The 44,168-nt window shown below is 29.2% G+C and carries 39 protein-coding genes, 1 pseudogene and 1 other annotated feature; of the genes and pseudogenes, 3 read left to right on the top strand and 37 right to left on the bottom strand.

Going from position 1 to position 44,168, the window contains the following annotated elements:
- Positions 1-138: 138 nt before the first annotated feature.
- From N4A55_RS06840 to N4A55_RS06720, 25 genes are all read right to left on the bottom strand, one after another.
- On the bottom strand, positions 139-621 hold the full coding sequence (locus N4A55_RS06840) for a DUF1934 domain-containing protein (protein ID WP_293754819.1): 483 nt from the start codon (positions 619-621) through the stop codon (positions 139-141).
- Between the two features lie 27 nt (positions 622-648).
- Entirely contained in the window at positions 649-1,704 is a 1,056-nt protein-coding gene (locus N4A55_RS06835) for a D-alanine--D-alanine ligase family protein (protein WP_293754818.1), read from the bottom strand.
- A 333-nt stretch (positions 1,705-2,037) separates the two neighbouring features.
- Entirely contained in the window at positions 2,038-2,769 is a 732-nt protein-coding gene (gene spoIIR / locus N4A55_RS06830) for a stage II sporulation protein R (RefSeq protein WP_293754817.1), read from the bottom strand.
- A gap of 132 nt (positions 2,770-2,901) precedes the next feature.
- Positions 2,902-4,017, bottom strand: coding sequence for a Ger(x)C family spore germination protein (locus tag N4A55_RS06825; RefSeq protein ID WP_293754816.1), 1,116 nt, complete (start codon positions 4,015-4,017; stop codon positions 2,902-2,904).
- A 24-nt stretch (positions 4,018-4,041) separates the two neighbouring features.
- Positions 4,042-5,148, bottom strand: a complete 1,107-nt coding sequence (locus tag N4A55_RS06820) for a GerAB/ArcD/ProY family transporter (protein WP_293754815.1) — start codon at positions 5,146-5,148, stop codon at positions 4,042-4,044.
- The gene (locus N4A55_RS06815; protein WP_293754814.1) at positions 5,129-6,706 is read right to left on the bottom strand and encodes a spore germination protein; all 1,578 of its coding nucleotides are present in this window, start codon (positions 6,704-6,706) and stop codon (positions 5,129-5,131) included. Before N4A55_RS06815 ends, N4A55_RS06820 begins: the two co-directional genes overlap by 20 nt.
- A 21-nt stretch (positions 6,707-6,727) precedes the next feature.
- Positions 6,728-6,934, bottom strand: coding sequence for a CLC_0170 family protein (locus tag N4A55_RS06810; protein WP_293754812.1), 207 nt, complete (start codon positions 6,932-6,934; stop codon positions 6,728-6,730).
- A gap of 135 nt (positions 6,935-7,069) precedes the next feature.
- Complete coding sequence (locus N4A55_RS06805) at positions 7,070-7,747, bottom strand: GntR family transcriptional regulator (protein ID WP_293754811.1); 678 nt, start codon at positions 7,745-7,747, stop codon at positions 7,070-7,072.
- 31 nt (positions 7,748-7,778) lie between these two features.
- Positions 7,779-8,645 carry a 4-(cytidine 5'-diphospho)-2-C-methyl-D-erythritol kinase gene (ispE, locus tag N4A55_RS06800; RefSeq protein WP_293754810.1) on the bottom strand — a complete coding sequence of 289 codons (867 nt, stop codon included), beginning with the start codon at positions 8,643-8,645 and terminating at the stop codon, positions 7,779-7,781.
- A 116-nt stretch (positions 8,646-8,761) separates the two neighbouring features.
- The gene (locus N4A55_RS06795; protein ID WP_293754809.1) at positions 8,762-10,339 is read right to left on the bottom strand and encodes a DUF3794 and LysM peptidoglycan-binding domain-containing protein; all 1,578 of its coding nucleotides are present in this window, start codon (positions 10,337-10,339) and stop codon (positions 8,762-8,764) included.
- Positions 10,340-10,446: 107 nt separating this feature from the next.
- Entirely contained in the window at positions 10,447-10,695 is a 249-nt protein-coding gene (locus N4A55_RS06790) for a Veg family protein (RefSeq protein ID WP_113672647.1), read from the bottom strand.
- Between the two features lie 371 nt (positions 10,696-11,066).
- Complete coding sequence (locus N4A55_RS06785) at positions 11,067-11,480, bottom strand: protease complex subunit PrcB family protein (RefSeq protein ID WP_293754808.1); 414 nt, start codon at positions 11,478-11,480, stop codon at positions 11,067-11,069.
- Positions 11,481-11,561: 81 nt separating this feature from the next.
- Entirely contained in the window at positions 11,562-13,262 is a 1,701-nt protein-coding gene (locus N4A55_RS06780) for a phospho-sugar mutase (protein WP_293754807.1), read from the bottom strand.
- Between the two features lie 36 nt (positions 13,263-13,298).
- Entirely contained in the window at positions 13,299-14,714 is a 1,416-nt protein-coding gene (locus tag N4A55_RS06775) for a PEGA domain-containing protein (protein ID WP_293754806.1), read from the bottom strand.
- A gap of 66 nt (positions 14,715-14,780) precedes the next feature.
- Positions 14,781-16,484, bottom strand: a complete 1,704-nt coding sequence (locus tag N4A55_RS06770) for an O-antigen ligase family protein (protein WP_293754805.1) — start codon at positions 16,482-16,484, stop codon at positions 14,781-14,783.
- Between the two features lie 111 nt (positions 16,485-16,595).
- Positions 16,596-17,594, bottom strand: a complete 999-nt coding sequence (locus N4A55_RS06765; protein ID WP_293754804.1) for a CotS family spore coat protein — start codon at positions 17,592-17,594, stop codon at positions 16,596-16,598.
- Positions 17,595-17,809: 215 nt separating this feature from the next.
- Positions 17,810-19,165 carry a CCA tRNA nucleotidyltransferase gene (locus tag N4A55_RS06760; protein WP_293754803.1) on the bottom strand — a complete coding sequence of 452 codons (1,356 nt, stop codon included), beginning with the start codon at positions 19,163-19,165 and terminating at the stop codon, positions 17,810-17,812.
- A 26-nt stretch (positions 19,166-19,191) separates the two neighbouring features.
- Positions 19,192-20,241 carry a mannose-6-phosphate isomerase, class I gene (gene manA, locus N4A55_RS06755; RefSeq protein ID WP_293754802.1) on the bottom strand — a complete coding sequence of 350 codons (1,050 nt, stop codon included), beginning with the start codon at positions 20,239-20,241 and terminating at the stop codon, positions 19,192-19,194.
- A gap of 82 nt (positions 20,242-20,323) precedes the next feature.
- Positions 20,324-21,541: an ABC transporter permease gene (locus N4A55_RS06750; RefSeq protein WP_293754801.1), complete on the bottom strand. Its 1,218-nt coding sequence runs from the start codon at positions 21,539-21,541 to the stop codon at positions 20,324-20,326.
- A 48-nt stretch (positions 21,542-21,589) separates the two neighbouring features.
- Positions 21,590-22,363 (bottom strand): ABC transporter ATP-binding protein, encoded by a 774-nt coding sequence (locus tag N4A55_RS06745; RefSeq protein ID WP_293754800.1) that lies wholly within the window; start codon positions 22,361-22,363, stop codon positions 21,590-21,592.
- A 508-nt stretch (positions 22,364-22,871) separates the two neighbouring features.
- Positions 22,872-24,149, bottom strand: a complete 1,278-nt coding sequence (locus N4A55_RS06740; RefSeq protein WP_293754799.1) for an L-cysteine desulfidase family protein — start codon at positions 24,147-24,149, stop codon at positions 22,872-22,874.
- 151 nt (positions 24,150-24,300) lie between these two features.
- A complete protein-coding gene (locus N4A55_RS06735; protein WP_293754798.1) occupies positions 24,301-25,707 on the bottom strand; it encodes an ArnT family glycosyltransferase in 1,407 nt (468 codons plus the stop codon).
- 23 nt (positions 25,708-25,730) lie between these two features.
- A complete protein-coding gene (locus tag N4A55_RS06730) occupies positions 25,731-26,663 on the bottom strand; it encodes a glycosyltransferase family 2 protein (protein WP_293754797.1) in 933 nt (310 codons plus the stop codon).
- 194 nt (positions 26,664-26,857) lie between these two features.
- Positions 26,858-27,286 (bottom strand): GtrA family protein, encoded by a 429-nt coding sequence (locus N4A55_RS06725; RefSeq protein ID WP_293754796.1) that lies wholly within the window; start codon positions 27,284-27,286, stop codon positions 26,858-26,860.
- Positions 27,287-27,611: 325 nt separating this feature from the next.
- Positions 27,612-28,025, bottom strand: coding sequence for an acyl-CoA thioesterase (locus N4A55_RS06720; RefSeq protein WP_293754795.1), 414 nt, complete (start codon positions 28,023-28,025; stop codon positions 27,612-27,614).
- Positions 28,026-28,256: 231 nt separating this feature from the next.
- On the opposite strand from N4A55_RS06720, the gene N4A55_RS06715 reads away from it, so the two are divergent.
- Both N4A55_RS06715 and proS read left to right on the top strand, forming a co-directional pair.
- A complete protein-coding gene (locus tag N4A55_RS06715; RefSeq protein WP_293754794.1) occupies positions 28,257-29,345 on the top strand; it encodes a hypothetical protein in 1,089 nt (362 codons plus the stop codon).
- 80 nt (positions 29,346-29,425) lie between these two features.
- Positions 29,426-29,636, top strand: a binding site (T-box leader).
- Positions 29,637-29,682: 46 nt separating this feature from the next.
- Positions 29,683-31,119 carry a proline--tRNA ligase gene (gene proS, locus N4A55_RS06710; protein WP_293754793.1) on the top strand — a complete coding sequence of 479 codons (1,437 nt, stop codon included), beginning with the start codon at positions 29,683-29,685 and terminating at the stop codon, positions 31,117-31,119.
- 96 nt (positions 31,120-31,215) lie between these two features.
- Here the strand turns inward: proS and N4A55_RS06705 are convergent, their stop codons facing one another.
- From N4A55_RS06705 to N4A55_RS06650, 12 genes and pseudogenes are all read right to left on the bottom strand, one after another.
- Complete coding sequence (locus tag N4A55_RS06705) at positions 31,216-32,457, bottom strand: hypothetical protein (protein WP_293754792.1); 1,242 nt, start codon at positions 32,455-32,457, stop codon at positions 31,216-31,218.
- Positions 32,458-32,477: 20 nt separating this feature from the next.
- Complete coding sequence (locus N4A55_RS06700) at positions 32,478-34,478, bottom strand: peptidoglycan-binding domain-containing protein (RefSeq protein WP_293754791.1); 2,001 nt, start codon at positions 34,476-34,478, stop codon at positions 32,478-32,480.
- An 87-nt stretch (positions 34,479-34,565) separates the two neighbouring features.
- Complete coding sequence (locus N4A55_RS06695) at positions 34,566-34,958, bottom strand: hypothetical protein (RefSeq protein WP_293754790.1); 393 nt, start codon at positions 34,956-34,958, stop codon at positions 34,566-34,568.
- Between the two features lie 388 nt (positions 34,959-35,346).
- Positions 35,347-35,589 carry an Imm59 family immunity protein gene (locus N4A55_RS06690; RefSeq protein WP_293754789.1) on the bottom strand — a complete coding sequence of 81 codons (243 nt, stop codon included), beginning with the start codon at positions 35,587-35,589 and terminating at the stop codon, positions 35,347-35,349.
- 10 nt (positions 35,590-35,599) lie between these two features.
- Positions 35,600-37,885, bottom strand: coding sequence for a TNT domain-containing protein (locus tag N4A55_RS06685; protein ID WP_293754821.1), 2,286 nt, complete (start codon positions 37,883-37,885; stop codon positions 35,600-35,602).
- 33 nt (positions 37,886-37,918) lie between these two features.
- A complete protein-coding gene (locus tag N4A55_RS06680) occupies positions 37,919-38,407 on the bottom strand; it encodes a hypothetical protein (RefSeq protein ID WP_293754788.1) in 489 nt (162 codons plus the stop codon).
- Positions 38,408-38,631: 224 nt separating this feature from the next.
- Positions 38,632-38,931, bottom strand: a complete 300-nt coding sequence (locus tag N4A55_RS06675) for a WXG100 family type VII secretion target (RefSeq protein ID WP_293754787.1) — start codon at positions 38,929-38,931, stop codon at positions 38,632-38,634.
- 33 nt (positions 38,932-38,964) lie between these two features.
- Positions 38,965-39,267: a WXG100 family type VII secretion target gene (locus N4A55_RS06670; RefSeq protein ID WP_293754786.1), complete on the bottom strand. Its 303-nt coding sequence runs from the start codon at positions 39,265-39,267 to the stop codon at positions 38,965-38,967.
- A 54-nt stretch (positions 39,268-39,321) separates the two neighbouring features.
- Positions 39,322-39,648, bottom strand: a complete 327-nt coding sequence (locus tag N4A55_RS06665) for a WXG100 family type VII secretion target (protein ID WP_293754785.1) — start codon at positions 39,646-39,648, stop codon at positions 39,322-39,324.
- Positions 39,649-40,231: 583 nt separating this feature from the next.
- The gene (locus N4A55_RS06660; protein ID WP_293754784.1) at positions 40,232-40,450 is read right to left on the bottom strand and encodes a hypothetical protein; all 219 of its coding nucleotides are present in this window, start codon (positions 40,448-40,450) and stop codon (positions 40,232-40,234) included.
- A gap of 718 nt (positions 40,451-41,168) precedes the next feature.
- A pseudogene (locus tag N4A55_RS06655) lies at positions 41,169-41,635 on the bottom strand (transposase); the annotation flags it as partial.
- Positions 41,636-42,308: 673 nt separating this feature from the next.
- Positions 42,309-42,464, bottom strand: a complete 156-nt coding sequence (locus tag N4A55_RS06650) for a hypothetical protein (RefSeq protein ID WP_293754783.1) — start codon at positions 42,462-42,464, stop codon at positions 42,309-42,311.
- A 587-nt stretch (positions 42,465-43,051) separates the two neighbouring features.
- On the opposite strand from N4A55_RS06650, the gene N4A55_RS06645 reads away from it, so the two are divergent.
- A complete protein-coding gene (locus N4A55_RS06645) occupies positions 43,052-43,579 on the top strand; it encodes an AAA family ATPase (protein ID WP_293754782.1) in 528 nt (175 codons plus the stop codon).
- Positions 43,580-44,168 lie beyond the last annotated feature (589 nt).

Below are 44,168 nucleotides of genomic sequence, written 5' to 3'. Positions count from 1 at the left end.
TTTAAAGCATAACAGCAGTTATGTCTATTTCTTTTACCCATTTTTCTACTTTTATTTGTAATTCAGACAATATTTACTTGTCAAAGTGCTTTTGTCAGCTTTGCTGACATGATCTCTCAAGATTCCGAGAGATTATTATTAACTAAGTTCTTCGTTTTCTATTTCTACATTTTTATCATCCATCAATACTACCCTATCAGATTTAGCGTTTTTTACTGTTATAGTAAAAGTATTGACCCCCATTGACATATGATTGATGCTTAGATTATAGGATACATTAATCTCCATGAAATCTTCTTCTTGGTCTACATTTATTTTCTTTGTATGGGTATTTATTTCAAAAATACCATATGGAGTCTGATAGTGTGTTATATGTGTTTTGTCTTTTTCAAATACCATATGAGAATTGACTCCACCAAATCTCAATATGGAAATTTGGTCTTTCTCATGTTTTATGGTTGTTTTAGTTTCTTTATCGCCATCAATCGTTGAATCTATATAAGTTATATACACCTTATTATTTTTTTCAACATAGCTACCTGTTGTTACTAATTCTATTTTATCTGATTCAAACATATCTGTCTGAACTCCCTTTACTCTTACCAATACGTCTTTTGTCACTTTATTTCACCTCATTAAAAGTTGAGTTTACTTATTAAATGCAAACTTAATAAGTCTATCTACTAATTCTTCGTTAGACATTCCTTTATCTTCCCAAAGCATCGGATACATGCTTATACTTGTAAAACCTGGTAATGTATTTATTTCATTGAAAACAACCTCTCCTGATTCTGATTCTATAAAGAAATCTGCTCTTGCCAATCCTCTACCATCAACTGCTCTAAAAATCTGCTCTGCACAATCTCTGATTTTTTTAACTGTATCCTTTGGTACATCTGGATTAATTATTGTTTTAGAACCTATATTATTATATTTTGAATCATAGTCATAGAATTCGGCTGCTGAAATTATTTCACCAACATTAGATGTTCTTGGATGATAATTGCCAAGTACAGCACATTCAACTTCTCTACCTACTATGGTTTCTTCAATCAATAGTTTTGAATCATGCTTGATTGCAATCTCAAGACCATCAAATAATTCTCCTTTATTATGTGCCTTGGTAATACCTTTAGATGATCCGGCATTTGATGGTTTTACAAAGACTGGATATTCCAATTGTCTTTCTATCTTAGCCACTACTTCTTTAATATCATCCATTTCTTTTTTATATACTGGAATATATTTAGCCTGTCTAATTCCTAATCTATCAACTATGACTTTCGTAAAAAGCTTATCCATAGATACACTAGAAGCTAAAATACCACAACCTACATACGGGATACTAGCAAGCTCCAATAAACCTTGAACGCTTCCATCTTCTCCATACAGCCCGTGAAGTGCCGGGAACACTATATCAACATCTACTTTTACTATTCCATCTTCCTTGAAAATTATTAATGATTTATCAGTTGCATCCGGACTAATGATAGCATTATCCGAATTACCCACCCAACTATCTACTGTTAAATCATCTATCTTTCCATGATATATTCTCCAGTTACCTTCTTTCGTTATTCCTACAGGATATATATTATATTTATCTTTATTGATGTTTTTCATTATAGTTACTGCTGATATACATGATATCTCATGTTCCGATGATTGTCCACCAAATAAAACAACAATATTTTTTTTATTCATATTATATTCCTCCCCATTTTTTAATTATTCAGAATTAAAATTCAGCAAATTTTACCATTATAGATAAATGGTAGTTGTACAAACTCATGTATTATTAAATATATTAATTATCATCTCCAAATATGATAAATTACTTATCTGTTCTATTTTATATCTTATTGTATTTTTATTCAATAGCTAATTATATAAATATTTTACATATGTATAACGGTCAGGGAGTACATAATTTAAAATGTGCCTATACACAAAAAACCATATATAGTGATAATAACGAAAGTGATTATCACTATATATGGTTTTTCATATAACCGTTGTCTAAATTTCTATTTTTCTCTAATCCCTATTAACAAACACCTTACTATCATTATCCTTCCTATCTCTATCTTCACCCCTACTAAAGTTAAACCACTCCAAAAACTTGAATCTAATCTTTATAGGCATATCCTCTTCAGGTTCTGCCATCACAATAGAATCATACTCTTCATCTGTCAAAACCCTTTTAAGGGTCTCTTTTGTCTCTTCTGGAACTACTCCATGAGTTACATCAACAAAACATAGAGGCGGGAACATTACACACCACCAATTCTTACCTTTCGCTTCACCTATTTCTACCAACAAAGCTTCATATTCACCTGGGGGTAATATTATATCTCCATAAGTCTTCAATGGAAACTGTTCCATCTTCAACTTAACGTTTATATCATAATCATAATTATTTTCTTCTATAACTCTTCTAGCTATTTCCTTAATTTTATCTGTATTATTATAAATCAACTGTCTTGTTTCTTCAATATTATTAGATTCTCCCAAAATACCACTCATTTTGTCTAGAATCTCATCTCTTACCTTCAATTTCAACTTCTGATCCTCTTCACTGTCACTATTTGCAATAACATGAAAACGTATCAAACTATCTGATATTCCCTCAATCACAGCAGCATTTGTCCCATTTTTACCGTAATCATAAACTATAGCTGCCAACATAAGTACCACTATTAGTAGTGATATTATATAGGTTCTTAATATCCTTTTCTTTTCAAATACTTTCATTAGATTCACCTTCATCAATCTTCCCCCATCTTTTCATATTTACAACCTACTATTTCTATTATTACCAACATCATTATTATTTATACATAATCTATCTGTTAAACCGTAAATTAGAAAACATGACAAAAAGTAAATGAATAATGATTTTTATTTTGAAAGTCCCACTCTTCTTATATTTACCTTACATTCTACTTCAATAGCTGCTGCATTAAAGAAATTCTGCCAATCCGATTTAGTTGTTTTCCATATTTTTCTATTACTGGTTTTTAAGTTGTTATATGCATTAATGATATCTATACCATACTCTTCTTGAATAATATTCATTAATTCATATATATCTTCTTCCATGCTATTAGCTACTTCATTTTCAATTTCAGCAATATAACTAGTATTGAATAACTTGTCTTTATCTTCTAGTATATATTCTGATACATCTCCTTCACTACTAATTGAAATTTTAATTTTTAATAATCCATCTTTTAATTCAAAATTCATTTTAGAAGTTAAATCACTTATTTCATAAGGTACTAATACTCCTTCCATATCTACTAAAGCAACAGTTTCCTTGCCTTTACCAAGAATCCAACTGTATGTTGTCATATATTTATCTTCCATCCATCCTCTAAGCTGATAATCCTTAAGAATGGCTAATCCATCCACTATAACCTCATTATCCCTAAATATTACATTTGGCATTACACCATTTCCCTCTGTACTGTACATTTGGGAAATAAAATCTCCAAGTTCAATGGTCTTGGCGCTTATGGTTTCCAGACTATTATTTATAAAAACTTGTGAAAGATATATTCCTGTTGTCTCTTCTCCATTAGGAACCGATTCAAGTAATTTTTTCCCTGTTTCCTTGGTACCTAATAATAATAACGCTTTGGAATATTCTGGATTTCTATCAAAATGATCCAAAACTTTTCTTAGATTATTAGGATCCTCTAAAAAATCAGCTCCAAATATTATTACCTTAGTATGGTCAAAATTGATTCTAAGATTAGATTTTTTACCAAAAGCCCTATTAGCTTGTGTCAAAGTCTCTGCTTTGGTGATTTTAATGAACTTTGTAGCTTCACCACCACTCTGAGCAGTTATAACAGGCAAATTAGGAATGGTATATGTTACCTCTAATAAATCACCAATATCATCTAGTGCAAGACTTATTACATATGCTCTGTCATTCAATTCAACCTTATCCCAACAACCTACTAGAAGTATAGAACATATAACCAATATAGCCATAATTTTAATTTTCATGTTACCATCAACCTCTCATTAATTTCATATATTACCTGTAGGTTTACCTAATCCTCTCATCTTAGCAACTACCAATAAGATTAATGGAATAGGTAGAAGGAATAATAAGCTAACATAACGTGTCATAATCTCTATCCATTTATAAGTCTCCACTATATTATCTGGTATAAGTGATATGAGATAAATAATAGGTATTAGAGGTAATATCAAGAAATTCTGTTCTTTTAAGTTAGCAATTTTTTTAATTAATAATCCTGAAAAAAATAAATAAGCGTTTAAAAGTAAAAACACTGTCATTATCCAAAAACTTACCATTAGAGCATCTTGTCTTTGTATTAAAGCACCCGGCAGATGTATTGTCTGCATAATGGTCATAACAGGCCATATTTGTCTAGAAGTCTCTACAGGTCCAAAAGAACCAATTGTCAAAATGCATATCAAAGCATTTAGAATGCCAACAAATGCTACACTCCGTAATGTCACCTTTGGTAATTTATCAGGATTTATTACAAATGGACTTGATAGTAATAATAGCTCTATCCCCGAATAAGCAAAAGACATTATTAAGCTTCCATAGATAAATTTTTCCCCTGAAATTGAAAAAACAGGTGAAATATTGTATAATTTGATATCAGGAACTGCGAAGAAAAATATTACTACCAAAGGGATTAATATTATAAATATTAACAGCTCTGCCATTCTAGCCCTTGCTTCATAGCCTTTCCTTGTGAGATAGACTACAACCAAAAGCATAGCTATGACAATAATTTCTATTGGTGTATTTCTTAGTAATGCCTGTTTCACCAACTCTCCAAAAACCCTTATTTCTAACCCTGCCAAAATAATAAGTTTCAGACAGAATATGACTCCTATAATAATAGCTATTGTTTTATTGAATATCAGTTCTGTGTATTCTACAATATTCTTATCAGGAAACATCTTAACAAGAGAAGTTATAATGAAGACATATACTAGTGAAATGATAGCGCCGCCTAGAACAATAAAATGACCATCGCCATCTGCTATTTCAGAAGCGACTCTAGGCAAAATTAAACTTGTATTACTGAACATATTGAGAATAATCAGAATCTCAATTTGTCTCATTGATATTTTATTGTTTTGTGAAAACATTATTTTCTCCTTTTTCATCTATATCTAATCTTACTTTATTACTTCTTCTAGCAAATACCGGTCTTAATTTATTAAGAAATATGGGCATTCTTATTAGGGAATCCTGAAGGTCTTCATTATTGACTTCTCTTGCTACATAAGGTGAAAGATAAGGTATATTAATACTCTTAAGAGATACAAGGTGAGTCAACACTATTAAAATACCTAACCAAAAACCAAGAAAACCTAAGAAAGCAGATAATAGTATAATCAGATATTTTATTATTCTAAAAGCTGATGTAAGTGAATAGCTAGGAATGGCAAATGAAGATATAGCTGTCAATGCCACAATAATTACTATAATGGGGCTTACCAGATTAGCTTCTACTACTGCCTGACCGACTATTAAACCTCCAACTATTCCAATAGTATTACCTATAGGTGCTGGAAGTCTCACTCCTGCTTCTCTCAAAAGTTCAAAAGCCAGTTCCATTACCAGTACTTCAATCAATGCAGGAAACGGTACACCTTCTCTAGCTGCCGCAATGGAAAAAGTCAACGGCGTTGGTATCATTGAAGGATGAAAAGTAGTCAATGCTAGATAGAATCCTGGTATAGCAAAAGATAAAAATGCGGCACAATATCTTAGAAACCTCACTAAGCTCATTACATACCATCTTTGATAATAATCTTCTGATGATTGAAAAAAACAATTAAAGGTTGTAGGTAATAAAAGAACAAATGGTGTATTATCTACGACTATAGCTACTCTTCCCTCTAATATTGCAGATGCCACTTTATCTGGTCTCTGAGTTACTTGGGATTGGGGAAATGGAGAATACCAATTAGTTTCTATCAACTGTTCTAATGTACCACTTTCTAATACACTATCTATTTTAAAATAACTAAGTCTTTCTTCTATTTCTTGTAATACCTGTGGTCTTACAAGATCATCTAAATACATAAGAGCAACATCGGTTCTTGTTCTTGTTCCTAATTGTATTTGTTTAACTTTTAATTTGCTATCTCTGATACGCCTTCTAATAAGTACTGTATTAATTCGAAATGCTTCTGTAAAGCCTTCTTTTGACCCTCTTATTACATTTTCTGTATCTGGCTGTTGTACTCCCCTATTTGGAAATCCTTTTGTGGCTACTACTATAGCTTTTTCATAACCGTCAATAAAAATTACAGTATCTCCCGAAAGTACGGCTAATACTGCATCATCCATTATATTAATTTCTTTCAAATCTGCTGTTGCAAACCCACCATCTTTTATAAATGAGAATTTGTCTTCATCAGTTTCTAACAGAGTTTTTCCAACGCCCCTAACTTGAACTAATAGTTGTTCAAGTACAGATTCTTCTATGACCCTCCTGTCAGTCATAACATCAATGTATGCAATATATGCCCATACATCTTTATTTTTGCCTATAGGGAACTTTCTTTTTACTAAATCACCACAGTCAGTAAATAGTTCTTCAAAATTTCTTATATTCGTATCTATTGAATCTGAAAATGGAATTATGACTTTGTTACTTCTTTCATCATGTTTTGACTTTGCTTTTTTTAATCTCACTTTATTCACCTTACTCTTTTTTTAAATAAATCTTCCTATTACAAAAAATACTAATGCTGCTGATACATAAATAATTCCTAGAACAATACTAATAGTGTGCTCTTTTTTCATTTTTTTTCTGTATAGTACTTTCCTATCCCATATAAGTAGCACTAAACCTGCAATTAATAAAAGCACTATAAATTTCACAGAAAAAACATTACCTAATTTTTCCAAAATATTTGTCATTATATTCCCTTCCTTTTTTTACATTTTTTGTATTTATAGATATTTTTATTCAATATACGTAACGATTTTTTGATAAAAAAAAATAAGCTATTGATATTATCACCAATAGCTCATCTTTTTTTATATTGAGATTAATTATTTATTTTTTTTATCGAATATCTCTATCACTGCTATTTCTTGATTAACTATATGCTGCATGGCTATCTTTCTTGCTTCATCAACATCTCTGTTTTCAATTGATTTTACAATTAGGTCATGTTCTTTTACTAATATACCAAAATCAGCAACCTTTCTTATATATTCAACTCTATAACGATAGATTTGTTCTCTTAGGTTATTTATTATTTGAATCAATTTCTCGTTTTCAGTTGAATTAAATATTATATCGTGGAATTCAACATCTTTTTTAATTATCTGCTCTATGTCATGTTCGTCACATGCTGTTTGAAATTTGTGAGTAGTCCTTTTTAGGTCAACCAAAGACTCCTCTGACATCTTTTCACATGCTATCTTAACTGCTAATTCTTCAAGTGCTGCTCTTACTTCTAATACGTCTTTTATATCTTTATGAGTAATTTTAGCTACCTCTGCACCTTTTCTAGGTATCATTACTACTAATCCTTCAAGTTCTAATTTTCTAATAGCCTCTCTAATTGGTGTTCTACTGACTCCCATTCTCTCAGCAAGTTGTTTTTCCATCAGCCTCTCACCAGCTACAAGTTCTCCTTTTAGAATGGCCTCTCTTAACGTATTGAAAACAACATCTCTTAAGGGCAGATATTCATTAAGATTAACTTTCAATTTATCATCCATTACCTTAATACATCCTTTCTTTAGAAAATGTTTAGCTATTGAATATTGTTGTGGTATAAACGAATTTAGCTAGATTGTTTACCTTTAACTTATGGGCTAGATTATAAGCCTTATGTTTGTCCTCTAATATACCAAAAACAGATGGTCCACTTCCAGTCATCAATGAACCTATAGCTCCATTTTCCATCATATAATCTTTTATTTCATTTATTACAGGATATTTTTTTATTGTGACTGTCTCTAAGATATTTCCCATATTCATACAAATCTGATGTAAGTCACCCTTATCAATGCCTTCTATAATTCTATCTGTGTCAGGTCTAACATCTATATTATTCAAATCAAGATTACTATATACAAAACCCGTGGAAACACTAATGCCCGGTTTTGCAATAACAATGTATGCATCTGGGAACCCACCTAGAGATGTCAATTTTTCACCGATTCCTTCACTAAGAGCTGTTCCCCTAAGCAAGCAATAAGGAATGTCTGCACCAAACATAGTACCAATCTCCATCATTTCATTCATGGACATGCGAAGATTAAAAAGTTTGTTCATCCCTACTAAAGCAGCTGCCGCATCACTACTTCCACCAGCAAGACCTGCTGCTACTGGAATGACTTTATATAAATCAACAAAAACTCCAGTTTTTATTTTATATTTTTCCTTGAGATATTTTATAACTTTGTATACTAAATTCCTTTCATCAACTGGTAAAAAGGACAAGTTGGTTTGAATCTTTATTTCATCTTTTCTTATTTTTTTTATATTTATTTTATCGTATAAGTTGATAGTCTGCATAATCATCTTTACATCATGGTAACCATCTTCTCTTTTACCTATTACATCAAGTGATATATTAATCTTGGCTCTAGCCTTAATATTAATTTTATACATAATGACCCTTTCACTTTTTAATCTTTTCCCAACTAGCTTGTACCTTGTATACTTAATATTATATACAATGTATATTTATAAATCAAGAAAAAGAAAAAAAAGAACGCTAGGCGTTCTTAAATTTCAAGGCTATCGATGTTTTTGACTATTATTAATTTATCCCCTCTTTTTACATCAGCCGAATCTAAATTATTAACAGCTTTTATGTCATCTACCTTAGTTGAATATGTTTTTGCTATATCCCATAAGGACTCATTTTCTTTGACAATATACCCTACTACACTTGGAGTGTTTTGAAGTTTTTTCATATCTATTTCAGTCTCTGTTAACCCATTGATTATATTAAATTCTTGATTATCAAACACAATTGTATCTAGATTAACGGAGCATTTAACTTCAACTTCTTTTTCTCCTAACATACTACAATTAATATAGCTTATAGATGGCCTTATAGACATTCTACTGTCATTTTTAATACCTTCTGTATCTATCACCTGATTAAAGGGCAGATCAGCTTTATATACGTTAATAGGATTATTATCATCCGCTGCTACATACATTATTTTGACAAATACAACACCCTCAACTTCTACTTTATCTTCAAATACATCTATATTATCAATATTTACTTCCCCTGTTCCATAATATATCTGCATAATATCTGGAGAAGTAGAATCTATTTCAATAGTTTCTTTTATTTTACACTGGCTTTGATTCTTGCAAAGTAATGTTTCATATGTGATTACTTCTTTATCTAGCTCAATTTCTTTTGATAAAGAATATACATCTGTAAGAATATTATTTTTTTCTTCAGAGTATATATTTATATCCAGCTGGGTTACTATATCTACTGAGAATACTCTCTCTTCTCCATCTAGATCTGGTCTAATCTGAATCTTATCATCTACAATGTTTATATCAATATCAGAATACATATCCTCGTTAATACCATTACACTCAATTACACCATTAAAAGGCATCTCATGTTCAACGAATTCAAGATTATTTTCCCCTGATTCTCCTAGATATAAAGTATCAAGAACCACAATTCCTTTGATATTGATTTTATCATCCAACAGTCTAAATTCCTTGTTCTTAATAGTCCTATCATACCACAATATCTCCATGATATTTGGTTTGCTACTTGGAATAGCTAATTCATCTTTTATTTTATATGTCTCTTTTTTGGATGTATGCATTTTACAGATTGTAATGTCATCCCATCTGCTTTGGATATCCTGAGCACCGCAAATATCTGTAGGAACATACATCTCTTTTTTTTCGTCAACCATAACTTTAACTTGTACAATTGACTTTACATTAATCTTTCTAGTGTTAATTGGTGTTATCTTCATCTCTTCTATGATATATTCTGTCTTAATACTATCGCTTTTGGATACATCATCAATATTAATAGTCTCCTCTAAAGGAATAAGACTTATCATATTATGTACAGGCTTTGAATCATTAAGAGGTACATACAGCACCTTACAACCAAATTCACCTTTAACTAAAACTTTAGAATCATAAACATCAGTACCTGTAATGTTTACCACCGAATTGCTCTGCAATATCTTATCAATGTCAGGCTTTATATCTGGCACATTAATATCTTCATCTATTGTCATCTGAAGAACTCGGCTACCTTTCGGTTTAATTAACGCAATGTTTCTTTGCTCCAGTTCTAAACTCAAAAAAATCCCTCCTAAAACCTTTGTCTATATTATTATATTAAGGTTAGGAAGGATTTTATGACTATTTTTTAATTGTTAGATACAATACCTAAAAATTACATGCAAATTTATTCCTGACATAACGATAATTCAACGTTATTAGTCAATATATCTGTATAACTATATGAAACAGTTCTATAAGTATTTTGTAGTTCGTTTTGGACTTTGACTACAAAAATGCTTGGATATGTGCTCTGTAATACACCCTGTTTAATGACAATTCTTTTTCGTCCCTTATTAGCTTTAACTAAAACTTTACTACCGACATAACCGTCTACACGTTTTCTTACCTCGGTAATATCTTCTTTTGCAATCATTTTTAACCACCTCATCTTTAACAACTACTACTAGTATATCATAATACTAATAGCAGGTCAATAAATTTTTAAATTATATCAAATTACACCATAAATGTCAATAGAATTAAGAGACTTTTTTACTATTTTATGGTTTTTTTATTTAGGACACTACAACTTTATTACTACTTTTCCATTCTCTAGCTATTAGTTTATCCAATTTTTTCATTTTTATACGACCCCTAGAATTTTTATTCACTGTATTATATTATTAATCACATTTAATGGTTCTTTAGTATTTAAAAATATTTACTGAAAACGAAAATCGTTATTACTATTTATTAGTAGCTTTACAATATTTTAGGGGAAAAGTTATCTTTTCCCCTTGATTTCTACTTATAGTAAACTGGTAATGACAAGTCTTCTGTTTTTACTACTACATATGGATACGATAGACTCATGGTAACTGTATCATCTTTTGATGGACCTAACAGCTCAGTTAAGATTACAACATAATCCTTGGATTCATATACTTCTTTTACTTGTATACTATATCCACCTGTTGGCTGTTCTCCGTATCCAACAACTATGTATAAATACTTTCCATCACTGAAACTAAACTTGAATGGCTCCATCTTAGACTCTTCTATCTTTTGTTTTATAACATCTGGTACATCTTTATCTTCGACAACTGTGAATTCAAGATCTCTTATTTTATCTTCATCATTCTCATCTTCAACCTTATTACCACATGCTGTAAATGTAAACACTATAAGTAAACACAAAATAAAAATAATTTTTTTCATGCTTTCACCATAAAATTTCTATTTGTATTATTTTATTGTTTTTGTGTTGAAATTATACCTTGAATTGAAATTATACCCTAATTATTGAATAATATCGTTAATAATTTTCATAACTCCTTTAGAAAATTCTTCTAAATGTTTGTCTGCCTCATCATTGCTAGAATCTTTTATCCCAAAATAGAATTTGATTTTTGGTTCTGTTCCTGATGGTCTTACGCAGAACCATGATCCATTTTCTAAAGTATAGTATAGCACATTAGATTTTGGTAGTTCTGTATCTTCCAAGTAATCTACTGCTTCTATTACCTTGATACCATTAATGTCCTTAGGAGGCACATTTCTTAATGTACTTAATATATGTTTTATTTTGTTAACCCCTTCAATACCTTTCAATGTAATAGATTCAAGTGTTTCTTTGTAGTAACCATATTTTTCATATACATTTATTAGTGCATCATAAAGAGTTAGTCCTTTTAATTTGTAATATGCTCCCAGCTCGCAAACCATCATTGTTGCAACAACAGCGTCTTTATCTCTAGCATGTGTACCGATTAAGCAACCATAGCTTTCTTCAAAACCAAATAGATACTCATAGGAACCTTCTTCCTTGAATACTTTAATTTTTTCACCAATATATTTGAATCCTGTTAATACCTTGAATAGTTTTACATTATAGCTATCTGCAATTACACTTGCCATATCAGTTGATACAATTGTTTCAATGACAGCACCATTCTCAGGTAGCTTATTGTTTGCTTTTTTCTGAGATAGTATATAGTCCAGTAATAAAACACCTATCATATTTCCAGTTAGAGCTACATAATCATCATCTTTTTTAACCAGTACACCTAATCTATCTGCATCCGGGTCTGTCGCTAATATAACATCTGCATTTTTTTCTTTTCCAAGCTTAATTGCAAGTTTGAAGGCTTTTATGTCTTCTGGATTAGGATAGCTCACTGTTGAGAAATTACTGTCAGGTAATTCCTGCTCTCCTACAACATTTACATTTTTAAAACCTATCTCGTCTAATATTCTTCTTACAGGTATATTTCCAGTTCCATGAAGAGGCGTATATACTATAGAAAAATCTTCTGAAGCCTTCTTGATTGCTTCAGGGTTAATAATTTGTTTCTTAAGTTCTTCTATATACCTATCATCAATCTCTTCTCCAATAACATTATATAATCCTTCTTTTGAAGCAGTCTCTTTATCTATTGATTTTACATCTTTGTAATCTGTAACTTTCTTTACTTCATCTATTATTTCAACATCTTTTGGAGTAGTAATCTGAGCTCCATCTTCCCAGTATACTTTGTAACCATTGTACTCTGAAGGATTATGACTTGCAGTTACGACAATCCCTGCTATAGCTCCTAGCTCTCTAACTGCAAAAGATAATTCTGGTGTAGGTCTAAGACTTTCAAAAACATAAGCCTTTATACCATTAGCATTCAATACAAGAGCTGCTTCATCAGCAAATTCAGGAGACATATACCTAGAATCATAAGCAATAACTACTCCTTTATCAATTGCTTCCTGTCCACTTATTTTAATATAATTAGCTAAACCTTGAGTTGCTTTTCTAACAGTATAGATGTTCATTCTATTATTACCCGCACCAATAACACCTCTAAGTCCGCCTGTACCAAATTCCAGTTCTTTATAGAATCTCTCTTGAATCTCCATATCATTATCTTTGATTTCTCTTAGTTCTTTTTTTGTTTCTTCATCAAAATAGTCGTTATCTAGCCACATATTATACTCTTTTAAATAATCCACAAATCTACCTCCAAATTTTCTATATATTATATGAACCTAATTATTGTATACATCATTAGAAAATGGTGTATTTTGATCTTCTTCATTAGATCTATTATTATCAGTATTATTTATATCAGCATTATCAGTATTGTTGTCAGGTGTTGTCATTCCATTATTTGGGTTATTGCTCAAATCCTTATTAATCTTACTTAACTTAGGTAAAGTATAATAAGCATCTTCACCATTATCTTCAATAACTAACTGATGCATAGTAGAATAATATCCATCTTTTCTAAGGGTTATTGTATGTTCACCTGGATTAATTGGCGTAGTAATTGGTATTTCACCAATATAATTACCATCTATATATATATCTACTCCTATAGGACTATCTACATGAATATAAGTTGGTTTTTTCTCCAAGTTTATTTCAAAAGTTGTAAATGATTTATTCACAACAAGTTCTTTTTCCCAATCAACATAATTATCTTTTACAACTTTAACGGTATAATTACCATAGTCTAGTGGAATTGGCTCTGAAAAATCACTATAGATTTTACCGTTAATGGAAAATGAAACTCCTTCTTGTGCTATACTGAATTGAACCATACCTTTCTTTGGAGTAGCATCTTTTACGTTAACAACGACTTTTTGGTCTTTATCAACCATAATTTCTGTTTCATAAGTTAATTGGTCATTAGTAACAATAATATCATGTACCCCAACAGGTACAGGTACTAGGGTCACATCTTTTATATCAACTGTTTTATTAGTTCCAATCTGTAATGTTCCGCCTACGAAATTACTATGGTTCTTTAGTTGAATATATCCATGTCCATTTTCCATGATTATAGTCCAAACAGTATCTTTGTATCCTAATAGGGTAATCTCATCTTCTTCAGTTAAATCGTTGATATCAAATGGGTTTCCATTGAAAATTGTCACCAATTCTCCTGTATAGTTATAATTATCATTACCTATTGTAATAGTATTTTTCTCTTTGTCCACAACTACACCTTTGATTTTATTTTTTTTCCACGTTTTTGCTGTCTTGTGAACATATTTTGGTCTCATTTTATCTTTATCATATTTTGTTTCTATCATATCCCCTTTATTGAACTGTATAAGTGTCATTAATGATCCGTATTCATCTTGAATATCAACAGCACTATCTATGTTCAATGTGGCAGATTTGTTACTATCAATATTAAATATTGTCAATGTATCATTAACTGCATCAACTTTTTGTATAACTCCTAATGCTCTTTCATAATCAATATCCTTGCTTATGTCATTATTATCTACAGGTATTTTATTTTCTTGGTCCACTTTATTATTGGTATTCTTCTTTTTACCACCACTAAATACCATAGTTAATACAACTATAAGTATAATTGCAAGTCCTAGTACACCAATAATAATCATTTTACTAATAATATCCATTTTCTTATTCTTCTTATCATTATTCATAATTACACCTCGTATTCAAATTATATTATTAACATGAACCAAAGGATTTAATCAACCTCTGTAATGTTAATCTTGTATAATTTTGTCATAAAGTTTTTCTGCTTCTACATTATTATCCATTAGCTTTTTTGACATATATAGTCTTGGTATATGTTTAACATTATAATCAGTAAGCCTTTCTTTTGCAAGTTTATTAAGATGATAAGGAATTGCAAATATTAATCTAAGTCTGTCAAAAGCCTCTTTTTCTCTATCATTCTCTACACTGTCTCTTGCCATATCTAATAATATATTACTATATTTTTCTAGATCTTTAATACTCAGAGGATTAAGCTCAACTATCTTTCTTGCAGATGTATAAGCTTTTTCTAATTTCTCATTTTTATAATCAATATCTCTTTTAATGATATAAGCATTTATTGCAAAAGGATTCTGACTTATTATTTCATCAGCTAGTCCATAAGCCTTTATTGGATCTATATCTTTGTATTTATTAGCTAGACTAATCTTAGCTTCTGTATTATATGGATATAATACTAAGGAACTTTCGTATTCTCCTATATAAGCCAAATAAGAGTTTAATCCCATATAGATATAATTGATTAGTAAGATACCAATAATCATTAATGTACCTAACGTTTTCATTCCTGTAATATTTGTTTCTTTTATTTTTGACTCATCAAAAAAAGCTATGGTTATTATCAAAAATGCAATTACTAAAAACTGCCAATCAAAATCAATAACACCATGTCCAAATATGATAAATATACTTAGTTTATCATAAAATGATAATTTCCTACTTAATGTATTATAGACAAAGTATATACCTAACAAAGCAAAACCAACGATGCCAATATCCATAACAATCTGCAAAACATTACTATGTATATATTTTACATAATAAGTTGCTCCTGTCTGATATTTTCTTTGTATATAAAAATAACCTAAATGTCCACTCCCAAAGGGATAATCTTTCATTATTAATATACTGTCCTTGTAATATAACAGTCTTGTCAGCCATTCGCTAGTTTGAGTAGATGTCTCTTCTATTCTATCATACATATGGGAAAAATCACCGAATGTCATGATTATATACCATATTGCTGTTCCTAATAATACAGCAGGTATCAAATATTTTATTTTTTTCCTATCATGGATAATAATAATCAGTAATGTACCTATTGCTATTATATACATGCTTCTGCTAAAAGTTAATAAGAGTGTAGCCCACATTATTATTATACCTATTACATGATAGGCTTTTAGTTTTTTTCTATTAACTACTAATATAATACAAACCAAGATAAAAAGAGCAAAAGTATTAGGGTATTGAAAAAAAGAACCTAATCTTCCTTTCTGTATCAATTCTTTTCCTAAACAAGGTATGAAATAAGCTGATAGACTTATAACTGACATTATTATTCCACAAAAATAAAGGGCATCTGTAAAAGCCTTCTTGTTCATATTTGTCTGCATAATGACCAAATAAAACAAGTATACGACCAATACTTTTAAGAGCCCCATATAAGCCATGCCTTTATCAACAGCATAGAAAATAGAAATTAAATATAATAATACACCTATTAAAATTAGGCAATGATTAAGACTTCGTTCCAAGCGCAAAGTTCTATTAATAATAATGTAATACATAAGAATCATTAATAGAATGGCTCCAGCAAGATATACCCCATGATAAAAATATACTCCTTGTAGAAAAGGACATATCATTACAAATCCCATCAATATTATGTTAATATTTTTCTTACCCATTTTTTCTTTCCCTAACTAAAGTATTTACATTCATATTATCTTTTCGTTTATATTTTATAGTTTATTAGGGTAATTAACAAGGGTTTTTGAAAATTTTAAATTGATATTTATTTAGTAGGTGTTATTTTTCTTTAATTCTCTAACAAATTTTTCTTTTTTATCTTTTTGATTTATTAACTTATTTAATTTAATCAAACTTTGTTTTGGCTTCCATGCCCTATTAAGGTTAAAGTAATAATTACTGATTTTCCAATATTTTTCTGGATACATTATAAGATATAGAAGTATGTTTAATTCTCCTTTACTTAATGAGTTGATACTTATGTATTTGTCAATAGCTTTAATTCCTAATTTTATGTTCCAATCATTTTTTTCTAATACCTTTCTAAGTAAACGATATAAATCTATCACTGGAATATCAATATTACAATATTCGAAGTTCATAGTATATAATTTCTTATTACTTACTAGTATATTATGGTGTATGTATTGTCCATGTATAATGACATTTTTACTGTAATATTTTTTCACTAGATCATTATATTCTGATAATTCTATTAGCGAAAGCGCTTCCACTGCCTTCTGGTAATAGTAATTAAAACTACTCAAAAAACAGATATCAAACTCTGACCATTTACCCATCTTTCTGATCTTATTTCTAATCCTAACTAACTCAACATTATGTCTTTCCAATTTATTTGGTAATGTACCTAATTTTACATAATTCTTATATCTATTCCCTCTTGAAAAATCAGTACCAGATTTATGTAATACAGCTAGATTCTTAACAGAATCAATTATTTCTTCTTCATCATTGAAGAAAATTTCTCTTCCATTAACCCAATTTTTCATTATATACATAGTACCGTCATCTTCATAATAAGGATTATTCTCTTTTGTCAGTGCTAACCTATCAATATTACTAAATCCTCTGTTATGTAAATATTCTTCTATTTCATACATGAATTTTATTTTTTCTCGATGCATTCGGATTTCCTTAAATAATTTTAAACCCTTATTAGTATCTAATATATAAGCCCCTCGTCCTTTATAACCGTTTTTTACTTTAACATCAAATTGTTCAAAAATGTTATTGTATTCCTCAAGCATCTAATCACCCCAACTTAGCCCTAACTATAATATTTTTTATCAGTATCCTAGACATCTATACCTAATGCCCTACTTTAAAATATATGAAGAAGTTAAGTAGATTATGAGGACAGGAAATTAATATTTTGTGATAACAGCCAACCGAAAACAAAAAACCCCAATATATTGTATTGTTTTTTTTCAAACATCAATATATTGGGGTTTTAAAATTATAATTAATTACAATTATTTTTATCTTTTATCTCATCCACTATTCTTAACAACTCTTGCTTATCATTTCTAGATGGTTCTTCTATGACTATATCCAATAGTTTATTAAGTATAATTCCTATCTGACGTCCTTCTTTTATATCATATTCCATCAAATCTCTTCCATTAACCTTAAGTTCTCTTATGCTTATACACTGCTCTCTCTCTTTAATTTCTGCGTATTTCTTTTCAGCATTATCTAGCTTAAACATTCTATCATCCAATTTGTCTAGATTTTGAGCCTTGATATCTGCTCTTTGAACAAGTACGAAGTCATCAAATAGCTCATGCCCTAACTTTCTTAATAATCTTCTTATACTTTTTTGGCTGTTTTCTAACCTAATATTATGGAATTGTATTAGCTTAACAACTTTATTAATAGTCTTATTATCAAATTTTAATCTCTTAAGAATATCTTTTGCCATCTCTGCACTGATAACTTCATGTCCATAGAAATGGTCTATACCCAATTCGTCAGTTGTCTTTACTCTTGGTTTTCCAATATCATGCAACAACATGGTCCATCTAAGGGCTTTGTCTGCTTTTATAGCATTAACCGATCTAAGTATATGCTCGTGGATATCATAGCTGTGATAAGGATGATTCTGAGAATTACCAATACATGGTATGAACTCAGGTATTATATACTCCATTAAATTACAATTATATATCTCCATTATCATATTAGGGTTATTAGATATGAGTGTCTTGTTAAGTTCCACTTGTATCCGCTCCATGCTGACATTTTTAATAAGTGATGAACATTCAGTTATTGCATCTCTTGTCTCACTATCTATCTTATAACCCAATTGAGCTGAGAATCTAATGGCTCTTAACATTCTAAGTGCATCTTCATTAAATCTTTCTATTGGATTACCAACACAACGGATAATACCCTTTTCTAAGTCTTCTATACCACCAAAAGCATCAACCAGTCCAGTTATATGATTATAAGCCATAGCATTTATGGTAAAATCTCTTCTTTTAAGGTCTTCTACTAGATTGTTAGTGAATTCAACGGAGTTAGGTCTCCTATTATCTTCATATTCCCCATCAATTCGATATGTTGTAACTTCAATAGGATGTTTATCCATAAGTATGGTAACAGTACCATGTTGCAACCCTGTATCAATGGTTTTTGTAAATAATCTTTTAACTTGATTTGGCAATGCGGAGGTTGTAATGTCCCAATCATTAGGTTTTTTATCTATGATACTATCTCTTACGCATCCACCAACCAAATATGCATCATAACCATTGTCAGTCAGTTTATCTATTATCTTCTTGGCATAATTTGGCATATCTATCTTAATTCTATTCATAAAAATCATTCCTCTAAGCTGGTTTATCAGTCAATCCTTACACGACTCTTTACTTCATCTCTACTATATCCAGCATTCTCTAATCTACTAATTACATCTTTTTCTATATCAGGAATATATGTTTTAACTAATGATGCTTCTCCTTCTAATTCATAATCATCAAGTGAAGCTGGTATCATAAAAGAGTCTCCTAATCTAAAATCATATTCAATATTATTACATACTACTTTACCCCTACCTGATATACACATGTATATATAAAAATTATTATTTGTTTTTTCTATTAGCTTTCCTTTTAAACTAATCTTCTCTAATGAAAAATATTTGTTAGCCACATAATAGATTATTTCGTTTTCACCATCTTTTATACCTAGCCCTTTTACTACATCTTTACTATGCTTACCTTGAAAATCAATGACATCTAATGATTTTTCAACATGAAGTTCTCTCATGTTACCGTCAAGACCAACACGATTCCAATCATAAACTCTATATGTAGTATCTGAATTTTGTTGTATTTCAGCTAATAAAATACCATCTTCTATTGCATGAACAAAGCCAGCTGGTATATTGATAACATCTCCAGCTTCTACTTCTACTTCATTAAGAACTTCTTCAAAATTTCCCTCTTTAATAGCTTTGGTAAAATCTTCTTTTGTTACATTATCTTTTAGCCCTGCTATCAATTTTGCACCTGGTTGTGCATCTAAGATATACCATGCTTCACTTTTACCTAACTCTCCATTTTCGTATCTCATAGCATATTTATCTTCTGGATGCACTTGAACTGATAATTTATCTTTGGCATCAATAAATTTTATTAATAATGGAAATTTGTCATTACTACTTATTTTGTAACCAATTAATTCTTCTGAGTAATTCTCTAAAACATCTTTTAAAGTCTTACCTTTCAATTCTCCATTTCTAACTACTGAATTTCCGTTATCATGGCAAGCAACTTCCCAGCTTTCTCCTGTATGTTTATACGGAATGGATTTATTTAATTTATCTTTTAATAATGTTCCTCCCCAAACTCTTTCTTTAAAATCTGGTTCAAAAAATATTGGATATAACATATTCTTCTCCTCTCATAACCTATACTGTTTTTATCTGTCGCTTAGATTATATCAAAGCTTATATTTTTTGTATAGTTATCCATTACGCATTCAACATCACTTTCTCATCATTAAACGTAAGAGTTATCAACCTAACCAATATCAAACTAACAACAAATGATGATATAGCTGTCACCAAAAACTGATTCATTGTCAATTCAAATGATAAAGCCGCTTTTAATGCCGAAACACTTCCATATACAGGAATAGCATAGTGGTAAAGTTCTGTTGCTCCTCCACCAAACATAGTTGAAAACGCCGCAATCATAACAATCATGAATACAGGTGTTACATATGTTCCTGCTTCTTTAACTGTTCTAGCTCTAACAGATAATAGACAGATAAGTCCTACATATATACCAACAAGAGTAATCATTATAATCAATAACTGTATTAACTGGAAAGCCGATAATTGTAAAGCTCCAAGATTCATATCTGCTCCACCAGTCAACATTTTTGATGAAAACGGCATTGAAGCTATTATGGCAGTAAATGAAATTATGGCACTTACAATAGCCACTATGCCTAGACCAATTACCTTTCCAAGAGCAATTGTCTCTCTCTTAACAGGTGTCAATAATAATGTAGCCATTGTTCCTCTCTCTTTTTCCCCTGCAATAGTATCCATTCCAATACCCATTGCTCCAGAGAATAAAATAATAGCTATGAGCATAGGCAATATCATAGAAATTCCTTGACCCGATGCTTTTTTCTCATCAACAACAATTGATTCATCATGATTTCTATCAATATCAAATGCAATAACATTGTTTATATTGCCAAATCTATTTGTCAAAATCTGAGTTTCATATTTATTTAAAGTATTATCAACAAATCTTTTCCTTGACTCCTGTGAATATTCTTCAGATGGATTATAAAATGTTTTGACCTCTGGTGGTAATTCTAGGTTTTTATAATTATTAACCTTATCTAAAAATCCATCCTCGAATTGAACCATCATGTCTACTTCTCCATTTTTGATTTGCTCTTTGATAGATGTAGTATCCTCGGTCATATCTATATAAGTAATATTCATATTTAACTCTTCTTCATTTACAACTTTCTGAAACTGTTCTGGAGCATTTTGAATATATACTGTAGATGTATGTTCTTCTATATCATCTATCATATTAGTAAGCATACTTCCCATGATAGTATAAACAATAAAGATACTAAGAGCTGGTAAAATGAATGCTGAAAAAACTAATCTACGATCAGTAAAAACTCTTTTTAACTCTTTTTTCAAGATATCTCTTAACATAATATTAACGTCCTTTCCCTACATATTTGGTTATAATACATTAGTCATCTATACATGATTAACTGCTTTTTTATATAATTGGAAGAATGCATCTTCAAGATTTTCTGTTTTTGTTTCATTCAATACATTTTGTATAGTACCATCAATAACTTTTTTCCCGTTGATGATAATGGCTATTCTATCGCATAGCTTACTAGCAACTGTCATAATATGTGTTGAAACAATAACTAGTTTCCCTCTTTCTTTTAGAGTTACTAGGTATTCTTCAACTGCTCTTGCTGTAATTATATCCAATCCATTAGTTGGTTCATCAAATATAACAATATCTGGATCGTGTACTAGGCTAACAGCAATTGATAGTTTTTGTTTCATACCTGTTGATAATTCACTAATTTTCTTATCTGCAAATTTATTTATCTTAAAGTAATCAAAAAGTTCCTTTTTCCTTAATGTTATTTGTTTATTAGTCATTCCATGAAGTTTACCAAAAAACTCCATTGTATAATTAGGGGTAAAATGTTCATCTAATTTTAATTCATTAGTTAGGAATCCTATTCTTTTTCTAACTTCTGAACTATCTTTTACAACATCATATCCATTCACATTTATAGAACCTTTAGTGGGTTTTAATAGGGTAACTATACTTCTTAGGGTTGTAGTCTTCCCCGCACCATTAGGTCCTAAAAGACCAAATATCTCACCTTGATTAGCAGTAAAAGAAACATCGTTAACAGCTACTTTAGTACTTTCTTTAGTTTTTAATTCTTTTTTTTGTTTATAGTTAAGCTTATATATCTTAGTTAAATTCTTAACTTCTATCATTTGACAAACCTCCTATACGTAATTATTACTGTATATTTTGTATATGTACAGCATATATAGAAGTTACTATTTTGTCAAGACCATTTATCTTTTTTGAGTAAAATCAGATAATCATTACTCATAAATTAGTTTGACGTAACATCTATAGTAAAATAATGCAATATTTTTATTAAAAATTACTATATCTTCGAACATACTTCTCTTTGTTATTTTATAGTTAATTTAATGAAAATTTTAAAGATTAAAACATAGACAATATAAAGTTAGATAACTTTTTATAAGTGAGCTTTATAAGAATAATAATATTAAGAAATTACTGTATTTCCCTAGAGAAGGTATAGGGTAATATTACGTCAGATTAAACGTCCATGATAAACTTGCTAAACTCGCCGTACGTGGCTCGGCTACTCTATATTATCCCTATACTTATATGCTAGGATTGTTATTATATAACTTGATGGTTATTGATATATATTTAATAGTATACAAGGGACTGAACCTATAGTAACTATTTGTTATTCTTTGATATCATTATATCTAGTATCATCTTGTCTGTTTCTTCCATGCCTTTTGAGCCTATGCAGGTTAGATTTTTAATGCAAGTTTCTATGTTTTCATCGATAATGCCTTCCGTTTTGGTTATTTCAATATTTCCAAGAGATAGTATGGTTGAATTGAATGAAGCCTCCACTACAGTAGCTACTTTCAAGGCACAACCTGTCTTTGCTCCATCACATATCATACCACTTACATCACCTATCATATTTTTAATAGTTGATTTGACATTATGTATATCTCCACCTAGAAGGTATGTCATACCACAACCAGCTCCAATACCTGCTACGATCACTCCACATAATGCAGATAGTTTTCCAAGATTTGTTTTAATATGTATTGCTACTAGGTTACTAAGAATTAAAGCTCTCGCTAATTCTTCTTCACTTTTATGTAACCATTCTGCTATAGCTACTACTGGTAAAGTAGCAGTTATTCCTTGATTACCACTTCCTGAATTGGTCATAACAGGGAGTGGACATCCTGCCATTCTAGCATCAGATGCAGCTGCTGATAACCTGATAGCGTAGTTTTTCATATCATCAGCAATCAAATTGTTCTTTATATTTTTTTCAATGGTTTTTCCTACTTTTAGTCCATATTCTTTGTTCAAGCCTTCAAGTGCTATTTTTTTATTCATTATGGCACCTTCAAGTATGAACTTTATCTCGTGAAATGGTGTGTTTTGTACAAATCTGTAAATACTGTCAATACAAATAGCTACTTTATAATCTTCTACTTCAACTACTTCAGATAATTTATCCATAATAACATCATCATTATAAGATATGAATACTATATCAGTATGACCACCTTGTATTATAACATGAGCTTGATTATTTTTTCCAATTACAGTTGCATCAATATACAACTTACAATCTTTGTCTGCTACTTCTATTTTAATTCTATTTTGATCTATAATGTTGTTAGCCTGATTCACATGAGTTTCTTTTACTTTAGATAACACTTCAAGTCCTAGTTTTGATTCACCTACAATAGCACCAAGAGCAGCAGCTATATGAATACCAACTTGACTTGTTCCTGGTATACCTACACCCATGGCATTTTTAATGATATTAGGACTTAACAATAGTTCAATTTTTTCTACATCTTCATCTAATACTTCTTTTGCTTTCGCAACACAAAGTGCTATAGCTATTGGTTCGGTACAGCCTGTAGCTGGCTTTACTTCTTTATTTATTAAATCTATAAACGATTGAACATTGCACATAAATTAGACCTCACCTTTCGTATAATCATCATTATTATTGTACAATAGAAGATACAATAATTACAGTTTTTTAGACTAGCTAGGCTAATAAACTTATTTATTAAACCAAAATACAATAAAATCGTAAAAATGTAAAGTATGATTTTACATATTATATCATTTTTTTGCTATTTATTCTATCTATCATAGTAAAGATACTGTTCCCAGCTAGAATAAAAACTAAAGGCATTGCTACATATTTGTATCTGAAACTTATTTCAATCAAAAAGTGCACCCCTGTATAGATGGTTAATACATAATATAATAAGTATACATAACCTGTTTTATAAGGTCTATAATATTTTATCAATCCATATAAAACAAAACCTATTAATAACGTATAGAAGATTTTTTCAAATTCTTGCACCTGCCTATATATATAGTCAAAGCTTATTCCTGCTTTTCTTATGTCTTTATTTATTAGATGTGGAAAAGTGAATACACCTAATTCAAAATCTCCCCACATATACCTAACTTTTTTAACCATCAATGATAATATTCTTGTTGGAGATATTAATAAACGCTCTTTTATCAATTCTTTTTCCTGAGATAATAATTTTTCATCAATAGGAACATTATACAGCATCAATATCTTAGCATCTTCTTCAGAAAAGCGACCTGATGTCTTCTCGTTCAATCCTGTAACGAGTTTCCAATAAGGATTATTGTTTTTAAGTCCGTTATCTGTTACACCTGTTATAATACTGAGACCCCAAATACTATAGAATATTATAAGATAAGATATAAGACAGACTACAAAGTGTTTGAGGTGTATTTCTTCGGTTTGCCTATAATAATTAAAAATACACATGATGAAAATAGCAATTATAAAAACTATCCCTATAGGACGTAGTGAATTACCTATTGCAATGAACAGCCCTGCAAGAATCCATTTTTTGTAACTGTTCTGGTACTTAACAATACAGTATAATGCTATATAATAAAACAGTGTGGCTATATGCTGGTTAGTAAGTACTGGCGCCATAAAAAATATTGGAATATAGACGGCATGTAAAACTCCAGCAACCCTGCCTGCAAATTCATTAAATATAATTTTACCTATTATATAAACCAAATAATTAGTACTAGCAATAAAAAAACAATTGATAATCTTTAAGAGAAATATACTGTCACCGAATATCTTAATAATTAATCCTTGATAAACTGCAAATATGGTCTGATATGGAAAAGATAAGAAGTATTGAAACTCTTTGAATGAGTAATCACCAATAGCAAATAACCTAGCAGCTCTTAACATTACCTCAAAATCTGATATTGGTGGAGTTCTCACAATTATAATCATAGCAAGCTTAGTTACTAATGAGAATATAAATAGAAGTAAACCAAAATAAGGAATCCTTAGTCTAATAATTAAATAAAGAATGAAGAAAAGAACACAAACAGGTATAATATAGAGAATGTTCAATTTCTCTACATAGATAAAATATATATTTATAACAAAAACTAGTCCAAAGAAAAGTATCATATACACATCAAATATTTTCTGTAACCTTTTCAAATCTAACACCTCTTAATATTATGTTATACTTTAGTACTTTCATATTTATTGATAAAATACAAAGGTCTATTCTTAGTTTCATTGAAAATCCTGCCAACATATTCACCTAATACTCCTATGCTGACCAACTGAATACTGCCTATAAATAACATAATACTAATAAGGGACGCATATCCAGGTAAATCAATCCCTATAATTAATGTTCTAAGTAAAATATATATCATATAGATGAATGCGCCAATACCTGTGATACTTCCTATGAATGTGGCTATTCTAAGAGGCAAGATTGTAAATGTAGTTATACCTTCAATAGCTAGTCCCATCAATTTACAATAATTCCACTTGGTTTTTCCTGCTGCTCTTTCATCTCTATCAAATAGGATTTCTTTCTTATTGAATCCTATTAGACTGAATAACCCTTTTGTATACCTTCCAGTTTCCTTGAACTGCTTTAGAGCATCAATGGCTTGACGATTAAGCAAACGGAAATCACCTGTATCTTCTTGAATCTCAACTTTTGCTAATTTACCTAATAATCTATAAAAACAATGAGCAGTGAATTTTTTTGTGAAGCTTTCACCTTTTCTACTGGACCTCTTAGCATAGACATCATCATATCCTGCTTCCCATTCTTTTATCATTACAGGTATTAGTCTTGGAGGATCTTGTAAATCAGCATCCATTATGATAACAGCATCCCCAGAAGCATAATCAAGTCCAGCAGCCATAGCTATTTCTTTTCCATAATTCCTTGATAAGTCTACATATGAAACCCTGCTATCTCGTAATCTCAAGGATATTATTTTGGCTAGAGTCCTATCTTTACTACCATCATTAATGAATAAAAGCTCGAATCTATAATCTATATTATTAATTACTTTTATCACTTCATCATAAAAGATGTCAATTACTTCTTCTTCGTTATAACATGGTACCAATATGGTTATGGTCTTCAATTCTCTATCCTCCTAAATGCCATTTTATGTGAACTAGAACTTAAATGTTAATATTTGTTTGTTGCTTTTAAAGTCCATAATAGTATTTTTCAATATAGATAATATTATACATTTTAGTAAAGCTTTCTAGTTATTAAATATACTAAAAACTTTTATTAATATCCTTCAATTTATTTATCTCTCTTATTATAAAATCATGTTCTGAATACCAAAAACTGTGAAAACAGGTAATTAAGTATAAGTACTAATACGCTTATGATCATTTTTGATATTATAGCTTCCATTCTCAAAGATGTAAGTACAAATACTCCTCCTATCTCAATTAACATAGTTATACCCCTAGATGAAAAGAAACTAAACGCTTCAATAATAAGTTCCTTGGTAGTACGGCAACTGCTTCTAAAAACAAATATCTTATTAGTAACATAAGCAAATATTACTGCACAAATAACTGATATTATATTTGCTATATTAGGATTCATATTAACTGGATAGGCTAGAAGCCAGAACACCCCAAAGCTGATAAAAGTAGTCAAGCTACCAATAAATACATACCTAAAAATCTTTCCCAACTGTTCATTATGCATTATTTCTTTTATATAATCAATTAGTCTTTTTATCATATGATTTTCCTATCCTTCTTAATGACTCTGAAAAGCCAAAACTTATTTTATATAGTTAATATCATTAATGTTTATTATATTAATATTTTTATTATAATATACATATTATATATTACAACGTTATTTATATGTATATTGTAACTAAAAAGATAGTAATTCAAGTTATATTATAAAAATATATCTTATATTATATTAATACTATATATGCAATTTATAAACTATATTTATAATAAAAGATGAGTTATAATATGAAAAGATTTGTTTTTATTTATATAACATTTATCATATCTTTTATTACTCTAATCTTTTTTAGATTAGAGTTTTATTAATAAATCTTTTCTAATTTCTCCCACATCTCTGGCTTAACCTTTTTTATGTTAACTATCTTAAAATTATTGTCAACAAAAGTATGTTTGGTACTGCCCTTAGCAATAATCTTATTATCTTCCCGTCTTATCACATGGTAATTGAAAACCATCTTTACTGGATTCATTTCTTCTATCCAAACCTTTATAATAAGTTCATCCTCATATTTGGCACCATCTATATATTTACACCATGATTCTAATACAGGCATCAGGATACCCTCTTTTTCCATTCCTCCATAGGTCATTCCTATCTTAGTTATATATTCCCCTCTTGCTATTTCAAACCATGGATAATATTTTGAATGATGTACAACCCCCATCTGGTCAGTTTCAACATATCTTACTTTTATTTTTGTTTCATGCACATACATAAGAGAACCTCCTATTTTTATTTTTTCAGACTCTATTTAATCATATCTGAGTATTAAAATTTATTATATATAAAAACTGTACATATAACAAGAGACTTTTGTTGCTGCTAGGAATTGCTTTAATGATATATTTTCATGAGAAATTAGAAATATACTTGAATATATTGACTTCACAATTATGATAAAGTAAAATTGTAGCTATAAGTGTTATCATAATGAGAGGTGGAAAGTATGGATAATAAAAAATCAAATAGTGTATTACTTGATGGAGTCAGGTCTGCATTAATAGCTTTTTTAATTACTTTAGGTTTTTCTTTAGTAATATCAATAATTTTTAATATCTCCTTTTTTGAAGATTTCAATAATCTTATGTCAGGTAATTTAGGTGGAGACAAAGGAGCTACAGCAACTAGTATAGTAAGAATAACTGTCATGATATTTAACTTTTCATTATTTAATACTGTAGGAACTATTAAATTTGGAATTATTATTTTTATTTTTATACCTGTTATATCTTTTTGGTTAGCTAATAAACAAATTGATAGAAATGGGGATATGGGTTCATCTAACATTATTGTTTATGTAATAAGCTCCTTCATATTTGCTTTGTTACAATTTTTTATTTCCTTAATTACTAAGGGTAATCTAGTAGAAGGTATACCAATTAATTTTGCTACTTTTAATAATCTATTAACTACTTTTATTTTAAGTTTACTGATTCAAATCTTTATAAAACTTAATTATAAGAGTGATACTAAAAATGGTGGAATCAACGCTTTTAAGAATACTTACAGAATAATGGGATTAATAGGAACTGTTATCATATTAACAGGTCTTATCTTGGGATTTGGTAATTATAGTAAGCATGGTATATTAATAATTATTGCTATTATACTAATGTTACCTAATATGATTGCTTATAGTTTCTTTTATATGATAGGTCTTACAATGGAATTTAATGATAAGCTTCAAGAAGTATTGAACAAATATATTAATATTGATTTAACTTTTGAGAACAATATGTATATCAGATATTTAGCAATTATTATTTTTATTTTAATAGTTGCCTATGTTGGGTACAAAATGGATAAAGAAAAGTTAATTAGAAATACTATCATATATTCAGTATCATTAGGTCTTTTTATTGGAACTCTAGGATATTGCTCAAGTATTAATTTTATTGATATTGATTTTATTGGTAGTATTGAATTTAGTATCAGCAGTATTTTATTATCTACTATTATACCTTTTGTTACTGTGTGGATTATAGTTTTAATATATTATTTAATTAAAAAAGTTAAAGATATCATCAAGGAATAGAAAGATAATTACATACCTTGACAAAAATGATATTCTACATTAGAATCATATAATAAATAGTAATAAAAATTAATTATAGATATTTGATGTTGAAGAGAATTAGTAGATATTGATGTATCATTTCAGAGAGGGAGTTATAGCTGTGAAACTTCTATGAGATCAATATTGAACCTATCTTGGAGTTCTGTATGAAAGTGCAGCGGCTGCCTTCCGTTATAAGGACACGAGATAATAATTATATTTTTTGATTATTAACTAGGGTGGTACCACGAATACAACTTCGTCCCTTTTGGGATGGAGTTTTTTTAATATATAGATATAGAAGGAGAGTGAAACTATGGCTAAGAAAGATAAGTTTGTAGAAGCAATTACATCAATGGATGAAGATTTTGCTAAATGGTATACTGATGTAGTTAAAAAAGCTGAGCTAGTTGATTATTCAAGTGTTAGAGGATGTATGGTTATTAAGCCTTATGGTTATGCCATATGGGAATTACTTCAAAGACAATTAGATGACAGATTCAAGGCAACTGGACATGAGAATGTTTATATGCCAATGTTCATACCAGAAAGTTTACTTGAAAAAGAAAAGGACCATGTAGAAGGTTTTGCTCCAGAAGTAGCTTGGGTTACACATGGAGGAACAGAAAAATTAACTGAAAGATTATGTGTAAGACCAACTTCAGAAACATTATTCTGTGAGCATTATTCTAATGAAATTCAATCCTATAGAGATTTACCTAAGTTATACAATCAATGGTGTTCTGTAGTTAGATGGGAAAAGACTACAAGACCATTCTTACGTTCATTAGAATTCTTATGGCAGGAAGGTCATACAGCTCATGCTACAGCTGATGAGGCAATGGAAGAGACAATTAATATTCTTAATCTATATGCAAAATTCTGTGAAGATGTTCTTGCTATACCAATGATAAAAGGGCAAAAAACAGACAAAGAGAAATTTGCAGGAGCAAAAGCAACTTATACTATTGAAAGTTTAATGCATGATGGAAAAGCTCTTCAATCTGGGACATCTCATAATTTTGGTGATGGATTCGCAAAAGCTTTTGATATTACTTATACAGATAAAGATAACAAGTTATCTCATGTTCATCAAACATCTTGGGGAGTTTCCACAAGATTATTAGGTGGTATAATAATGGTTCATGGTGATGATAACGGATTAGTTCTTCCACCAATGATTGCTCCAACACAAGTTATTATCATACCTATCATGCAGAAAAAAGAAGGGGTACTTGATAAAGCTAATGAAGTAAAAAAAGCACTTAGCAAGTTTGCTAGAGTTAAGCTTGATGATTCTGATAAGAGTCCTGGATGGAAATTCAGCGAACATGAAATGAAAGGTATTCCTCTAAGAGTTGAATTAGGTCCTAAGGATATAGAGAAAAATCAAGCTGTTATTGTAAGAAGAGATACTAGAGAAAAATATTTTGTATCCCTTGATGAGCTTCATCATAAAGTAACTGAGCTTTTAGAAGATGTCCAAAAGAGTATGCTTGAAAAGGCAAGAATTCATAGAGATAAACATACTTACACTGCAACAACTATGGATGAATTATCAGATATAATGAATAATAATCCAGGTTTTGTAAAAGCAATGTGGTGTGGAGATACTTCTTGTGAAGAAAAGATCAAGGAAGAAACAGGTGCTACATCCAGATGTATCCCATTTGAGCAGGAAGAAATTTCGGATGTTTGTATTTGCTGTGGTAAACCAGCTAAGAAAATAGTTTATTGGGGTAAAGCGTATTAATAAATTATTTTTTATCTAGCTTAATTATTTGATGATGATTAATATAGAAGGTAGAATCTTTATTTTATGATTCTACCTTCTATATTATATTTATTATCATTTTGTTAACTTAACTACTTCTCCATTAACTTGGATAATTATTTCATCTGGGTCAAGATAATTATTTTTGAATAGAAATAAATTCCATGACTTATTATTTAATGACAAATCAGTTTTCATCTTTCTACCATATTCATCTAAATAAGCATTAATTTCTTTTGTATCCCTATTTATGAATGATTCATATTCATTATCGAATTTTAATTGTAAGTTATCAATTTTTATCTTATCCTTAGAGTCTAGTAAATCTTCTGAATATAAGTCAATTGCATAGAAATAATCAGGCTCTATTGTCATGATATTACTTAATATATCCATTTCATTATTAACACCCGTTATATTATTAACTAAATCCGTGAAATCAAAGTTGTTTGACATTTGTGGTTGAATTATAGCTATGAACTGAATATTGTCCGATGAAAAACCTGAATAAATCACAGAAAAACTGCTTATATTATCTTGTAGAAATATTCTTTTATCATCTATGGATTTTCTGTCAGATTCTTCTATATAAAGGTTATCAAATACTTTACCTATAATATGAGCTTTTATGATATTCTCATGTGTAGGTGTCTTTTCTGCTTTTGAAGCTGCTTCATTGAATTCATTAATTTTTTCCTTAGTAAACTTTTCTATTTTAGTTGTATTTATTTTTTCACTATATTGTTGTCCACTTAATTTCCAATAATTAGTACCATTAATTTTAATAGTTAAAGGAAATCTAGATTCTTCTGTCTCTTCTAAATCAGTTAAAGAATAATTTAGCTCTTCTAGGGTTTCTAATGCAATTTCCTTAATTTTTCTATTTTCTATACTATGATTTGGTGCTTGTGTATCTAAGATGTGTTTTGTATCTATCGTTAGAGTAAGGGATTTATCATCTAATACTACCCATTTACCCGAATAGTCTATAATTTCTCTATCTCTGTCATATTGACTATATTGAAATCTAAAAGTGCCATCTTCATTAAATGTGTATATATCATCATACCCATCTCCTAATTGATTACTGGCATGCCACATACCTATTAATATTTTGCTATAATCAACATTATCATCAGCTGATTCTTCTACATCCTTTTTATCATCATTATTAGTCTTACTTTGCTCTAAAGATGTTACAGAATCTTCTATCCCTGTACCATTTACTCCTTTATTTGCTGATGTAAAATAAACTATAGCTCCAATTATCATAACCAAAACTATACAACTAATAAGCCCAACATATTGCTTTTTCATTTTATTCTCCTTTCAAAAATCTAATCATGGGTATAAAATTTATACCTTTTATAATATTTTTCACTCTCATATTTATCTTTAAAATAAAGACCATTACTTATTGAGGAACTTTTCCCTGCTTGAGCTAGATAAACTCCTTTTTTAGAATTATAATCACTACCGTGAGGTGTAGGACGAACAACTTGAACATGCCCTATACTAGGAGATTCATCAATACACGAAATAGTCATATATCCCTCATTAGCTCTTTTTTGAGCTTCTTCAGGTGTTATCTCTTTCCATCCATAATTTTCTCCTTGAGCATCTAGCCAAATAGCTAATCTATTAGCATTTAACTCAGTAGCTGTTGCATTCTTTTCATCTTGATATAAGATATATCCTTTTTTCAAGTTACGTCCTATGGCTTTTCCTGTGGCATCTTCTAAATTCCCTTTTTGATTTATCTCTACAAATCTAGGTAATTCTACACCCATTGCTATAGAGATATCCCAAGCATAAATATTACAATATGTAGCACCACCTCTAGGTACGTACCTTGGATTAGACTCTACATTAAATTGATCTATCAATTTATTATATGCTTCAGGTGTTCTTGGTCCTGAATTATATGTATATTTCGGTTTTACTGCATTCCATGATGTAGTATCAACCATATTATAATTGGAGTTAGTGTTAATCTTAGTTTCTTGTTGATTATGATGATTATTATCTATCTTAGGTTGTTCATTGGTAATCTTAGCTTCCCATGGTTTTGTTTTATAATACGTATAAAAATTAATATCCCTTTGGTCTTTTTCTGTTCTATATCTGTCAATATTACTCCATGTATTATATCCTGAATATGTTGCTCTTGGAATATTGGATTCATTACGTCTTATTGCTTCATTATATCTATTGAGAGCAACATCTAGACCACATCTTACATTGTATTCCCAATCATTTCTAATATGTTCAAAATCATATTTATCACTCCAAGATTTATCATTAAGCTGCATTATTCCCCAGTCGGTAGATGTGACTTTACCATTTTTATTCTTATTTTCATTTGCATTAGCTAATTTATCTCCTTCATATTGAGTCATTCTACTTTCTGTCCATGCTATTGCAAGCCCAATATCTTTTGGAAGTCCTATTTCATCACAGTACTGTTCTATATAGTTTACAATTTCATCATAATTAGGATTACCATATTTTCTTGTACTATTTTCAACTTTAGGTTTCTCTTGTACTTTATCTTGTACTTTTTCTCCTTCTGATTTATTAATTACTATGGGTTCTGCTTTTACAAATAAGTATTCCCATGTTGTTTCTCCAACCTTTCCTTCATATTCACCAAAATTCCATAACTTATTATTTTGTTTAAATTTTGTTATTTCTTCTAACGTTCTATCTCCAAAATAACCATCTACAGCTAATGGATTTCCCCTTGAGTCTCTATAACCTAGTTCATTTAACCTTTGTTGCATAAGCTTCACATATTCATTATATTTATTATTATCATAAGTTAGAATACCTTCAAGTTCTGGCATGGAAATTAATAAATCTTCTTTTTTTAGCTGTTTATTAGTTATGATTTCATCACTGTCCTTATCAAAAAAGTCTATTAAATGGGCTATACTCGATTTTATAGTAGATTGAATTACCCCGAAGATATCAGCAATTTTACTATTTAAGCTTAGATAATATCCTTCAATTTTATCTGTTAAATCAAGTATATCAGCTTTTGGTTCATCATTCATTTCGTTAAAACTATCCATAAGTTTTTTTTCTACATCTGCATAGGCTGTTATAGCTTGGTTGATATATTCTGATGTTCTATTTATACTTTTCTCTAGATTATTGATCTCCCTACATAGATTTCGAAGTTTTCCATCTATATTTTGCCTATATTTTATATCACTATCTAAACCACTACTTATAGATGCTAACTTATTACCAACACCACTAACTATATTAGAGATATTCTGTATATTAGCTATTTTATCTCCTAGTCCTTCCATATTTACACTTATATTATTCATACTCTTCTCCTTTATTTTATCAAATTTTTTTAATTATTGCTACATCTTAATTATCAATAATTATTTATGTGATGTATTAAAATTTGATTATGAATATATTTCTTGATAGATTTCCCACATGGTTATAAAGCTTTCGTTTAGATTTCTATTTAATTCATTTAATTTTTTGTCATATTCATTACTCATATCATCTGATTGATTTTTATCATTACTATTAACTATATTCTTTGAAGTTATAATTTCTTTATATGCTGTTACTGTCTGTTCTACCATTTTTTTGGTCACGTATAAATCATCTTCTAATTGTAGAATTTCTTGGCTTAGTTTATGAATTTCATTATTAATGTTATCTATAGTCCAATTATTAGTATTATTTACAGTCAACTTCTCATCATCAGAATAACTCATTTTGGGAGACATAGGCTTTAGTTCGATTACTTTTTCATCTATGTCTTCAACACGCTTTGTTATACTAGACATAATTTATTCCTCCTAATTTTTTATAATTGCATATAAATAAATATAGTTAAATTGTAATTAATATATTTAATAAGTATTTACTCTTATAGTATATATTCTTTATGATTTTTTCAACAAATCCTGACCAAATGCATGTTTTATGGGATGAAATGCAATAAATCAATTATTTTGGGTTATATTTGATCATAATATTGTTAATATAAGAACTCCAATCACTGTTATTTTTTAGTAATTGGAGTTCTTATATTTCAATAACTTTGAGTTGCTGTATTATGTTGTATTAGTACTAGTTAATATATTTTTATACACTTAAATTGATTTAGCTTTTTGTAATTCCTATACTTTTACCTTTTAATCTACACACTGCTGAATAAAAAAATGGTATCTATTAAAGAGTTCTTAATATTTTATCTGCTTTTAATCTTTCGATAAAATCTTCTAATGCTTTACTCTTATCTTGATACAATTGTTCTGAGATTTTGCTACATCTTTCATCAGAAGTGAATACGCTCCAATGGTCATTTACTTTACTAATACATATCTCATTTGGACTAACTTCATGATCATTAAACCAATTATAATTTTTCAATTCTTCATCCTCAATAATTTTCATTGCTTGCATATTATCCATTATTAATCACCTACTTTATTTCAAATAATATTTTTAACTCAATTAACATGTCAACTGGTAAAGGTAATTCATATTGGATACCTCCTCCTGTAGAACCAAATCCTTTTGCAATATTACCTTTTTGTACTTTTAACTTATCAAATGTTAATTTATATTTTGTCATATATGCATCAATTTTAGTTTTAAGTCTTTGATTCGTACACTCATTATAATATTTCTTAATATTATTGAAGTCACCTTCTACCTTATATTGATGATATTTAGAAGAATCTTCAATATATGGTAATGAACGCTGGTCATAATTATAGGGTTTTCCATCTATCACAGGAGATGTATATCTACCGTTACTAGGTCCATACCTATCTATTATCTCACCTTTTGATGGTATGTAATCATTTTTTATTGCCTTACCTCTATCATTAAGTACATATCCTCCTTCTGGTACCTGAGCCCAATCAATACTTCCATCTGCTTTTAAAACCTTTGGATCTTTTGGAATTTGAATTTCATCAGGCCATTTACCAGTTGATAAAAATTCCTCAGCATAATTGGTACCTTTATAATCATCAATTTTCTTAAGATATGAACTAAGATCATGAATGTCACATTTAGTTAGTTTAAGTAGTTTACTAGAAGTTTTTTCCGTAATTTCAACCATATTATTAAGTTCTTTAATTTTATCATCAGGCAAATCATCAATGTCTATTTTATATATAATTCCTTCTGGTGTCACTACTTCAAAATACTCTTTTGTTCTAGTAATGCTTCTAATAAGGTCTGGTAATTCATCTAACTTAGCAGCTATTATCTTATTTAGTCGTTTTGTTGTCTGCATTACTCCTTTTATGGCTTTTTTAAATCCACCACTTTTAACGAATTTTACTATACTTGCGGCAGTTTCTCCACCTTCAATTGCTGCACATAGGACTTCCCCTATCAAACTACCTATCATACATCCTTTATCAAAAGGTTCCGCTTCATTGTATGTATTCTTCCATTCTTCTATAGCCTGAGTTATCATCATTTTTAATGCATCTCGATATTCTTCATATACTATAGCTTTTGCCATAAATGCTGCAAAGACCTTGAGTTGAGCAGGATCTGTAATAATACTATATATTCCTTCAATAGTATCTATAACTGTTTTTAATGGCACTACAGATATTCCCCAAAACAACCCCACTCGAAATTCTTGTCCCTGTTCTTTAGCACTAGAACCGTATGTAAGTCTAGCCCAAGTATAAAAGTTATTTCTTTTTACTTCTTCTGGAAAATTCCAATGATTGATTTCATTTAAGGCATCTAATGGATAATAGTATTTAGCATAGTATTCATAGGCAGCTGAACTTTCGTATTTATTTTCATTAGTTATTATACCAAGTTCATCATCTTTAAGTGGAATAGGAGGAATGTTTTCATAGTATTCTTCAGGTAATAGATTAGCAACAAATTCAAAGGTACTATAGTCATTTTCGGTCATATTAACCCAATGTAACAAAGTCTTCAGTTTATATTCTTTTGGTAAAGCTTCGTAAGTAAAGATTAAATTATTCCCTCTATGGTATTCTTCAAATCCAAGTAAAAATTTGTAAACTGCTTCATCCAAATCTTCATCTATATTTGGATTATAATTACCATTATGGTCTGTTAAATCTACTTCAAAACCTTTATAATTCTTTAGAATATTTTCTAGTGATTTTTTCAAGCCTATAATGTCTTTTGATTTAATCTCTTCGGCTACTTTACCTTGATAAATATTTTTCTCTAATACTAATCCATCAAAATCAAGGAATTTAACTGTCTTTTCATAACCAAATTTATTATAACTTATATATTTATAGTTGTCAGTATTATTAATAACCTTTTTACTAGAGAAAAAGTCACTTAGATTCTTAATAGTAGTAAAAAGCCCTCCAAAGATTCCAAAGAGCCCTATTTTAGATAAGAAATTAAATCCTTTTAAAATAGGAATATCATTGTTGTAATTATTTTCTATTTTATTATGTTGAGTCATATTATTAAGATTACATACAAGACATTCTAATTCTCTTTCTGTTTTTTCATATTGATTTTTTGTATTCTTAACAAAATCACTCAATTCATATAAATTTCTAGCAATTTCATCTAAATTTTTTTGAATGTACAACATCTCACTACCTATACTATCTCTATATTTTATATCACTATCCAGAGAATAATTAAGGGAACGAAATGAGTCTTCAATTTCTGATACATTATTCGAGCATCTCCTCAAGGTGTGTTCATTTTTACCAAGATCCCTGGTTTTTATCCACATATTACCCAAAAGCCATCACCTATAATTCATATCTTATTTTTTCCATGTTCTTATATAAATATTTTTTCCCTCTTCAATAACCCCTTTAGTCACTCTCGACATTGTAATTTGTTCTTTATTTAGTAAAGGGCATGATTCTACAGTTTTTATAATGTTTAGGTTAATATTATTGATTGTATCTTTATTTTTTTCTACTAATGAATATACTTTTTTACGCTTATTTGGAGATTCATTTTGTTGATACATTTGATACAACTTGTTAATCTTTTCTTCAGATTTTCTATACTCGTCACATGAATATACAAGTAACTCCTCATAATTCTTAGTAGTCAAAATAATTCTACTAAGATTTTCATCTACTTCCCTCATCAAATTATTGATATTACCTATATCTTTGATTTCTTCATCTAGATTATTTTTAGTTGTTTCGTAGTCATAAGCTATTGACTTAATCTTTCTCTGTATATCATTAATTTTTTCTGCTAGAATGCTCATGTGTTGTAGTTGAGCTGTTATTTGCAACCATGCCACCACCTTAAAACTATTCTATGTGTTAGAAAATGTTCCTAGTAAAGTCTAATAGTAAGACTCTTTTCGTATAGAAATCTTCTTTTATAAAAAAGCAAAATAGAGGACTGCCAATTAGTCCTTTAATTTAGCTAGATAAACGGGTAAGGGTGTAAAGATATAATATATGGATATATTAAAAGCTAAATTATAAATAGGCAGTCCTTTTAAATATTTTATTATGAGAATAAATCTGCAGTTGCTTTATCTATAGCAGTTTCTGCTGAAGAGTAATCATTAGCAGCATTAGTTAAAAATGTTGAATATGAAACTATAACTTGTGAATAATTATCAAAATCGTTTTTTAAACCTCGAAATCTGCTTATAAATTGTTCTGCTGCATCACTTTTCCAGTTTGCCTGTAAATTATTCATTAGTCCAGTTATATCATCCATGATTTCATTAAATTGTGTGTTAATATTTGCTATATTAGAAGATGTATCTTCTAACATCTGTGTAGTAACCGTAAACTTTGCCATATATATCCTTCCTTTCTATTATATATTTTTAATTTATCTTGCTAATTTACCTGCATTACTTACAATATTTTCTTCTGTTTTTCTATATACATTTGCAGCTTTCATTAAAAATTCAGCGTAATTTCTGAGAACTTTTTCTAATTTTTCAAACTGAGGTCTGAAATTAGTAATTTGTTTAGCATAAGCGGCATTACCTTCACCTTTCCACTTACTGTCTAGATTATTTACTTCAGTCATTAATTTCTCATATAATGTTTTATATGCATCTACCTTTTGAGTTACAAGCCCTGATTGTTTTTCTAATTCTCCTGGTGTTACATCAATTGATCTTGACATAATATAAACCTCCTTTTAATTATAAGTAATTCCTTGTTATTTCTTTCATTCATTTTAATCATAATAGTCCGATTGTCTTTCTAACCAATCGTAATATGCATCAAGTCTTCTATCATCCTCTCTTTTAATGTCATAGGCAACATCAGATATTCTAGTTGCTATCTCAGACATTTTTTTGGATGTAGAATTTATGTCTCCTTCTAGCATCTCACCTTGACCGATAAATTCTCTGGATGCTTCACCTTTCCATATGTACACTATATCATTAATGATATTATTCAAATCTCTTGACTCATTACTTAAATCACTTGACAATTGTCTTATTTTTCTTACTTGATTCATAACATGTGAATAATTGATTCTTCTTCTAGGTCGGACCATTTTTTTCCTCCCTTTGCAATACTTTACTTATCAATATATTGATTTGTTTTTTATTATGTTTTCTTACAAGTACTATGATATAGAATATTTGATTTATTTTCAACAAATCCTGACGAACGACATGTTTTATGGGATAAAATGCATTCAAAAGTAAATATGACCAAAAAAACATATTTTTCTTTATGAAATATTACCAATAGAAAATTGTCATATTTTGTAATATTTTTAGAGTGGTATATGATGATATCCCATATGATATAATTGATGATTCAAGATATTTTTCAACTAAAACTTAAGTCTAAAATATATTTTATACCCATAAGAGGAGCTGCAAATATAAAAGTCAATCCACTTTTATTTTTTTTGGGATTACTTTGATTCATCTTTCTAATAAAGTTCTTTATCATTAGTACATTTATTTAATAAAGTATTGCATGATTATAATTGTCTTTAATCTATTCAAATATCCGCAAGATGATCTGCTTCAGGATAGTTTAGATATAGTATTTCTTCATACAACTCTATTCTGGCGCTGAGTCTGATGCTTCAACACCCTTAAATACCATTGTGTCAGCATTTGCATTCACAGAAAACGAACTTTAAGAGGACTAAGATTACCATAAATATCAGATCTGAAAAATCTTACTTTCAGTAGTTTGCCATTGTAACGTATAGAATCAGCTGCATCATCAACTGTTTGAGCTATAGCGTTTTTACTAACATTTTGTAGTGATAGAACTATACCGAGGGTGGTACCAGAAACAGAAACATATGTTCCGGTAAAAAGCAGTCCAGCACTCAAACCTGCTAGTCCAATATCCATAATCATTGGACTGATTTAATTTATGAGATTTTACATTTACATAATCACTATCATGAAAGGGCTAATCTTAGCCCTTTTTATTGTATTAATGAATACCACGGGCTATGACTGTGGTTCTGAAAAGCTTATATCTATGAGTAAAAAAAATGCAGTTGGCAGACTATTCAATGAGTCTTGAAACTCAGCTAGTAATATACCCTTATAGGTTAAGTGCAAACCACCCGTTTTACGGGTGGTGGTGATTAACTTAAAAATTAAAAATATTTTTATGTTTTATTCTCTATTATTTGATATAATAAGTATTATTTTATGTATTTCATACAACCAAGAGAATGAATACTTATTCAAATTATTAATATTACTTTTTGATGAATTATGCCCATATGCTTTTTTTCATCTATGTACACTATATCCTCAATTTACTATTGAAAGGAGTACCTCATGTTCCATGATACGTTAAATTATCGTGAAGTGTTAACTGATGTTCAAATTTTTAGTTATATGTTTATTTTGTTAGGCATCTTTGTGTGTTTTTGAGTTGTATCATCTATGTATTTTCGCTATTTGATAAGAACGATAAAGATATTTATAAAAATAGAATAAAATATTTTCTTAAAGCAAGTGCATTTTTTTTAATAGTAGCAATTGCATTGTTAATAGTTTTCTAGAAAATTTATTTAAGGGTATTTACCTAAAAAATGTCATCGTATTCATGATAAATTGCTTTAATTTTATCATGTGTTTTCAATTTTTGTGCATTATAAACACCCCTTCGATTTTTCAGAAAGTTATAATAAGCATTTGGACAGATATTAAATTTATTAAGTAACCATCTAACACCAAATTCATGGTGATTTTCTTGAATAAATCGATACTCCGCTAATCGATTTCCTTTGCGAAAAATGCCGCTGCTTTTTTTAAGAATTTATTTTCCTTTTCAAGTTCTTCTAACTTTTTTCGCAAATTCCTGTTTTCTAACATATAATCATAATCTTGTTTACTTTCGGGAGTTAATTGGCATTCTTCGCTAAATGTTTTACACTATGTGTTAATGGCTGATTTTGATACGTTGTATTCTTCACAAATACTTTTTACAGTTCTACCTTCTTCAAGTCTTAATCTTACTATGCGTTTTTTGAATTCATCATCATAATATTTTGACATAATTGGCACATCATTTCTTATATTAATGTTATACCAAAAAGTCATCTTTGTTACAACTATATTTTATCACAACAAAGTAAACCTACAATACTGAATAAATATTTCATATCCATTCACCTTCCTATAGCGATAGCATTCAGCTTTTACATTGACTAGCTTTGGGTTATCATTGGGTTTATTCGAGGTCAATGACTATTTTAAATATTTTTTTATTGTTTTTTGCTTTTTAGCATTGATATAATATAAGTTAGGGAGGGAAGATTGATTTGAAGGTTAAAAGCAATAAAAAGAAATCATTTATGTTATTAGTGGTTACATCAATTATCGTCATTACATACAGTATAATATCCTATGGCTATATCACATTATTTTTTGCATTTGGACTTGATGATACGAATAATAATATTAATCTCGTTCAACTTCAAACACGTGTTATTTCATTTTTTTCTTTGATACCGATTATAATTAATATTGGCAACCTTATTCTTATATGGATATTAAGCATAAAGGTCACAATAAATAGAATATGGTATATTATAATTATTGTATGGATAATACTTTGTCCTTGGATATTTTACTTGTTAGGAACTCAGTTTTTAACTTGACTATGTTATTCAAAATAAACCCCTATAGATATTATACTTATCAATAGGGGTTATATAATTCATATTGTTTAATTAAAGCTATCCATCATGATTACAAATGTATTAAATCTTGTTGCCATAGCTTTATAATAAAATGTATCTACAGGTCCACCACCTAATTTTCTCAAAGTATTTTTTGCAATTAAGCTATTATCTGTCATAGTATCTGTAATTTCTTTTTCCATCTTTTCTTTTCCACCAAAAGAGCTAATGAATTTTGTGGTCTTATGTCAAGAAAAAGGAGAAGTTAAATTCGTAATAATTGTATTTAGCTAAACACAGGATTTTACGAGTTTGAGTTGTCCTATTTATATTCTAGCATCAACTATTCAATGCAAGCACCCTCTTATTATAATGATTAGACATATAGAATCTACCTATATTAATACTTACAAAGTATGTTGATTTTCTATGTGTAATCATCGTATTATCAACAGTACCTATAGGATAGGATAATGTTATCAACATAACATATCTTATATGTACAGAAAATACAGCATTATGTTAAAATGTATCTAAGTGGTTTATTATTATGGATAGTTACAGAGGTGCAGTAAAGTATCATATATATGCTCATAATAACGCTATTCATTTAATTTATTGGGAATGATATTTGCATTGAAAGGATATGTCTGATAATATTATTTTATTATCGAAAATTTGTTACTTAGATGAAATTGGCTCATTCATTTCTAAGTAATTATTATAGTGATTAAAGATAATCAATAGATCTATTACAGAAATTTTATTATAATTGGAGGTATCATTGAAGATGGGGACAATATATATTTTCAGAGGAAAGGCGGCAACTGGTAAATCAACATTAGCCAATATGATTGGTAAAAATCTATCAATTCCTGTTTTTTGTAAAGATGACATTGTAGATGCATTGAAAAGTAGTACCAATATTGATAAAAGATTTATTAGAAATGAGATTTGCTATAATATTCTATTAAGAATGATCCAAAGAAGCCTTGATTTAAATACTGATATCATATTAGACATTGCTCTTGGTGACAGAAGGCATGCGAAAGCCTTTTTTGATAGGTTAGACTTTAAAGACAATAAAATTATGAAATTTTTTCTTAACTGTAGTGATGTAGATGAATGGAAAAGAAGACATGAGGAAAGGCTTAAAAATCCCTTACCACATCAATCTTTTAGGTCAATTGACCATGTATTTGAGCATTATAAAAAGTTAGATGTAAATCCTTTTGATGATGAATATATAATCGATACTAGCAAATCTGTTGAAGATAGTTTACAACAAATTGATAACATCATAAATACTTATACATAATGTGTAATGCTTTAACATTGTATTCTTATTTGTTGGGGGTAGGCTATCCTTCTAAGGTCACCGCCCTCCATATGAGGCATGGGACGTTTTGAGCGACTCACTTGATACAATATACAAGGGGATGACATATTTTAAAGTAACCATATGATTAATAACAGATGTAGTTACTTAAGGGAAGCCAGAGCCCCGTTATCACTAAACGTATACTTATTGTCATAAGAACCCAATCATTTTTATAAACCCGAGTGGACATCTGCAAGAGTAATATATGATTCCGAAAAATATAATTGATAAAAGTAGTTCTCTTTTATTTTCTTAAAGCAATATTTAGAGATACATTTATAACAAACAATGTTCTTGAAAGACAGTATATCAATATTAATGAATGTAATTAGAAATGATTATATGCAATGTAAATATATTTTAGAATCTGATTCTATATAAATAACTTAGATATTGTTATAGAGCAATAGTCACGTTTCTATAACTTCAAATAAAAAAATAACCATGAGCAAAGCGCAAGAGCATTGAGGTCAATCCCTCATAATTGTATCTATTGAGAAGTGCAGGTATCCTTATAGAGTATATA

Origin of the sequence: Vallitalea sp. (assembly GCF_025211055.1) — a bacterium.
In the GTDB taxonomy this organism is placed as follows: Bacteria; Bacillota; Clostridia; order Lachnospirales; family Vallitaleaceae; genus Vallitalea.
This window is presented reverse-complemented; position numbering and strand designations above follow the sequence as displayed.

Excerpts from the sequence above, each read along its gene's own strand:
- N4A55_RS06690 (WP_293754789.1), bottom strand. The coding sequence starts at position 35,589 with ATGGATAATATGCAAGCAATGAAAATTATTGAGGATGAAGAATTGAAA.
- N4A55_RS06665 (WP_293754785.1), bottom strand. The coding sequence starts at position 39,648 with ATGGTCCGACCTAGAAGAAGAATCAATTATTCACATGTTATGAATCAA.
- N4A55_RS06740 (WP_293754799.1), bottom strand. The coding sequence starts at position 24,149 with ATGTGCAATGTTCAATCGTTTATAGATTTAATAAATAAAGAAGTAAAG.
- N4A55_RS06790 (WP_113672647.1), bottom strand. The coding sequence starts at position 10,695 with ATGATTGCAAAAGAAGATATTACCGAGGTAAGAAAACGTGTAGACGGT.
- N4A55_RS06700 (WP_293754791.1), bottom strand. The coding sequence starts at position 34,478 with ATGAATAATATAAGTGTAAATATGGAAGGACTAGGAGATAAAATAGCT.
- spoIIR (WP_293754817.1), bottom strand. The coding sequence starts at position 2,769 with ATGAAGGTGAATCTAATGAAAGTATTTGAAAAGAAAAGGATATTAAGA.
- N4A55_RS06725 (WP_293754796.1), bottom strand. The coding sequence starts at position 27,286 with ATGATAAAAAGACTAATTGATTATATAAAAGAAATAATGCATAATGAA.
- N4A55_RS06670 (WP_293754786.1), bottom strand. The coding sequence starts at position 39,267 with ATGTCAAGATCAATTGATGTAACACCAGGAGAATTAGAAAAACAATCA.
- N4A55_RS06720 (WP_293754795.1), bottom strand. The coding sequence starts at position 28,025 with ATGTATGTGCATGAAACAAAAATAAAAGTAAGATATGTTGAAACTGAC.
- N4A55_RS06650 (WP_293754783.1), bottom strand. The coding sequence starts at position 42,464 with ATGGAAAAAGAAATTACAGATACTATGACAGATAATAGCTTAATTGCA.
- N4A55_RS06685 (WP_293754821.1), bottom strand. The coding sequence starts at position 37,885 with ATGTGGATAAAAACCAGGGATCTTGGTAAAAATGAACACACCTTGAGG.
- N4A55_RS06745 (WP_293754800.1), bottom strand. The coding sequence starts at position 22,363 with ATGATAGAAGTTAAGAATTTAACTAAGATATATAAGCTTAACTATAAA.
- N4A55_RS06825 (WP_293754816.1), bottom strand. The coding sequence starts at position 4,017 with ATGAAAATTAAAATTATGGCTATATTGGTTATATGTTCTATACTTCTA.
- ispE (WP_293754810.1), bottom strand. The coding sequence starts at position 8,645 with ATGTATAAAATTAATATTAAGGCTAGAGCCAAGATTAATATATCACTT.
- N4A55_RS06765 (WP_293754804.1), bottom strand. The coding sequence starts at position 17,594 with ATGCTTGAGGAATACAATAACATTTTTGAACAATTTGATGTTAAAGTA.
- N4A55_RS06805 (WP_293754811.1), bottom strand. The coding sequence starts at position 7,747 with ATGGATGATAAATTGAAAGTTAATCTTAATGAATATCTGCCCTTAAGA.
- N4A55_RS06695 (WP_293754790.1), bottom strand. The coding sequence starts at position 34,958 with ATGTCTAGTATAACAAAGCGTGTTGAAGACATAGATGAAAAAGTAATC.
- N4A55_RS06750 (WP_293754801.1), bottom strand. The coding sequence starts at position 21,541 with ATGTTAAGAGATATCTTGAAAAAAGAGTTAAAAAGAGTTTTTACTGAT.
- N4A55_RS06715 (WP_293754794.1), top strand. The coding sequence starts at position 28,257 with ATGGATAATAAAAAATCAAATAGTGTATTACTTGATGGAGTCAGGTCT.
- N4A55_RS06705 (WP_293754792.1), bottom strand. The coding sequence starts at position 32,457 with ATGAAAAAGCAATATGTTGGGCTTATTAGTTGTATAGTTTTGGTTATG.
- N4A55_RS06645 (WP_293754782.1), top strand. The coding sequence starts at position 43,052 with ATGGGGACAATATATATTTTCAGAGGAAAGGCGGCAACTGGTAAATCA.
- N4A55_RS06835 (WP_293754818.1), bottom strand. The coding sequence starts at position 1,704 with ATGAATAAAAAAAATATTGTTGTTTTATTTGGTGGACAATCATCGGAA.
- manA (WP_293754802.1), bottom strand. The coding sequence starts at position 20,241 with ATGTTATATCCAATATTTTTTGAACCAGATTTTAAAGAAAGAGTTTGG.
- N4A55_RS06775 (WP_293754806.1), bottom strand. The coding sequence starts at position 14,714 with ATGAATAATGATAAGAAGAATAAGAAAATGGATATTATTAGTAAAATG.
- N4A55_RS06810 (WP_293754812.1), bottom strand. The coding sequence starts at position 6,934 with ATGACAAATATTTTGGAAAAATTAGGTAATGTTTTTTCTGTGAAATTT.
- proS (WP_293754793.1), top strand. The coding sequence starts at position 29,683 with ATGGCTAAGAAAGATAAGTTTGTAGAAGCAATTACATCAATGGATGAA.
- N4A55_RS06675 (WP_293754787.1), bottom strand. The coding sequence starts at position 38,931 with ATGGCAAAGTTTACGGTTACTACACAGATGTTAGAAGATACATCTTCT.
- N4A55_RS06785 (WP_293754808.1), bottom strand. The coding sequence starts at position 11,480 with ATGAAAAAAATTATTTTTATTTTGTGTTTACTTATAGTGTTTACATTT.
- N4A55_RS06770 (WP_293754805.1), bottom strand. The coding sequence starts at position 16,484 with ATGGGTAAGAAAAATATTAACATAATATTGATGGGATTTGTAATGATA.
- N4A55_RS06760 (WP_293754803.1), bottom strand. The coding sequence starts at position 19,165 with ATGAATAGAATTAAGATAGATATGCCAAATTATGCCAAGAAGATAATA.
- N4A55_RS06820 (WP_293754815.1), bottom strand. The coding sequence starts at position 5,148 with ATGTTTTCACAAAACAATAAAATATCAATGAGACAAATTGAGATTCTG.